The following is a 42646-nucleotide window of genomic DNA, read 5'->3' on the forward strand; positions in this document are numbered from 1 at the left end:
CTGCCCGCCCGGCCTCCAGGCCGCGCAGGCAGGGCGCCTTCTTTTTTTGGAAAGCGAGCATGAGCGGCAGCCAGCGCACCGTGGATACCGTCTGCCCCTATTGTGGTGTCGGCTGCGGCATGACCCTGCACGTGGAGCATGAGCAGGTGGTGAAGATCACGGGCAACCGCGAACACCCCAGCAACTTCGGCCGCCTCTGCACCAAGGGCGCCTCGGCCCACATTCCGCTGCGCCAGGCGGGCCGCCTCGAACACGCCTATGTGCGTGCCCGGCGCGGGCAGGAGGCCGTCCCCCAGCCCATGGCGGACGCCCTGCGCGAGACCGCCAGGCGATTGCGCGCCGTGATCGACACCCACGGCCCCGACGCCGTCGCGCTATATGTGTCGGGGCAGATGTCGATCGAAGCCCAGTACCTGGCCAACAAGCTGGCCAAGGGCTTCATCGGCACCAACCACATCGAGTCGAATTCGCGTCTGTGCATGGCCAGCGCCAGCAGCGGCTACAAGCTGTCGCTGGGCGCGGACGGGCCGCCGGGCTCGTACCAGGACATCGACCGCGCCGACCTGTTCCTGGTGATCGGCGCCAACATGGCCGACTGCCATCCGATCCTGTACCTGCGCATGATGGAGCGGGTCAAGGCCGGCGCCCGCCTGATCGTGGTCGATCCGCGCCGCACCACCACCGCCGAGAAAGCGCACCTGCACCTGGCGATCCGGCCGGGCACCGACCTGGCACTGCTCAACGGCCTGCTGCATCTGCTGCACGCGGCGGGCAAGACCGACGCGGCCTTCATCGCCGCGCACACCGATGGCTGGGAAGCGATGCCGGACTTGCTGCGCGACTATGCGCCCGCGCGGGTCGAGGCGCTGACCGGCATTGCCGTCGCGCAGTTGCGCCAGGCCGCCGACTGGATCGGCGAGGCGCCGGAGTGGATGAGCTGCTGGACCATGGGGCTGAACCAGAGCACGCACGGCACCTGGAACACCAACGCGCTGTGCAACCTGCACCTGGCCACCGGCCGCATCTGCCGGCCGGGCAGCGGGCCGTTCTCGCTGACCGGCCAGCCCAATGCCATGGGCGGGCGCGAGATGGGCTACATGGGCGCCGGACTGCCGGGCCAGCGCAGCGTGCTGTCGGCCGCCGACCGCGCCTTGGTCGAAGCGCGCTGGGGCGTGCCGGCCGGCACGCTGCACACGCGACTGGGACAAGGCACCATCGACCTGTTCCAGCGCATGGCGGCGGGCGCGGTCAAAGCCTGCTGGATCATCTGCACCAACCCCGTGGCCAGCGTGGCCAACCGCGCCGATGTGGTGGCCGGCCTGCAAGCGGCGGAACTGGTGATTGCGCAGGACGCCTATCTGGACACCGAAACCAACCGCTACGCCGACATCCTGCTGCCCGGCGCCCTGTGGGCCGAGGCCGAGGGCGTGATGGTCAATTCCGAGCGCACCCTGACGTTGATGCCGCAGGCTGTGCCGCCGCCCGGCGACGCGCTGCCTGACTGGCGTATCATCGCCGCCGTGGCCTGCGAGATGGGCTATGGCCATGCCTTCCAGTACGCCAGCGCGGCGGAGGTCTTCGACGAGATCGCCGGCTTCTCCAATCCGGCCACCGGCTACGACTTGCGCGGCGCCAGCCATGCGCGGCTGCGCCGGACGCCGCTGCAATGGCCCTGCGCCAGCGCCGACGGCCCGGACCGCAACCCGATCCGCTATCTCAATGACGGCATCAGCCAGCCGCTGCGGCAGGCAGACGACGGCGGCCGTCCACGCCTGGCGTTCGCCACCGCCAACGGCCGCGCGCAATTCCACGCGCGGCCGCACGTCGATCCGGCGGAATTGCCCGACGCCGACTATCCGATGGTGCTCAACACGGGGCGGTTGCAACACCAATGGCATACGCTGACCAAGACCGGCAAGGTGCCGATGCTGAACAAGCTCGATCCCGCGCCGTTCGTGGAGATCCATCCGGATGATGCCGCGGCGCTCGGCATCGGCGCCGGCGACAGCGTCGAGATCCGTTCGCGGCGCGGGCGCGCGGTGCTCCCCGCCGCCGTCACCGACCGGGTGCGGCCCGGCAACTGCTTCGCCCCCATGCACTGGAACGATGTGTATGGCGACGACCTGTGCATCAACGCCGTCACCAGCGACGCCATCGACCCGGTTTCGCAACAGCCGGAACTGAAGTTCTGCGCGGTGGCGCTGTGCCGCGTGGCGGCGCCCGCCGGCAGGACCAGGCACGGCGCAGCCCCTGCCGCGTCGGCTGTGGCGGAGATGACGCCGGCCGCCAATGACGCCGCCCCCCGCATCATCGGCCCGCGCCCGCGCGTGACGCTGCTGTGGGCCTCGCAGACCGGCAATGCCGAATCGCTGGTGGAACGCAGCGCCACGGCGCTGGCCGCCGCCGGGTTCGAGCTGCGCACCGCCTGCATGGCGAACTGCGCGGTCGACGATCTGGCCCGCGCCCAATACCTGTTGCTGATCACCAGCACCTTCGGCGACGGCGATGCGCCCGACAATGGCCAGGACCTGTGGCGCGCGCTGTCGGCGGCCCATGCGCCGCGGCTGGCGCCGCTGCGGCATGCGGTGCTGGCGCTGGGCGACAGCAATTATGACGACTTCTGCGGCCACGGCCGCCGGCTCGACCAGCGGCTGGCACAACTGGGCGCGCAGCCGCTGCTGGCGCGGGTCGATTGCGACACGGACTACGAAGCGCCGGCCAATGCCTGGCTGGAGAGCGCCATCGCCGCCATCCACGCGGCCGAGGCCGAACGGCATGGCGATCCGACGCGCGGCCTGATGCCGGCCGCCAGCGCGTCGATCGTCGAGCCGCCCGCTGCAGCCGCCCCGCCGTCCGGCATGCGTCCCGCGGCGCCCTCCCGGACGCGTCCGGCGCGCGCGCGACTGGTTGGCAACCAGCGGTTGAACGCCGGCGGCGACAAGGACACGCGCGCGCTGGCGCTGGACATCGCCGGCTCGGGGCTTGCCTACGAGGCCGGCGACGCGCTGGGCGTATGGCCGCGGAACTGTCCCGAACTGGTGGAGGAACTGCTGGCGCAGACCGGCCTGTCCGGCGACAGCGCTGCCACCGTGCCTGGCGTGGGCGACATACCGCTGGCCCAGGCGCTGTCCGACCACTACGAAATCGCCCGCCCCGCGCCGGCCACGCTGGCGCTGATCGCCGAACATGCGCGCGATCCCGGACTGCGGCAGTTGCTGGCAGGGGAGCGCCGCGCCGACCTGCGGCAATGGCTGTGGGGCAAGCAGTTGGCCGACGTGCTGCACGCGTTTCCGGTGACACTGCCGGCGCAGGCCTGGCTGGGCGCGCTCAAGCGCTTGCAGCCGCGCCTGTATTCCATCGCCTCCAGCGCCAAGGCGCATCCCGGCGAAGTCCACCTGACGGTGTCCGCCGTGCGCTACGACAACGGCCGGCGCCGGCGCAAGGGCGTCTCGTCGACCTTCCTGGCCGACCGCGCGGGCGATGCCGACGTGCCGGTCTTCGTGCAGCAGGCCAGCCACTTCCGGCCGCCCCGCCTGGGCGAGACCCCGATGATCATGGTCGGCCCCGGCACCGGCGTGGCGCCGTTCCGCGCGTTCCTGCAGGAACGCCGGGCGCGCGGCGACGCGGGCCGCAACTGGCTGTTCTTCGGCGAGCGGCACGCGGCCAGCGACTTCTACTATCGGGACGAACTGCAGGCCCTGCGCGACGATGGCCTGCTGACGCGATTGGACCTGGCGTTCTCGCGCGACCAGGCCGCCAAGGTCTACGTGCAGGACCGCATGCGCGAACAGGGCGCGCGGCTCTGGGCGTGGCTGGAGGACGGCGCGCATTTCTATGTCTGCGGCGATGCCGGGCGCATGGCCAGGGACGTGGACGCCATGCTGAGACAGGTGGTGGCCGAACACGGCGGCCTGGACGCCGATGCGGCGGCGGCCTACGTGGCGCGCATGGCGGCGGACAAGCGCTATGTGCGCGACGTGTACTGAGGAGAAGGCAAGGACCGCGCGGCTTCGCGCGCCCGGTCCTTGCCGCTCCCGGCCAGCAGGATCAAGGCGCCGGGTTCGGGTGGCGCACGTGGATCTGCTCGATGGCCTGCAGCAGTTCGGACGACAGTTCGACGTCGACGCTGTCGATGTTTTCCTTCAATTGCTGCAGGTTGGTCGCACCGATCAGGTTGCTGGTGACGAACGGGCGCTGGTTGACCCAGGCCAGCGCCAGGTGCGTCGGCGAGATGCCGTGCTGGCGCGCCAGGTCGACGTACGCGCGGGTGGCGGCCTCGGCCTGCGGGTTGCTGTAGCGGGTGAAGCGCGTGTACAGCGTCAGGCGCGCATTGGCGGGACGGGCGCCGTCCAGATACTTGCCACAAAGCATGCCCATGGCCAGCGGCGAATAGGCCAGCAGGCCCACGCCTTCGTGGTGGGTGAATTCCGACAGGCCAATCTCGTAGACGCGATTGAGCAGGCTGTAGGCGTTCTGGATCGAGGCGATGCGCGGCAGGCCGAGATTGTCGGAGGCCTTCAGGAACTGCGACACGCCCCACGGCGTTTCGTTGGAGACGCCCACATGGCGCACCTTGCCGGCGCGCACGAAGTCCTGCAGCACCGACAGGGTTTCCTCGATCGGCACGGTGTGGTCGTCCTTGACCCATGGATACGACAGTTGGCCGAAGGTGGCGGTGGTGCGGTCGGGCCAGTGCAACTGGTACAGATCGAGATAATCGGTCTGCAGACGCTTGAGGCTGGCGTCCAGCGCCTCGGTCAGGTTCTTGCGATCCAGGAAGGTCTTGCCGTCGCGGATGTGGCCGGGGCGCTTGGGATCGCGCACCGGGCCGGCCACCTTGCTGGCCAGCACGATCTCCTGGCGGCGCTTGCCGCGCGCCAGCCAGGTGCCGATATAGGTTTCGGTCAGGCCCTGGGTTTCGGCCTTGGGCGGCACCGGATACATTTCGGCCACGTCGACCAGGTTGACGCCGCGCTCGAGCGCGTAGTCCAACTGCTGGTGGGCCTCGGCCTCGGTGTTCTGCTCGCCCCAGGTCATGGTGCCCAGGCCGATCAGGCTGACGTCCAGGTCGGTGCGGCCGAGTTTGCGGTATTTCACGTTCTGCTCCGTGCGGAATCTCTGAAGGGGACGATTACCTTACCGCAACTCGGTTGGCGTTCAGCTGACGAAGCCGCGCGGTTGGCCCACCCCGTGGACGCCGCGGCCGCATCGGGCGGCGGCGCGGGCGGCCTGCCTCAGTCCCAGGCGGCGGCCAGGCCTTCCGGGCTGACTTCGCGGCCGTTGCGTTCCAGCGCGGCGATCTGCGCCATGTCGGTGTCGCTCAGGCGCAGGTCGCGGGCCAGCAGGTTGCTCGCCAGGTTCTCGCGTCGGGTCGACGACGGGATCACGGCGAAGCCGCGCTGCAGCGCCCAGGCCAGCGCCACCTGCGCCGGCGTGGCGTCGTGGCGCTGCGCGATCCGACCGATCACGGGGTCCTTGAGCACCTTGCCGTACGCCAGCGTCATGTACGAGGTGACGGCAATTCCCTGCCCATTCAGGAAGTCCACCAGTTTCGCGTTCTGCAGGTACGGGCTCAACTCGATCTGATTGGTGGCGATCGCCTCCTTGCCGACGGCGGCGATGGCCTCGCGGGTCTCGGCGATGGGAAAGTTGGAAATGCCGATCTGGCGCGTCAGGCCCTGTTCGCGGGCGTCCATCAGCCCGGCCATCATCTCGGCGATGGCGACGCCGTTGCCGGGCGCCGGCCAGTGGATCAGGGTCAGGTCGACGTAGTCGGTGCGCAGCCTGGCCAGGCTGTCCTTCAGGCTGGGCACGAGCCTGGCGCGGCCGTAGTTCGGCACCCAGATCTTGGTGGTCAGGAACAAGTCGGCGCGGGCGATGCCGCTGGCCTCGACGGCCTGGCCCACTTCGGCCTCGTTCTCATAGATCTGGGCGGTATCGACGACGCGGTAGCCGACGTCCAGCGCGTTGCGCACGGAATCGATGACGACCTGGCCCTGCAGGCGGAAGGTACCGACGCCAAAAGACGGGATGCTCATTTGAAACTCCGGATAAGGTGTTGGGATGGGTCCAGTGTGCCTGCGCGATACTTGCGGAATAAGCCCTGTATCGGCGAAATACTTTTGATATAACTTCAAATATGAAGACAACACTCGACGAAATGCAGGTGTTCATCGCCGTCGTGGATTGCGGCTCGATCACAGCCGCCGCCGATGCGCTGCAGCAGACCATTTCCGCCACCAGCCGCACCATGACGCGGCTGGAGGAAAAGCTGCAGACCACGCTGATGCGCCGCACCACCCGGCGGCTCGAACTGACCGAGGAAGGCAGCGCCTACCTGGAGCAGGCCCGCAAGATCATCGCCGCGGTCGAAGAGACCGAGGAACTGATGCGCGCGCGCCGCAACCAGCCGGCCGGGCGGCTGCGGGTCGACGCCGCCTCGCCCTTCATGCTGCACGTCATCGTTCCGCTGGTGCCGGGCTACCGCAAGCGCTATCCCAAGGTCGAGCTGGAACTGAACAGCAACGAGGGCAACATCGACCTGCTGGAACGCCGCACCGACCTGGCGCTGCGCATCGGCAGCCTGAAGGATTCTTCGCTGCACGCGGTGCCGATCGGCCGCAGCCGCGTGCGCGTGCTGGCCAGCCCCGGCTACCTGGCGGCGCACGGCACCCCCAAGCGGGTGGCCGATCTGCGCGAGCACACCCTGCTCGGCTTCTCGCAACTGGAATCGCTGAACGACTGGCCGCTGGAGGACGCCGACGGCCAACCGCTGCACATCCAGCCGGCGATCCGCTCGTTCAGCGGCGAGACGCTGCGGCAACTGGCGCTGAACAACGCCGGCATCGTCTGCCTGTCGGACTTCATGACGCGCGCCGACCGCCAGTCCGGCGCGCTGCGCCAGTTGTTTCCGCGCCAGACGCTGGACGTGCGCCAGCCGGTCAACGCGGTGTATTACCGCAACACCGCGATCTCCTCGCGCATCAAGTCCTTCATCGACTACCTGGTCGAATCGCTGGGGCCGCGCGGCTTCGACGAGTGAGCGCCGCCCGCGCCGGGCTCGCGGCGGCGGCTCCGGCATAATGGCTGCCTGAACCGCAATCTCACGCATCACCCATGAAAAGCAGCTCCCCAGGCGGACTCGTCTACTCCACCGAAGGCGGCCGGATGTGCCCGCAATGCCGCCGCCCGCTCGCCGATTGCCAGTGCAAGGCGGCGGCCCGGCCCGTGCCGGCCCCCGGCGGCGTGCGCGTGTCCCGCGAAACCAAGGGCCGCGGCGGCAAGGCCGTGACCGTGGTCAAGGGCCTGCCGCTGGACGACGCCGCCCTGGCGGCGCTGGGCAAGCAGCTGCGCACAGCCTGCGGCTCGGGCGGCACCGTCAAGGACGGCGTCATCGAGGTGCAGGGCGACCACTGCGACCGTATCCTGGCCGCGCTCGACAGACTCGGCCATCGCGCCAAGCGCGCCGGAGGTTGACCATCATGATCCTGGACCCCGCCATCGTCGACAGTTGGCACGCCCACATCTATTTCAACGCCGACAGCCGCGATGCGGCCTGGGCGCTGCGCGAGCGCATCATCGCCGCGTTCGGCGACGGCATCCAGATGGGCCGCTTCCACGAACGCCCGGTCGGCCCGCACCCGCAATGGAGCTACCAACTGGCGTTCGCGCCGGCAGCCTTGACGCCTGTGCTCACCTGGCTGGCGCTCAACCACGGCGCGCTGGACGTGTTCCTGCACCCCAACACCGGCGAATCGCTGCGCGACCATCGCGACAGCGCGGTATGGATCGGCCGCAGCCACACGCTCGATCTGGCCGCGCTGGGCGACTGACGCCCGCGCTCAGGCCGCCAGCGCGACCCGCGTCGGGGCGGCCGCCTGCGCATCCTCCCGCAGCTTGAACAAGGCCACGGTGCCGGCCAGCGCGCCGGCCTGGTCGCTCAGCATGGCCGAGGCCGCCGCCGACTGTTCCACCAGGGCCGCATTCTGCTGGGTTGCCTGATCCATCTCGGAAACGCTGCGGTCGATCTGGCTGATGCCGGCGCTCTGCTCGGCCATGGCGCCATGGATCTCGCCGACCAGCCGTTGCACCCGCGACACGCCTTCGACGATCTCGGTCATGGTCGAGCCGGCGGCCTGCACCCGCTCGGTGCCGCTGCGCACGTTCTGCACCGACGCCTGGATCAACGTGCGGATCTCCTGCGCCGAGGCAGCGCTGCGCTGCGCCAGCGTGCGCACCTCGCCGGCCACCACGGCAAAGCCGCGGCCCTGCTCACCGGCGCGCGCCGCCTCCACCGCCGCGTTCAAGGCCAGGATGTTGGTCTGGAAGGCAATGCCATCAATGACGCCGATGATCTCGGTGATGCGTTCGGACGACTGCGCGATCGCGCCCATGGTGGTCACGGCGTCGGTCACCACCTGGCCGCCGCGCTCGGCCGCGTGGCTTGCTTCGGTGGCCAGGCGGGTGGCGTGCTCGGCGGCTTCCTCGGTCTGGCGCACACTGGAGGTCAGCTCGGTCAGCGCCGACGAGGTTTCCTGCAGCGAGCCGGCCGAGATCTCGGTGCGTTGCGACAGGTCGCGGTTGCCCATTTCGATCTCGCGCGTGGCCGAGGACATGGAATGCACGCCGTTGCGCACGTCCAGCATGACGTGGCTGATCTTGTCGACGAACGCATTGAACGACGATGAAATCTGCGCCACCTCATCGTGTCCCACCACCGCCAGGCGGTGCGTCATGTCGCCATTGCCCGAACCGATGGTGTCCATGGCATCGCGCACCGCCGACAGGCGCTTGAACGCGCGCGACGTGACAACGCTGGCCAGCAGCACCGATACCAGCGTCAGCACCACCATCGAGACCAGCGTGGCATTGAACACCTGCGACAGGCCGGCGGTGGCCTCGGCCTGATCCAGCGCGATCACCAGGAACCAGTCGGTGCCCGGCACCCGCCGCGCCTTGAGCAGCTTGGGCACGCCGCCCAGCGCCAGCGACACCGGCGCGGCGCCATCGCGCGCCATGTCGGCCAGCACCGCCGGCGTGAGGCCCGCGGCCACGTCGGTCGATGGCTTGAGCGCCAGCCGGTCATCGACGTGCGAGATCACCTGGCCATCGCTGGCCAGCACGAACGCGGTGCTGGCGGGCGTGGGGCGGATGGCCTTGATGACGTCCTTGATGCCGTCCAGCGCCACCGCGCCGCTGACCACGCCGGTAGTCTGGCCATTGCGCACGATCGGCGCGGCAAAGGCCACATAGGGCTTGCCGGTGCCCGAGTCGCCATAGGGCTTGGTCACGGTCAGCTTGCCGGCCGCCACCGCGCTCTTGTACCAGGGGCGCGCCGTGGGGTCGTAGCCGGCAGGGGTCTGCGCGGTCGAGAAGTAGGTCTTGTCGCTCCAGCCGATGCTGGTGATGGGAAAACCGTTGGTCTCGCCCATGAGCCTGGTCAGGCCGCGCGGATCGCCTTTTTCGACCACCGCAGCGGTGGCGGCAACCGCCTGGGCCTTGTCGGCCGACCAGCGATCGATGGCGCTGGCATTGCCGGCGGCGATGGCGTCGAGGTCCGCGGAGAGGGTTGCCATCATGTTGTCGCGCACAATGTGGTAGATCGCGATGCCCGAGAGCACCAGCGCGCCGATAACGGTGAAACAGGTGATCAACAGGATCCGGTTGCGCAACGAGGTGATTTTCATGCTTGTCTTCTTACTGCATCTGCCCATGCCGGAGGGCACGGGTATCCAGGTACGCGGCGCACGCAGGCGTCCGCGCCACTCTGGCTTACGGCAAGGCGGCAAGGGACTTTAGGGCCTTGTCGCGACGGCAACCCGGCCTGCACAAGGGGGGTGGCGTTGTCACGCGGGCAAGGCATAATGAGGAGCCATTCCGTCGCCGCGGGACCCTGGATGCCTTGGCATGCCGGCAAGCCCCGCCACCGGCATCGCCATGCCAACGCCTGTCAAGGAGCTTTCGTTGGACTCCATACTCGCCGAACTGTCGACGTCGCTGCAGGCCGCCCGGTCGGTCGAGCAATTGACGCGCCCGCTCCTGGACATGCTTGGCGCCGTGACCGGCCTGGAGTCCACCTACCTGACATCGATCGATCCGGACGCCGAGCTGCAGCACGTGCGCTACGCGCGCAATGCCGGCGCGCTGCAGATTCCGGAGGGCCTGTCGCTGCCGTGGTCGGACACGCTGTGCAAGCGCGCCCTGGATGAGGGCCGCATGGCGACCACCGATGCCGGCCGTTGCTGGCCGGACGCCGAGGCCGCCCGCCACTTGGGTATCCAGACCTACGTCAGCGCCCCGATCCGCACCGACGAGGGTCAACTGCTGGGCACCCTGTGCGGCGCCAGCGCCAGCCGGCAGCCGGTGGGGCCGCAGGCCGAGTCGATCCTGCGGCTGTTCAGCAACGTGATCGCCAGTTTTCTCGAACGCGAACAACTGGTGGCGCAGTTGCGCGACGCCAATGCCAAGCTGCTGGCCTTCGCCCTGAGCGACCCGCTGACCGGCCTGCCCAACCGCCGCGCCCTGTACGAAGAACTGGACCGCCTGCGTGGCCGCGCCCTGCGCGACGGCGGCAGCGTGCTGGTGGGCGTGGTCGACCTGGACGGCTTCAAGGGCATCAACGACACCTATGGCCATCAGCAGGGCGACGTGTTCCTGCAGGAGATCGCGCGGCGCCTGGCGGTGGCCGTGCGCGCCTCCGACATGGTTGGCCGGCTGGGTGGCGATGAATTCGTGCTGATCGGGCCGGGCCCGGCGCTGGCGCGCGGCGATGCGGCGCCGGGGCACGAGGCCGAGCGCGGCGACGCCGAGGAGGCCGCCCGGTCGCTGGAAGACCGCGCCGCCGCGGCCACCGCCGGCCGCTACCCGCTCGGCGGCAGCATCCTGCCCTACGAAGGCGCCAGCGTTGGCGTGGTGGCGCTGGATCCGCGCGGGCTGTCGGCCGAGGAAGCGGTGCGGCAGGCCGACGCCCGCATGTACCAGGTCAAGCGCGCGCGCAAGGCGGCCCGCACCATCCATTGAGGCGCGGCGCCTGCTTCGGCCGGCCGGGGCTTGCACAACACATAAGTGTTTGCTAATGTGTTGCCATGATCGAAAACGACCTCTTCAAGGCATTGGCCGACCCGACCCGCCGCGCAATCTTCGACAAGCTGGCGCTGGGCGCCATGAATGCCAGCGCATTGCGGGAAGGCCTGGACATCAGCCAGCCGGCGGTGTCGCAGCACCTGGCGGTGCTGCGCCAGGCGCGCCTGGTGCGCGAGGAACGCCAGGGGCGCTATGTCAACTACGAGGTCGATCCGGATGGCCTGGCGCTGCTCGCCGGCTGGCTGTCCAAGTACCGCGCCTACTGGCCGGCGCGTGTCGACGCCCTCAAGGCACTGCTCAAGGACATGGACCAATGACGCCCACGGATGACTTGCCCCAGGACTCCGCCCTGGTGTTCGATTACGAACTGGACGCGCCGCCCGAGAAAGTCTGGCGCGCCATCAGCATCCCCGCCCTGCGCGACCAATGGCTGCCGGACGGCGCGCTGGCCGACACCGAACCGCTGGCCGCCACGCCGGGAGTCCAGGTGTGCTACCGCATGCGCGAGACGCTGCCGCCCTGCCTGGCCAGCATCGTCACCTTCCAGCTCAGCCCCACCGCCGATGGCGGCACCCGGCTCACCATCATCCATGCGCCCGACGATGCGCGACTGGCGCAGCCGCTGCCGCAGGCCGCCAATGATGCCTGGACCGGCTTCAAGCTCGCCGCCTGACGCCCCCTTCCCTTTACGCAAGACAGGAGTTCGCGCATGAGCGAAACGATGCAACTCGTCCCGATGGTGGTGGAACAGTCCGGCCGCGGGGAACGTTCGTTCGATATCTATTCGCGCCTGCTGCGCGAACGCATCATCTTCCTGAGCGGCGAAGTCAACGATGCCGTGTCGGCGCTGGTGTGCGCGCAACTGCTGTTCCTGGAAGCCGAGAATCCCGGCAAGCCGATCCACCTGTACATCAACTCGCCCGGCGGCGTCATCACCAGCGGCCTGGCCATGTACGACACCATGCAGTTCATCAAGTCGCCGGTGCACACGCTGTGCATGGGCACGGCGCGCTCGATGGGTTCGTTCCTGCTGATGGCGGGCGAGCCCGGCCATCGCGCCGCGCTGGCCAACGCCAGCCTGCACGTGCACCAGCCGCTGGGCGGCTTCCAGGGGCAGGCCTCGGACATGCTGATCCATGCCGAGGAAATGCAGCGCACCAAGCAGCGCATCATCCGCCTGTATGCCGAGCACTGCGGCCGCAGCTACGAGGACGTCGAGCGCAGCCTCGACCGCGACCGCTACATGACCGCCGAGGAAGCGGTCGAATGGGGCCTGATCGACCATGTCATGGATGCGCGCTCGGCCGGTTTCTGAGGCGGCCATGCGCGGCACGCGCCGTCGCGCCATCGGCGTGACGACGGCACACTAGGCCTCGGCCAGCGCGCGCTGGTGACGCGCCCGCAGCACGCCATTGGCCAGCGCCCCCAGCGCCAGCAGGACCGCGGTGCCCAGGAACACGGCCGGCATGCCGAAATGGCCGCCAATGAAGCCGCCCAGCAGCGGCCCCGCCACCTGGCCCACGTACTGCGCGGAAATCGACATGCCCAGCACGTTGCCGCCTACGCCGTCAGGCACGTTGTGGCGGATCACGCTGGTCACGCACGGCAGCAGCCCGCCCAGCGCCAGGCCCATCAGGAAACGCAGCGCCACCAGTTGCCAGCCGGCGCTGACGAAGGCCTGCGGAATCAGCAGCAACGCGGCCACCGCCAGCGCGCCGACGATCACGGTCCAGTGGCCGACCCGGTCGGCCAGGCGCCCCAGCCGCGACGCCGACAGGATCGCGCCCAGCGCCGCCGCCGACATCACCACGCCGGACACCAGCGTGACGCGGGCCGGATCGTCCACCAATTGCCCCACGTACACGGTGATGATGGGCTCGATCGACATGGTGGCGAACATCAGCAGCATGCCGGTCGCCAGCATCGCGGCCACCGGCCGCTTGTCGGGAATCTGCGCCCAGCCGCCCTGCCGCTTGCCTTCCTGGCGAGCGGGCCGCGCCGGCCGCGGCATTTCCCTGATCAGGAAGACGGTGGCCAGGAACGCCACGAAGATCACGCCGCCGGCCAGCAGGAACGTGGCGCGGATGCCGATCAGCGGCGGCAGCGCGCCGCCGATCAACGGCCCAACCAGGTTGCCCGCCATGATGCCGGCCGACAGCACGCCCAGCGCCCAGCCCGAGCGCGCCTTGGGCGCCTGCATCGCCACCAGGATGGTCGAGCCCGACGCATAACCGCCGGCCAGCCCCACCAGCAGCCGCAGCAATACCAACTGCCACACGCTCTGCACCATGCCGGTCAGCGACATGCAGATCGCCATGCCGAACGAGGCGCGCACCAGCATCAGCTTGCGCCCATAGCGGTCGCCCAGCCGGCCCCACAGCGGCGCGACCAGCGCCGCGGCGAAGAAGGTGGCGCCATAGGCCACGCCGGACCACTGCACGATGGCGGCATGGCCTTGCACGCCCAGTTCTTCCACGTACAGCGGCAGGAACGGCAGCAGCAGCGTCATCGCCACGATGGTGCTGAACGAGCCGGCGAAACAGACGGCCAGGTTGCGCCGCCAGTGGATGTTGTGGGCGGGCGCGGCCGCGCCGGCGTCCGGAGAGAGGGGTGCTGTCATGGAACTGGGGCCTGGTGGCGGTAGGACGGGAGTACGCGGAACCGGAATTGTTGCCAGCCTGGTCCGGTCCAGCAAGGCCAGCCGCGATACCGGTATTGCGGCTACCCCCCAAGGGCCGGCGCCGCCGTGGCCTGGCGCTCCCGGCCCTGCTACTGCGCCGCGCCGCGCAGCCAGGCCTTGGGGGTGGCGCCGTGATACGCCTTGAAGGCCTTGATGAAATGGCTGAGGCTGGAAAAACCGATGCGGTAGGCGGTTTCGGTGACCGAGCAGCCGCGCCGCAACAGACCGGCGGCCGCTTCCATCCGCGCTTGCAGCAGGCAGCCATGCACCGATTGGCCGTAGAGCGACATGAAGCCGGCCTGCAGCCGCTTTTCGCTCAGGCCCACGGCCAGCGCCAGTTGCCGCACGCTGCGGCAGTCTGCGTATTGATGCTGGATGCGGCGATGGGCCTCGGCCAGCCGCCTGCGGTGGGCCGGCGGCGGCAGGTCGGCCGCGCCGCGTCCGGCCAGGTGCGCCAGGGTCAGGGCCAGGGCTTCCTGGGCCTTGCCTTGCAAGTAGAGCGCGGCGATCTCGCCACGGTCCTGGTTCCAGGCCAGGATCTCGCCGGCCACGCGCGCCAGTCCCGGCCACAGCGGCAGCGTCGCCAACTGCGCGTCACGCGCCGGCACGCTGCCGTCGGCCGCGAACGCGGCGGCCGGCACCTGCCGCAAGGTGCGCCGCCACAGGGCGCGCACGGTCTCGCTGAAAAAGCGGATGTCGACGGCGCGGATATTGTGGCGCCCCTTGAATTCATCCCATCCCGGCACCGGCTCTGCCGTGCCGTGCAGGATGACGCTGCCCGGCTGGATGCGCAGGGCCGCGCCGCCCTCGAAGCCCACGCCGAACTGCCCTTCCAGCACGATCGCCACGCCGACGCTGGATTCGGCGGCGCCGCTGGCGGCCCAGTCGGACTCGGGTCGGCCGTCGAGGCAGCCTATCGAGATGCCGCCCGGCAGCTCGTGCTGGGTGCGGATCCTGAGCCAGTCCGGCGGCAGCAGGCGCAGCAGATCCTGCGCGGTAAGGGGCGCGCGGCGGTCCGGGGCAGGACGGGGCTGAGAGGCCATTTTGTTCCAATTCCGCAATTTCCGGCGCGGATTCGCTAGCGCGGCCGCCGCCTGGCCTGGATGATAACAATTTTCATCCGCATCAAGCCTTCCATGCCGCCTTTGCCAGACACCGCCCGCCGCCCGAACGAGGCCGCCGCCCTGTTCGTCTTCAACACCTTGTGCCTGACCGCAATCATGGCCTTCATGCCCGTGATCGGCCCGGTGGTGCGCGGCCTGCGGCTGGCCGAATGGCATGGCGGCCTGGTGGTCACCGTGGCCGGCGTGCTGTGGATGCTGATGGCGCGCTACTGGGGCGGCCGCAGCGACCGCATCGGCCGCCGCGGCGTGCTGCTGCGCGCCGCCGCCGGCTACATCGCCAGTTACCTGCTGCTGGCCATCGGCCTGGACCTGATGCTGCGCGAGCCGCCGCCGGTGTGGCTGGCGCTGCTGGCGCTGATGGCGTTGCGCGCCCTGATCGGCGCCTTCTACGCCGCCATGCCCACCGTCAGCGCCGCGCGCATCGCCGACATCACCGCGCCGGATCAACGCGGCGCCATGATGGCCAGGCTGGGCGCGGCCAACGGCCTGGGCATGGTGCTGGGGCCGGCCATCGGCGGCCTGCTGGTCAAGGACAGCCTGACGCTGCCGCTGTATATCGCCGCCGCGCTGCCGCTGCTGGGCACGCTGTGGCTGGCCGCGAAGCTGCCGTCCGACGCCGCGCACGAACCGCGCGCCACGCCGCCGCTGAAACTGAGCGACCGCCGGCTGCGCCTGCCGCTGGCCGCGATGCTGCTGGCCATGAGCGCGGTCATCACCGCGCAGATGATCGTCGGCTTCTACGCCATGGACGCGCTGCGCCAGGCGCCCGGCCCCGCCGCGCGGACGGCGGGCTGGGCCATGACCACCGTCGGCGTCATGCTGATCCTGGTGCAGGTGGGGCTGGCCAAGGCGCGGCGGATGAACGCGGCACGTTGCCTGGCGGGCGGCGCCCTGCTGTCGGGAATCGGCTTCCTGCTGGTGCCGCTGCTGGGCGGCGCCGCGGGGCTGGTGGCGTGCTACGCCGTCATGGCGGCCGGCATGGGTCTGGTGTTCCCGTCGATCCAGACCCTGGCGGCCAACGCCGTCACCGCCGAAGAACAAGGCATCGCCGCCGGCTCGGTGATCGCGGTGCAGGGCATGGCGATGGTGGTGGCGCCGCTGGTATGCACGCTGCTGTATGGCCTGCGTCCGTGGGTACCGTACGTGGTGGCCGCCGGCCTGTTGCTGCTGGTGGCGCTGGCCGCGGCGTTGAAGCCGCCTGCGCCACAGGCCGGGGTATCCGCCTGCCCGCCCTAACGCACGGCCTCGGCGTGGCGCTCGGACTCGAAGACGGCGTTCATACCTGGACCGGCACGCGATGACGCAGATGGATCAGCGGATAGGCCCGCCCCTGGCCGTCGCGCTCGGAGCGCCCGATGCGCTCGAATCCCAGCCGTTCATAGAAGCCGATCGCCTGCGCGTTCTGCTCGTTGACATCGGTGCTCAGGCCGGGATGGCGCCGCAGCGCGGCCTCGACCAGGGCACGGCCAATGCCCGCGCCGCGCGCGGCGGGATCGACGAACAGCGCTTCCATGTGGCCTCCGTCGAGCAGCATGAACGCCACCGCGCGATCGTCCTCGTCCACCGCCAGATCGAGCGCGGCGGCGGGCAGGAAGCCCGCGACCTCGGCCTCGATGTCGCGGCGGTCCCGAGGCGACAGGAAATCGTGGGTGGCATCGACGGCGCGGCGCCAGATGTCGACGACGCGTTCGCCGTCGGCGGGGGTGGAGGTTCTCAGGGTAATCATGGGTGCTACGGAAAAAAGAAGAAGGGTTGGCGGCCGTCAGCCGGCGTCGGTGCGCCGTTCGATGGCGCGGATCACCGCCACCATGTCGGACGCGCCCAGGCCCTGGGCCTCGGTCTCGCCGTAGAGCGCGTGGCTGGCGTCCAGCAGCGGCGAGGCGATGCCGGCGCCGCGCGCGGCCTCGGCCACCAGCCGGCTGTTCTTGAGGACGTCGGTGATCGCCGCCTGCACGGAGAAGTCCTGCGTCACCAACTTGCCCAGCTTGACGCGCGACACGTCGCTGGCCATCGGCCCGGCGTTCAGCACCTCGGCGAACAGGGCCAGGTCGATGCCGTGACGCTCGGCGAAATGCACCGACTCGGTCAGGCCCGTGACCATGGTGATCAGGAACAGATTGACCGACAGCTTCATGACCAGCGCGGACGGCACCGCGCCACAGACGAAACTGTCGCGGCACAGGGGCCGCACCAGTTCGCGCACGGCATCGACGTCATCGTCATGGCCGGCCAGCATCACCACCAGTTGCCCGGCTTCGGCCGGCTTGCGCGAGCCCGACACCGGCGCCTCGACGTAGCGCCCGCCGGCCGCCTCGATGTCCGCGCCCAACTGGCGCGAGAAGTCGGCCGAGGTGGTGCCCATGTTGACGATCACGTGGTCGCGCACGCGCGCGGCGAAGTCGTCCGTGCCGCGCGCCAGCACCGTGTCGATAGCCGCGTCGTTGGCCAGCATCAGGATGACGGTGCGGCATTGCGCGTAGACCTGGCCGGCGCTGTCGGCCACGCGCGCGCCCGCGGCGCGCAGCGCGTCATAGCCGCCGGGGGATCGGCTCCAGACCACCAGCGGCGTGCCGGCGCGGGCCAGGTTGAGCGCCATCGGCGTGCCCATGACGCCCAGGCCGATGAATCCGATATCCATATGAGTCTCCGATACACGTTCAGGGGCCAGTCAACGGCGCCTTGATTTGCGCTCCGATGATAAGACATGCCCGGCACACCCGCCTCAGCCTCGCACCGCGCTGAACCGCGCCGATGTTTTTTGCAGCGATTTACACAATTGGAGACGCCCCGCCGGGGATTTCGGGCCACAATGCGCCGGCGTCCGTCCGCCGTCTCACCAGGAACCCCGATGAACAAAGCCCTAGCCCTGCTGCTCTGCGCCGCCCTGCCCACCCTGGCCACCGCCGCCCAGCCCGATGTCGAGGCACTGAAGCTCGACCCGCGCAACAAGCTGTACTGCAACGAACAGGCCGACTGGTGCGTCGGCATCAAGGTCGATGGCAGCTTCGAGGAAAACGGCCCGTTCGCCACCAGCCGCACGCTGCGCGCCGAGTACCGCATCTGGGACCTGCCCGACATCCCGAACTTCTCGCGCTTCACGGTCTGGCCGCACCTGATCCGGCTGAGCGAGGAACGCGCCCTGGTGGGCGTGATCGGTCCCAACGGGCCCGACTACAAGGAGGAAATCCAGTTCCCCGGCGGCAGCTTCTCGCGCCGCGACCTGTACCTGTTCGTGGTCGACCTGGGAGACAAGTCGTCGAGTCTGGTGCACTTGCTGCCGTACAGCGCCAAGGCCGGCATCCGCGCCTGCGCCAACGAGGCGGACGAGAAACGCCGCGAAGGCAACTGCATGGACTATTACCGCTATGACGCCACGGTGAAGGCCCTGCCCAGCCAGCAGCCATACCCGGACCTGCAGGTCACCACCCAGGCCACGCGCAGCCCGGCCGACGCCAGCCGCTACGCCGATTCGAGCAAGCGGCCCGCGCCGACGGCCGCGCAACTGCAACCGCAGGCCGACAAGCAGTGCAGCTACACGGTGACCTACAAGTGGAAGGAAGACGGCTCGGTCTACCAGCCGGCCACGCCAGTGCCGGACTGCGCCGAGTTCCTGGAACCGCGGCCCGGGAAGAAATAAGGCACTGGCCTTGGCCACCCTGGCCGCGCCCGCCCCGCCGCACCGGCGGGACGCGGCGGACCGCTGGGGTCGTCAGTCGGCGTAGCCCGGATTGCGCCGGTCCAGCCGGCGCAGCAGGCCCGGCCAGGCCAGCGCGGCCTTGTGGGCGCGGTCGGCCGGGGATTCCACCGCGGCGCGCGCCAGCACCTCGGGCGGGATGAAGGTCAGTTCTCCGCCGCCGGCCTGCGCCCGCACTTGCACCATGCAGGCCGCTTCCAGCCGGTGCATGGCCTGGAACGCTTCGGCCATGCTCTGCCCCACCGTCAACAGGCCATGGTTGCGCAGGATCAGGTAGTTGTTGCTGCCCAGGTCGCGCACCAGCCGCGGCTGCTCTTCGGGATTGAGCGCCAGGCCCTCGTAGTCGTGATAGCCGAGCGAACGCAGCACGATGAACGCGAACTGCGACAGCGGCAGCAGGCCTTCCTTCTGCGCCGACACCGCCACGCCGTTGATGGAGTGCGTGTGCAGCACGCACATGGCGTCCTTGCGGGCCGCATGGATACAGCTGTGGATGGTGAAGCCGGCCGGATTGATGTCGTATTCCGAGTCCATCACCTTGCGGCCTTGCAGGTCGATCTTGACCAGGCTGGAGGCCGTGATCTCGTCGAACATCATGCCGTAGGGGTTGATGAGGAAATGCTCGGTGCCCGGCACCTTGGCGGTGATATGGGTGAAGATCAGGTCGTCCCAGCCGAACAGCGCCACCAGCCGGTACAACGCCGCCAGGTCTTTGCGCACCTGCCATTCCGTGGCGCTGACGCGCTCGCGCACGCTGGTTTCCCTGTTCCCTGCCGTATCCATATGGTCTCCGTTGTCATGTTTACCCCCGGGCAATCGCGCCACGGGGTCCAGGCACTGTATTCGGTTTGCGCGGCGGCGCGCGCGCGAAGCCGGCAAGCGTCCGCTGCGTGCAACGCGGCGGGCTGGCGTTCCCGCCCGGCCGCCCTCGCGGTGACGGCCCGCCCCGGGGGGTGGAGATTCCCGTTCGCGGTTCCTGCCCACATCGCCGTGACGGTAAATCCCCATTACAATTCAGGAATCGGTCAGGTACGCGGCTTGCTGCCCGCCGCCTATTGCCACGGATGACGAGACACCATGCGCGACGCCATCAGGATTTTCGTGGGCTGCGACCCCAACGACTGCGACCTGGAACAGATGATGGTGCTGGACTACAGCGCCCGCAAGCATGCCTCGCGGCCGGTCGAGATCACCTGGATGCGCCTGTCGCGCGATCCGGCCAGCCCCTGGTATTGCGATCCGGAGCGTGGCCGCGGCTGGCGCACCGAGAAATGGTCGACGCCGTTCTCGGCCTTCCGCTGGGCCGTGCCGGCCGCCGCCGGCTTCGAAGGCCGGGCCCTGTACATGGACGCCGACATGCTGGTGCTGTGCGACCTGGCCGAGATCTGGGACCTGCCGCTGGCGGACGGAGCCATCGTCGCCGGCCGCCGCGACGGCGACGGCTGGCGGTCATGCGTGGCGCTGTGGGATTGCGCCCGCGCCCGCGACCACCTGCCCACGCTCGATGCGTTGCGCGCCAAGCGCCACGCCAATCGCGAAATGAGACATTACTTCGCCGCGCGGCCCCGGCTGGTGCAGCATCTGGACGCCCGCTACAACAGCATCGACGGCGAAGGCCTGGCGCGCGACGACATCCGCATCCTGCACTATTCCGACATGGGCACGCAGTTCTCGCACCGCTATGCCATGCCTCGCCTGCGCGCCGAAGGCCGGCGCCATTGGTTCGATGGAGAGGTCGTGAAGCACGCGCGCGCCGATCTGGCCGAACTGTTCGACCGCTATTACCAGGAAGCGCTGGCCGCCGGCCACAAGCTCGATGACTACCGCGCCGCCGCCCCGTTCGGCGACGTGGTAAAGGCTTCGCAGAAGGATTACACCGGCAATCGGCCACGGCCGCCGCGCCGCTCCTGGATACAGCGGCTCTGGGCCGGCGCTCTGGGCAATTGAGCCAGCGCTGCCGGGCGGGGCCGTCCCGCGCCCGCTTTGGGCTTTAATGGCGGCATGTCCCGCGCCCCCCTCATCTCGTATTTCCACAGCGGCGATGCCTTGCGCAGCCGCGGCATCGGCCTCGCCACGCCCACCGCCACGCTCGCCCTGCCCGAACCGCCCGCGCGCCTGGTGGCGGACTGGGCGCGCGAAATCGACACCCGCCTATTGCTGGAACCCGGCGATGTCGAACAGATGCCGCTGGCGCGCACCATCGTGCGCTGGCCCGGGTACGGCGCATGCGTGCGGGCCATGCGCGAATGGACTTCGGCGCTGGGGCTGGGCGACCTGCTGGACACCAGCGACATCGCACTGATGGCCTGCCGCGGCGCCCGCTACCATCACGATGGCGATCAGTACGGCGGCGCGGCCTTCTGCAATCTGTTCCTGAGCGAAGACAAGGGGCTGGACCTGCGCTTCACCGACAGCGGCCGCCGCATCGCGCTGACGCGCGGCACCGCGGTCCTGTTCGACACCTGCCAGCCACACGGCGTTGTGCCGCGCGGCGGCAGCGTGTTCGACAGCGCGGATTTTCCGGACGGCCGCGATCTGTCGCAGCTTTTCCTGACCTGGGAGCTGCCGATCGAAGACCCGCGCGTGGCTGCCGCGCTGGGCGTCGCGTTCGACCCCGACCCGGCCGGCGCCGCCTGGTTGGACGAAGAACAGGTGCGGCGCGGCGGCGCGCGTCAGCAGGTCCGGCCGGCCACCGGCGACTGGGTCGAGGCCGGCTGACGCGCGACCGCGTCTACCAGTAGACGTCCTGGTTGTAATACTTGTGCAGGTCGCGCGCCCAGGTTTCGTCCGCCATGCTCGGCCAGTTGTCCTTGTCGAAGCCCGGCGCGTCCTTGAGGGTTTCCTTGCTGACGTCGAGCACGAAGCACTTGCGGTCTGTATCCAGCGTCAGCGCGCCCCAGGGGATGGCGAACAGCTTTTCGCCCATTCCCAGCACGCCGCCGCGCGCCAGCACCGCATAGGCCACGCGGCCGCGCGGCACGTCGATCATGATGGCCTTGATGTCGCCCAGGCTTTCGCCAGCGCCGTTGTAGACGTCGTTGCCTTCCAGCGTATTGGCGGCCATGACTTCCGGGCCGGGGCCCTGCGCCTTGGACTTCGGACCGCCGACGATATTCGATTGCTGTTCCATCGCGTTTCTCCCGCGGGACTGTTCCCGCTGTCTGTCATTGAGGGATGAATCGTTGTGAATGATGAGCGAGGCCGCCCTCAGCGGCGCCGGGCTTCCGACGTCAGGCACGCGCCGGCCAGCGCGCCCACCAGCACGGCGCCGGCGATGCTCTTCCAGGCGTTCTCGTGCACATACCCGTCGGTGGCCGCCGAGACTTCCCGGGCGCGCCGCCACGCGTGCTTCTCCCACCCGCGCGCCTCGGCGCGCGCGGCATCGAGTTGCTGTTTGAGGCGATCGCGCGCCGCTTCGATCTCCGCGCCACCGTAGCTGGCCGTGCTGCGCAGCAGGTTCTCGGTTCCCGAAATCAGGTCGCGCAACGTGCCGTTGCCGTTCTGTGTAGCCATGACACCTCCTTGAAAAAAACGTCCGCGCCAGCCGCGCTGCGAGCCCGGACCCAGCCCTTTCAGCAAGCCGCGTGCCACGGCCCCTGTCAGCCTGCCCACCACTGTTTGATGGTGGCGCGCAACGCGGCGCTGCCCGCGGCGCCGGTCTCCTTGCGCAGGGCCGCCATGTAGGCGCCGAATTGCTTCATCGCCACGTGCGGCGGCAGCGGCGGCATTTCAGGGTCGGTCACCACTTCCAGCACCGCCGGGCGTCCGGCCGACAGGGCCCGGTCCCAGGCCGGTCCCACCTCGTCGGGCGAGGTCACGCGGATACCCTCCAGGCCCAGGAGGCGGGCGTAGTCCGCGTAAGAGAATTGCGGCAGCCACTGCGAGTCGGCAAAGCGCGGATCGCCGCCCATCACGCGCTGCTCCCATGTCACCAGGTTCAGGTCGCCGTTGTTCAGCACCAGCACCACCAGAGTCGGATCGCCCCAGTCCTTCCAGCGGTGCGCGATGGTGATGAGTTCGTTGATGCCCAGCATCTGCATCGCGCCGTCGCCCACCAGCGCGATCACCGGACGCGCCGGATACGCAAGCTTGGCCGCCACCGCGTAAGGCACGCCGCAGCCCATGCTGGCAAGCCCCCCGGAGACCGAGGCCATCATGCCTTCGTCCAGCTGAACGTCGCGCGCATACCAGTTGGCGGCCGATCCCGAGTCGCAGGTGACGATGCTGTGCGGCGGCAGGCGGCTGGACAGTTCCAGGAACGGACGCTGCGGGTTGACCGGCGTGGCATCGACCATTGCACGGGCCCGCACCGTTTCCCGCCAGCGCCGCACCGACTTCTCGATCTGTTCGCGCCACGGACTGTCCGTCTTCGGTTCAAGCAGGGGCAGCAACGCGTCGAGCGTCAGCCCGGCATCGCCCACCAGCCCGACCTCCACCGGATAGCGCAGGCTCAACTGGCGGCCGTCCAGGTCGATCTGCACGGCGCGGGCCTGGCCTTCTCTGGGCAGGAATTCCGCGTACGGAAAGGACGTGCCCACCATCAGCAAGGTGTCGCAATCGTTCATCATTTCCCAGCTTGGCTGGGTGCCCAGCAGCCCAATGGCGCCCGTGACGTAGGGCAGCGCGTCCGGCAGCACCGCCTTGCCCAGCAGCGCCTTGGCCACGCCGGCCCCCAGGCGCTCGGCGACCGCTCGCACTTCGTTGCCGGCGGACAGGGCGCCCGCGCCCACCAGCATCGCCACCCGCTCGCCGCGATTGAGGATGTCGGCGGCATTGGCCAGCGCGGTGGCGGGCGGCACCGCCGCGTGCGAGGTGACACCGATGCCGGTGCGCACGGTGCCGTGTTCGCGCGGCGGCACCGGCACCGCCTCCAGGTCCTGCACATCGTTCGGCACGATCAGGCAGGTGACGCTGCGCCGCTCCATGGCGATGCGCATGGCGCGGTCGACCATGTGGCGCGCCTGCACCGGGGAAGTCACCATGTGCACGAACTCATGCGCCACGTCCTTGAAGAGATTCACCAGGTCCACTTCCTGCTGGTAGTCGCCGCCCAGCGCGCTGCGCGCCTGCTGGCCGACGATGGCCACCACCGGCTGGTGATCCAGCTTGGCGTCATACAGCCCGTTGAGCAGGTGGATGGCGCCCGGGCCGGAGGTGGCCATGCACACGCCCACCTGCCCGGTGAACTTTGCATGCGCGCAGGCCATGAAGGCGGCGCCTTCCTCGTGCCGGGTCTGTACGAATTCCAATGTTTCGTTGCGCCCGAAAGCGCCGATCAATCCATTGATGCCGTCGCCGGGATAGCCGAACACGCGTTGCACGCCCCATTGGCCAAGGCGGTCCAGCATGAAGTCGGATACGGTTTGCATGGCGTTGCTCCTTCTGTCTGCACAGGTGGATTACGCCTTGCGCAACTGGCGTGCCCGGGCGGCCCGCCCGGCGCATGCCGCGCAGCCGCGTGCGGCATTTACAACGGGCGGCAACAACGACACGGGCGCCTTGCGGCGCCCGGGATTCAGGGACAGGAGCGATGGCGCGCCGCCGGAGCCGCGCCCTGGCTCAACCGCGCAAAGCCGCCTCGATTCCGGCCACGTCGATCTTGCCCATCCGCATCATGGCCTCGAAGGCGCGCCTCGCGGCGGCGCGGTCCGGCGCCACCAGCGCCTCGGTCAGCACGCGCGGCGTGATCTGCCAGGACAGGCCCCATTTGTCCTGGCACCAGCCACAGACGTTCTCCGAACCGCCGTTGCCGACGATCGCATTCCACAAGCGGTCGGTCTCGGCCTGGTCGTCGGTGGCGATCTGGAACGAGAAGGCCTGGTTGTGCTGGATGCCGGGGCCGCCGTTCAGGCCGAGACAGGGAATCCCGGCCACCGTGAATTCCACGGTCAGCACATCGCCCTCGCGCCCCGACGGATAGTCGGCGGGCGCATGCATCACGCGGCCCACGGCGCTGTCGGGAAAGGTCTGTGCGTAGAACCGCGCCGCGTCCAGCGCGTCACGGTCGTACCAGAGGCAAATCGTATTCTTGCTGATCATCATCGGTCTCCTGCGATGAGAAGCGAAACGCGAAACGAAGCAGGCAACGCGCGAACCCTATACGGCTATAGCGCTCGCCAGGTCCGCGCCCCGCTCACTGAAGAATGCTGCCCGGTCGAGCATAACGCCGGCCCCGGCGCACAGTCGTTACGAAGCGTTGGCGCCGCCCAGGCTTTCGCCCGCCAGGCCCAGACGCAGCGCTGCCAGCAATGGCTGACCGATTTCGAGCGCGACCTGCGCCAGCTGGCCGCCGTGCCCGACCCCTCCGACGCCGAACGCATCTTCGCCGACACGGTGGTGCCCTCATCGCGCGCGGTGGCCTTCGTGCGCCAGTTGGCCGCGCAGCAGGCCGGCACGGTGTCGGGAGAAATTGCCTACCAGGGGCGGGGGTTCCTGTACGTGCACGACATGACGCGCTTCCTGCCCGTGACGGCGCTGGATGCCCAGGCCTGGGAGCGCTGCATTGACCCGGCCCGCCGCGACGCCGACGCCTGCCAATGAGGCCGCCGGCCGCTCCGTTCACGGGACGGCCTGGGTTTCCACCGTCAAGTGCGACAGTCCGGCGATATGCGCCAGCTTTGTTTTATAGACGGTGCTGTCGCGTGGATTCCTTGTGACCAGCGACACGATCGCCGCATAGTGACCCGGCCCCACCTGCCACACATGCAGGTCGACGATCTCGTCGTCGCCGTCATCCAGCGCCTGCTCGATATCGCGACGCATCCGGCCACTACTGTGCGGCGTGGCGTCGAGCAGCACGGTGCCCGAATCGCGGATCAGGCCCCACGACCAGCGCGCGATGACCAACGCACCGACCACGCCCATCGCCGGGTCGGCCCACAGCCAGCCGTAGCTGCGGCCCAGCAACAAAGCCGCGATCGCCAACACAGAAGTCAGGGCATCCGCCAGCACGTGGATGTAGGCGGAACGCAGGTTGTTGTCATGGCCATGGGTCGCGTGGACGACGCCCGCGGCATGGTCGTGGCCGTGACCGTGACCATGGCCATGACCATGGCCGTGGCCGTGGCCGTGGCCGTGCTCGTGACCGTGGTGGGCGGGATTATGGTCATGGCCGTGCCCGCCCTGCCCATGGGAATGCGCATGGTCATCCTTGAGCAACCACGCGGACACCAAATTCACCAGCAGTCCCGCCACGGCGATGGCAATGGCCTGGTCAAAGCCGATGGGCACAGGATCGACCAGGCGCGCCGCGCTTTCCCAGCCGATGATCAGGGAGATCAACGCCAGCACGATGGCGCTGGCGAATCCCGCCAGCTCGCCCAGCTTGCCAGTGCCGAACGTGAAGCGCGGGTTGCGCGCGTGGCGGCGCGCGTAGCCATAGGCGAGCGCCGTGATCAGCATCGCGCCCGCGTGCGTCGACATGTGCCAGCCATCGGCCACCAGGGCCATCGATCCATAGAGATTGCCGGCGATAATCTCGACGACCATCATGCCCGCCGTCAGGGCAATGACCCACCACACGCGGCGCTCGTTGCGCCGGTGGTCCTGGCCGAGAAAGACGTGGTCATGGGTCAAGGGGGTATTCATGGGATTGCTCCTGCTCGCGGGACCATGAACCGGCGGCCCCCTGCCGGCGGGCCGCTATTTCATGTAGGCCCGGATCACGTCCATCATTTCCCGCGCCGCCTCGACCCGCTCGACCTCGGACGCCGCATGCACGACGTGCTCGTCCAGGTGGCCCTGCATGACTTCCGCCGTCAGGCCGTTGAGCGCGCCGCGGGCCGAGGCCAGCTGGCGCAGCACTTCGCCGCAGGCCGACTCGGCCTCGAGCGCTCGCTCCAGACCGTCGAGCTGGCCGCGGATGCGGCGCACGCGGGCGATGAGTTTTTCCTTCTGGCGGATGGTGTGGGCCATGGTCGATGCACGGAAAATATAGTGTAGGGGACTATATTATATAAACTGCATCCGCCGCACCATTCCCCTGCCGCCGTCCCGGAAAAGCGAAGACTAGGCCCCGCGCACCAAAGTCGACGGGTTGACGCCGAACTGCTTGCGGAATGCCGCCGAGAAGTGGCTGGGGTTGCTATAGCCGAGGTCGGTCGCCACATGCACCACCGACAGCCGTCCGCGCAACAATTGGGTACGCGCCTGTTGCATGCGTTCGTGCTGGAAGCAATCGTAGATGCTGCGGCCGTAGTGGCGGCGGAACGCGCGCGCCAACGTCGGCACGCTGACGCCCGCCTCGTGCGCCAGCGCCTCCAGGCTGGGCGCACGGCTCAGGTCGGCCAGCAGATGGTCGCGCACCCGCGCCAGGCGGCGCTGCATCGCCACCGGCAGGCTGGCCAGGGGCCGGCCGCAGGACTCCAGGAACAGTCCCACCAGCAGCAGCGACTGGGCCTGCAGCCACAGCCCATGGCGGCAGGCCGCGCCCTCGCCAGCCAGGCCCTGCGCCAACTGGTGCGCGGTGCCGCGCAGCTCGGCGCCGCCGTGGCCGTGCAGGAAGCAGGCCGCCGACGCCAGGCCGCTGGCAAGGTCGCCTTCCAGGTCGTGGCTCCAGCGCCGCAGCAGGTCGGGCCGGACCATGACGGTGACATTGTCCAGGCGGCCTTCCTGGCAATAGTGGCCGCGCCGACCCGGGCCGTAGCTGATGGTGCCGGTGCCCTCGCGCACCGCGAACTCGCGGCCGCCTTCCCAGCCGTCGAAATGGCAGGCCGCGCGCCCGTCCATGCGGCTGTTGAAACTGAAATGGACGTAGTCGCTGTCATCCTGCAGGGGAAGCTCGATAGCCTCGCGCAAGTCGCTGTGCCAGTAGACCAGTTCGGCGCCGTCCTGCAGCGGCATGCGGGTGATGCGGCAGACGCTGCCCGGGCCCAGGCGCAGCACCGAAGTGTCCATCACGAAACGGGAAAGCGGGATCAGGCCGGAACTCATGGGACACGCACCAGGCAGAGTTGATCCGATTCGGGCGGAGATGATCGGATTCGGGTAGCAATACAAATATAAATCATTATCATCCATTCGTATCAAGCCCGCAATCGCGGTCCGGCCAACCGCGCTTGCCCCACCCCCTACCTCCAGAAGGCCCCCATGCGACTCCCCGCCCTGCCGGCACTTTCCCTGTCCACGCTGGCACTGTCCATTGCCCTGCCTGCCCAGGCGCAATCCGCTTCGGAGCCCGCCACCCTGCCCGCCGTCACAGTGCATGCGCGCGGCGCCGATGAAAACGCCAAGGACCTGCCCTACACGGTCGATGTCATCGACGGCATCGCGCTGGAACAGCGCCGCCTGCTGAACCTGGAGCAGGCGCTGCGCGCCACGCCCGGCGTCAACGTCAATTCCTCGGGCGGCGCCAACGTGTCCACCATCTACGTCCGCGGCGTCGGCGCGCTCTACCCCATGAGCATGGACGACAGCTCGGTGGCGCTGAACGTCGATGGCAGCCCGCTGTCGACGCGCCACATTTCCATCGGCACGCTCGACGTCGACCAGATCGAGGTGCTCAAGGGCCCGCAGGGCACGCTGTTCGGCGGCATGGGCGAGGCCGGCGCGGTCAACCTGACCACGCGCCGCCCGACCCGCGAATGGGAAGGCTATGCCCGCGCAGAATACGGCCAGGACCGCCAGTTCCTGACCGAGGCCGCAGTCGGCGGCCCGTTGACCGACAAGCTGGCCGGCCGCTTCGCGATACGCGCCGGCGGCTCCGATCACTGGATCGAGAACGCGCGCAACGACCGCCCCCTGTCCAAGCCGCGCGACCTGGCGTTCCGCGGCAGCCTGCTGTGGGACCTGACCACCCGCACCAGCGCGCTGGTGTCGGCCGAACGCCACCAGATCCGCCACCTGGGCGAACAACTGGTGCTGATGCCCTACGGTCGGCCGCCCATCGTGGACATGGATCCATCGATGCTGAACGACGCCAGAAAGACCGTCGAACGCTACACCTTGCAGATTGACCACCGCTTCGACCAGGCGCGGCTGACCGCCATCTCCGCCTATACCGACAGCTACAACATCGGCCCCGTGGTCTACGACCGCCGCCTGCAGAACGTCATGGGCCGCGGCGACAGCGAATTCTGGAATGTCGATGAAACCCGCGAACACCTGTTCACCCAGGACCTGCGGCTGGCGTCGCTGCCGGAAAGCCAGGTGTTCTGGGTGACGGGCCTTTCGTATTCCCAGGCCAGGCGCTCCTACGACACCCCGCGCAACACCTACGGCAACGCCAGCGCCAAGTACCGCGACTTCGACACCGACCGTTACGGCATCTATGGCGAAGCGACCGTGCCCGTGGCCAGCCGCTGGAAACTCACCACCGGCCTGCGCCAGTCGTGGGTGCGCAAGACCTATGACGGCAAATACCACGACGGCGGCGCCGTCACCACCGACCATCGCAAGCTGGACGATACCTTCACCACCGGCCGCATCGCGCTGGCCTATGCGCTCACGCCCACCACCACGCTCTATGGCAGCTACGGCCGCGGCTACAACCCAGCCGGCTTCAACGACTACGCCGCGCAGCCGCTGGACAGCCAGCCCTACAAGGCGGCCAGCACCAACGCCTACGAACTCGGCTTCAAATACCTGAGCGCTGACGGGCGCTATGGGCTGGACGGCGCGGTCTACCTCAACCAGGTGCGCAACAACCACTTGCTGTCCTATGACTCGGCCACCTTCGCGGTCAACGCGCTCAACGCCGACACCCGCAGCAAGGGTGCCGAACTGCGGGGCACGATGCAGCTGGACAACGGCCTGGGCTTGAGCGCCGGCCTGAGCTACATCGACGCCCGCATCAACACCGCCGTCAACGGCATCGCCGACGGCGACGTCAAGGCCGGCAACCGCGTGCCCGACGTCTCGCGCTGGGGTGGCACGCTGGGCCTGACCTATCGCCACGCCATGCCGCCCATGGCGGGCCTGTCCGCCCCAGTGTTCAACGCCCGCGTCGACTGGCAATACGTCGGCAAGCGCGCGGCCGATCCGCAGAACCACCTCGAACTCGATAGCTACCAGTTGCTGAACGCGCGGCTGGGCGTGGCCGACGGCCGCGCCGAGTACTACGTATGGGGCAGCAACCTGCTGAACCGGCAATACGACCTATACGGCTATTTCACGCCGCCGTCGGTGGCGTATGGCGCGCCGGCCCGTGGCCGCACGCTCGGGATCGGCGTCTCCTACAGCTATTGATCAGGATCCTTCTCATGCCATCGCGCCGCGCCTGGGCCTTGCTGGCCAGCCTCTACAGCACCCAGTTCCTGGGGCTGATGTTCTTCGTCATCGCCATGGTGGCCATCCTGCGCGACGGCGGGGCCAGCCTGGACACCATCGGCCTGGTCTACCTGATGGGCATGGCCTGGCCGCTCAAGGCGTTGTACGCGCCCTGGATCGACCGCCACGCCACCGGCCTGCGCGGGCACTACCGCGGCTGGCTGCTGGTGACCCAGGCCGGGCTGGTGCTGTGCCTGGCCCTGATCGGCATGCTCGACCTGCGGACCGACTTCACGGCGATCTACCTGCTGTGCTGGGCCACGGCGCTGTTCTCGGGCGCCCAGGACGTGGCGCTCGACGGCCTGGCCTGCCGGCTGCTGACCCGCCCGGCCGATCGCGGCTTCGGCAATGGCCTGCAGATCGCCGGCGGCCTGATCGGCAACCTGGTCGGCGGCGGCATGATGCTGATGCTGTATCCACGGCTGGGTTGGCGCGGCTGCTGCCTGTTGCTGGCCGCGCTCACGGCGGTGTCGTGGATCCAGCTGCTGGGCTACCGCGAACCGCAATGGCCGCGCAGCGCCGGGCCCGCCAGCCATGCGCGCCTGCTGGCCTTCTGGCGCGGACCGCAACGCAAGCGCTGGCTGCTCTTGCTGGTGCTCTATCCGGCTTCCGCGTCGCTGGGGTATGCCGTCATCATGCCCTCGCTGATCGACACCGGCTGGTCGCTCGCCGACATCGGGCTGATCCTCAACGTGGTGGGCGCCGTCGCCGGACTGCTCGTGGCGCTGGCCTACGGCCGCCTGCTCAAGCGCTGGTCGCGGCGCGGCGCCACCCTGTCGGCGGCGCTGTTGCAGGTGGCGGGCATCGCCGGCCTGGCGCTGCCCGCCATGGCCTGGGGGTCGCACGCCACCACGGGCGTGGCGGTGGTGCTGTACTACATGCTGTACACGCCGGCCGCCACGGTGCTGTGCACGCTGATCATGGATCAGTCGTCGCCGCAAAGCCCCGCCACCGACTACACCCTGCAGATGAGCGTGAGCCATTTCTTCGCAATGCTGCTGACCTCGGCCGGCACCATGCTGGCCGGCCGCATCGGTTATGGCGGCGTGGTCGGCGCGGCGATCGCGCTGGCGGTGCTCGGCCTGCTCGCCGCCATGCGCTGGGTTCCCCGGGAGGCGGCATGAACAAGCCCTGGGAAATCATGCGGCCGGTGCGCGGCCGGATCCGCCTGGCCATGGGCCTGGCCGTGGCCGGCGTGCTGTGCAGCCTGGCGAGCCTGGGCTGCCTGGCCCTGGCCATGCGCGACCTGCTGCGGGCGTCGGCCGCCTACCCCTGGCCCGCGTTCCTGGGCGCGCTGGCCTGCACCCTGCTGGCCTGCTTCCTGCGGCTGCAGGCCTTCAACCAGTCGCACTATGCCGCCTTCCGCCTGGAAGTGATCCTGCGCAACGACCTGGTCCGGCACCTGGCGCGGCTGTCGCTCGGCGAATTGCAGTCGCTGGGCAGCGGTCCGCTGGCCAAGGTGGTGCAGAACGACGTGCAGGCGCTGCACGTATTCGTGGCCGACAGCACGCCGCTGTTCGCCCGCGCCTACGCCATGCCGGTATTCAGCGCGGCGCTGCTGTTCGCGCTGGACTGGCGCATGGCGCTGGCCGCCGTGGGCGTGCTGGCGGTGGGCGCGGGCGGCCTGTCGCTGGCGATGCGCGGCCGCGAAACCATGACGCGGCGCTACCACCAGGCGCGCGAACAGGTCAGCGCGGCGGTCATCGAATACGTGCAGGCGATGCCGGTGGTGCGCACCTTCGATACCGGCCAGACCACCTTCGGCCGCTACCATCGCGCCCTGGAGCGCTACCTGGTCGTGCTGACCGATTGGTATCGCGGCGCCAGCTTCAGTTCGCGCTTCGCGATCGCCGTGCTGGGCCCATTGCCGACGCTGGCGGCGCTGCTGTGGCTGGGCGCCTGGTGGACGGCGCAGGGCCAGCTCGATTTTCCCGTCTGGCTGGCCTTGCTGCTGTTCGGCATGGGCATGGCCGAGGCCATGTTCCCGATGATGTCGCTGGCGCACATGATCGACCAGGCCAAGCTGAGCGTGGCGCGCATCCAGCAGGTGCTGGCGATCGCGCCGCTGCCGCCGGCGCGCGCGCCGGGGCGGCGGCCGGCCGACGCCAGCGTGCGCTTCGAGGACGTGCGCTTCGGCTATGGCGGCGCCCCCGCACTGGACGGCCTGAGCTTCACCGCGCGCGCCGGCCAGGTGACGGCGCTGGTGGGCCGCTCCGGCGCCGGCAAGAGCACCGTGGCGCGGCTGATCGCGCGCTTCTGGGACATCGACGCCGGGCGCCTGCTGGTGGGCGGCGTCGACGTGCGCGACCTGGAACGCGAGACCCTGTTCGAGCACGTCGCCTTCGTGTTCCAGGACAACTTCCTGTTCTCCGGCAGCGTGGCCGAGAACATCGCCATGGGCCGTCCAGACGCCAGCCCCGCCGAGATCGAGGCCGCCGCCAGGGCCGCGCAGGCGCACGACTTCATCCTGGCGCTGCCCGACGGCTACGCCACCGTGTTGCGCGAAGGCGGCAAGGACCTGTCCGGCGGCCAGCGCCAGCGCCTGACGATCGCCCGCGCCGTGCTGATGGACCGCCCGATCCTGGTGCTGGACGAAGCCACCTCCGCCACCGATCCCGAGAACGAACGCGCGGTCGGCGCGGCGCTGGCCGCGCTGATGCGCGGCCGCACCGTCATCATGGTCGCGCACCGGCTCGCCAGCATCCGCCACGCCGACCAGATCCTGGTGCTGGACCGTGGCCGGCTGGCCGAATGCGGCACGCACGACACCCTGGTCGCGGCCGGCGGCCTCTATGCCGAACTGTGGCACAACCATCAACGCGCCCGTCGCTGGACCCTGGGCGAGCAGGCCTCATGACGACACCTCCCGCTCCCTGGCGCGACACCTATCGCCGCCTTCTCCGCAGCGCCGGCAGCCAGGCCGGCCGTCTGCGCGCCAGCCTGTGCCTGCTGCTGCTGGCCGCCGTGTGCCAGGGCCTGTCGCTGGCCTGCATCGTGCCCCTGTTCGTCCACCTGACCCGCGGCGATCCCTGGCGCGCCGCGCTGGCCTGGCTGGCGGCCTTCTCCCTGCTGGCGGCGGCCGCCATCGTCCTGCGCTGGCGGGCGCAGGGCTTCGACTATCGCGGCCACATGGCGCGCGCCACGCACGAGTTGCGCGTGCTGCTGGGCGAGCAGCTACGGCGCATGCCGCTGGAGGCGCTGCAGGCCCACCGCACCGGCGGCATCGCCGCCAAGCTGCTGGGCGGCGTCGACGAACAGATGAACTACGCGCTGACGGTGATCAACCTGATCCTGGGCGCCATCGTCACGCCGGCCGCTGCCGCCGTGGCGCTGCTGGCCTGGGACTGGCGGCTGGGCGTGGCGCTGATGCTGGTGTTCCCCGCCATCGTGCCGCTCTACCGCTGGCGCCGGCCGGCCCTGGACCGCGGCCACAGCGCCACCGGCCACGCCAACGAGGCCTTGAACGCCGAACTGCTCGAATACATGCAGGGGCTGCCTGTGTGCCTGGCGACGGGCCGGGCCGGCACCGCCAACGAACGCCTGCGCGCCGGTTTCGAGCAGCTTGAACAATTGCAGCGCGAACACCACCGGCGCGGCGCCAAGCCGTCGCTGATGGTGGCCGCCATCGTCGAATCCGGCATGCTGGCCATCCTGGGCTGCGGCATGCTGTGGGTGGCCCAGGGCAGCCTGGCGCCGGCGGCGCTGGGCGCGGTGCTGGTGCTGGTGGCGCGCTTTGCCGAACCGCTGGCGACCTTTGTGAACTTCACCACGGTCCTGGCGCTGATCGAAGCCGCGCTGGCCCGCATCGAAGACGTGCGCGCGGTGGCGCCGTTGCCGCAATGGCCCTCGCAGGGCGGCCTGGCCGGGCCGGCGGACATCCACATCGAAAACCTGGAGTTCCGCTACGCCGGCGGCACTGCCGCGGCGCTGTGCGACATCGACCTGGACCTGCCGGCGCGCGGCCTGACCGCGCTGGTGGGGCCGTCCGGTTCCGGCAAGACCACACTGACGCGCCTGCTGATGCGCCACGCCGACCCGCAGCGCGGCTCGATCCGGATCGGCGGCGTGGATATCCGCAGCCTGCCGCCCGCGGACCTGAACCGCCTGATCTCGACCGTGTTCCAGGACGTGCACCTGTTCGACGACAGCGTCATCGGCAACATCGGCATGGCGCGGCCCGAGGCCGGCGAGGCCGAGGTGCGGGCGGCGGCGCGCGCCGCCCATTGCCTGGACTTCATCGAGCGCCTGCCGCAAGGCTGGCAGACCCGCCTGGGCGAGGCGGGCGGCAAGCTGTCGGGCGGAGAGCGCCAGCGCCTGTCGATCGCGCGCGCCATCCTCAAGAACGCGCCGATCGTGATCCTGGACGAACCCACCGCCGCGCTCGACACCGAAAGCGAACTGGCGGTGCAGGCGGCCATCGACACGCTGGTGGCGGAACGCAGCGTCATCGTCATCGCCCATCGCCTGTCGACCATCGTCGCGGCCGATCGCATCCTGGTGTTCGAGGACGGCCGCATCACGCAGCGCGGCACGCACACCGAACTGCTGGCGCAGCCGGGACGCTATCGGCGGATGTGGCAGGCGCAGCAGGGGTAGCCCGCAGCCGCCTCGCACGCCCCCGGCCCATCAACGCGGGCGTACGCCAACCTCGATCGCGTCGCCTTCCACACAGGCGACGACGCGCCCGTCATCGCGATCGGCCGGATGACCGCCGGTGAAGTCCGAAAACGCCGGCAGGATCGTAAGACCGGGGCGCAGCCAGAACGCCGGCCAACTACGCGGCACGCCGCGCACGGACGTCTTCGGATGCACGTGGCCGGCGACGACGTGCAGGCCGGCCGGGTCCACCCGCGGGACATGGCTGAACAGGAACGGGCCGTCGGCGTGGGTCTCGCCCAGTTGCCGCACGCCAAACGCCGGACCGTCGAGGGCGCGGTCATGATTGCCCGCCAGCACGGCGATCTCCAGTGCGGCCTGTTCCCGCCGCCACGCCATCCAGGTATCGCGCCACCCCGCCTGCCCGGCGGGTCCATGCAACAGGTCGCCCACGATCCACAGCTCGCGGGCGGCAGTGCGCGCGATCGCATCCGCCAGGCGGTCCAGGTCGTCGCGCGTGGCGCCGCTGGGCACCGCGATGCCCGCGCGCCGGAACACATGGCTCTTGCCCAGGTGCAGGTCGGCGATGACCAGGCGCGAACGCGCCGGCCAGAACAGGGCGCGCGTCCCCAGCAGCCACATGGGCTCGTCGCCCAGCAGCGCCCGCAATGCGCCGTCAGGCAATGCGCTCATAGCGCTTCTCCAGTTGCTGCGCGGCGCGCCTGACGCGCGCCTGCCAGGTCTCGGTGCTGAGTTGCCCGCGCATGCTTTCGGTCCACAGCGGGAACGACAGGGGCGTCAGCGCGCGCGGTTCGCATAGCGCCAGTTCGCGCCGCTGGCAGTCGTGCAACGCCGCCAGCAGGCGGGGCGCCTCCAGTTGCAATTCGAACACTTCGCGTTCGGCTTGCGCCAGCAGCAGGTGGTCCGGATCGTAGCGGCGCAGCACATCGTAGAGCAGCCCGCTGGAGGCCTGCACCTGCCGCAGCGAGCGCGCCGCCTGGCCGGGCAATGAGGGCGTCAACAGGCCCGCCACGCGCGCGATCTCGCGGAACTGGCGGCGCGCCATTTCGCCCAGGTTGACGCCGTCGCGCAGGTCTTCGGCCATGTGTTTGGGGCTGAGCAACTGGCGCAGCAGCGCGTCGTCCAGCGCGGCCGGCTCGGCCAGGGTCAGCATCAACCCGTAGTCGTTGACGGTGTAGGAAATCGTGTTGGCCTGCCGCCGGCCCCAGCGCAGCGCGATCATTGCCGCGATGCCTTCGTGCACGGCGCGGCCGGCGAAGGGAAACAGGAACAGGTGCATGCCGCGCCGTGTGCCGATACGCTCGGCCACCAGCCTGCCCCTGTCCGGCAATGCGCTGGCCTGCGCCTGGATCCGCAACAGCGGCGCGACGGCGCGCATCTCCGGATGCGTGCCCGGGTGCGAATACAGTCGCTCCACTTCGCTGGCCAGTTGCGTCGACAGGGGCATGCGGCCGCCCTGCCAGGTGGCGACCGGGCCATCGCCGCCCTTGGCGCGGCGCACATAGGCGACCATGCCTTCCAGCCGCACCAGTTCCAGCGTGCGGCCGGCGAACTGGAAGCGGTCGCCGCGCCGCAGGCGCGCCAGGAAGCCTTCCTCCACCGAGCCCAGGCTGCCCCCGCGCAGGTACTTGACGGCCACGGCGCCGTCGGCGGTGATGGTGCCGATGGACAAACGATGGCGGAAGGCGACGCGCCGGTCGTGCACGCGATAGCGGCCATCCTCGTCGCGCACCACGCGTTGATAGTCCGGATACTTGGCCAGCGCGCGGCCGCCCTGCACGATGAAGTCCAGCACCGCCTGCCAGGTGGCGCGATCGAGCGCGGCATAGGCATGCGTGCCGCGCACTTCCTGATACAGCGCGTCGGCGTCGAAGCCGCCGCCCAGCGCCAGCGTGACGGCATGCTGGGCCAGCACGTCCAGGCTGCCGACCGGCGGCGGCCGGGATTCGATCTCGCCGCGCGCGATGGCCTGCCGGGCAGCGGCGTACTCGATCAGTTCGAGCGCCTGCGCCGGCACGCACACCACGTTGCCGGACTCGCCCGGCCGGTGCCGGGCGCGGCCGGCGCGTTGCAACAGGCGCGCCACGCCCTTGGGGCTGCCGATCTGCAGCACCTGGTCCACCGCCGGGAAATCCACGCCCAGGTCCAGGCTGGAGGTGGCCACCACGCAGCGCATTGTCCCGTCGCGCAGGCCCTGCTCCACCGCCGCGCGCAGCTTGGAATCGAGCGAGCCGTGATGCAGCGCCAGGGTGCCCGGGGCCTCGGGCCAGATCGATTCCAGCGCGCGATGCCAGAGCTCGGCCTGCGCGCGGGTGTTGGTGAACAGCAGGGTCGCGCGCACGTCGAACAGGCGCTTGAAGACCCGTTCGAGCTGCGACAGCCCCAGGTGCCCCGCCCACGGCAGGGCGCGGCTGCGCTCGGGCAACAGGGTCGATATCTGTACCTTGCGCGGCCGCGCGCCCGCCACCAGCGCGCTGTCGGGCGCATGCGGCAGCAGCACCGCGCGGGCCTGGTCCAGGTTGCCCAGCGTGGCCGACAGGCCCCAGGTGCGAGCGCCGGGCGACAGGCAGCGCAGGCGCGCCAGGCACAACTGCAGCAGCACGCCGCGCTTGTTGCCCAGCAGCTCGTGCCATTCGTCCACCACGATGCCGCGCAGGGCGCGAAAGCGCTGCGACGCATCGGCATAGGACAGCAGCAGCGCCAGGGACTCGGGCGTGATGACCAGCACGTCCGCCTTGCCCTGGCGCGCCAGGCGCTTGTCGCGCGCGCTGGCGTCGCCGGTGCGCAGCGCCACCGTCCACGCCAGGCCCAGGTCGGCCGCTGTCTGTGCCAGGGCGCGCGTGGTGTCGGCGGCCAGCGCCCGCAACGGCGTGACCCACAGCACACGCGGGCCCTCACCCGCCGCCGCGCGCGCCGGCGCCGGATCGGCCAGCGCTTCCAGCAGCGGTCCGCCGAATGCGGCCAGGGTCTTGCCGCTGCCGGTGGGCGTATGCAGCAGGCCGGATTCGCCGGCCAGGTAGCGCCGCCAGGTTTCGCGCTGGAACGCGGCGGGCTTCCAGCCGCGCGCCGCGAACCAAGCCAGCAAGGGGCCGTCCCGCCGCGCGGCGCTCATCGCGCCAGGGCCTTCAGGGTGTCGAGCCGGTCGGCCTGGTCGGCGCGCTTGTCGTGACGCCAGCGCAGGATGCGCGGAAAGCGCACCGCCACGCCGGACTTGTGCCGTTTGGACAGGTTGACGCCCTCGAAACCCAGCTCGAACACCTGCACCGGGTCGACCGAGCGCACCGGGCCGAAGCGCTCGCGCGTGTGGGCGCGCAGCCAGCGGTCCAGTTCCAGGATCTCCTTGTCGTCCAGGCCCGAGTATGCCTTGGCGATGGGCACCAGCGCGTCGCCGTCCCATACGCCGAAGGTGTAATCGGTGTAGAGCGTGCTGCGGCGGCCGTGGCCGGACTGCGCATACAGCAGCACCGCGTCGATGGTGAGCGGATCGATCTTCCACTTCCACCAGTCGCCGCGCCGCCGCCCGCTCTGGTAGGGCGCGCCGCGGCGCTTGAGCATGAAGCCCTCCACGCCGCGCTCGCGCGATTGCGCGCGCAGCACGTGGGCCTCGCCCCAGCTTGCCGGCGCCACCAGCGGCGACAGGCCCAGGCGCGGGTCGGCGCGCTCGCGCAGCAGCGCTTCCAGCCGCGCGCGGCGCGCGGCCTGCGGCTCGTCGCGCAGATCGGCGCCATCCAGCTCCAGCAGATCGTAGGCGAGCAAGCGCACCGGCGCCTCGGCCAGCCACTTGGGTCCGGGCTTGAGCCGCTGGATGCGGGTCTGCAGGGCCGAGAACGGCATGGGATCAACGCTGTCTTCCTGCCACGCCAGCAGTTCGCCGTCGACGACACAGTCCACCGCCAAGGCGGCCGCGGCCGCTTCGACTTCCGGAAAGCGGCCGTCCAGGCGCTCTTCGCCGCGCGACCACAACGCCACCTCGCCGCGCCGCCGGATCAGTTGCGCGCGGATGCCGTCCCACTTCCACTCCAGCAGCCAGTCGTCGATCGGCCCCAGCAGCGCCGGGTCGCCCTCCAGCGGCGAGGCCAGGAAAAAGGGATATGGCTGCTGGCGGTCGCCCGGCAGTTCGTCGGCGCTGAGCAGGTCGCGCAGGAACGCGGGGCTGGGCGACCATGCGCCCAGCATGCGCTGCGCGATGCGGGCGATGGGCACGCCCGACAACTCCGACAGCGCCTGCTGCACCATGCGTTGCGACACGCCGACGCGCAGCGCGCCGGTCAGCAGCTTGTTGAAGACCAGGCGCTCGATGTAGGGCAGGCCCCGCCAGGCCGCGACGATGACTTCGCGGCGCGCGGCCTCGTCGCGGTTGGCGACCGGCACCAGGATCTCCTCGATCCAATCGGCCAGGCCGCGCTCGGGCGCGGCAGTGCGCGGGTCGGGCACCAGCAGCGCCAGCGTCTCGGCCAAGTCGCCGACCTGGTCGTAGCAGGCGTCCACCAGCCAGGGCGCGGTCTCGGAGGCGGTCGCGGCCCAGGCGCGCAACTCGCCGACGGCGGCGATCTTGCGGCGCGCGCTGGTGATCTTGCCGCCCGCCAGCAGATACAAGGCCCAGGCCGCGTCGCGCGACGGCGCATCGCGGAAGTACGCCACCAGCGCCGCGCGCTTGTCCAAGGTGGCGGTGCTGCGGTCCAGTTCCTGATACAACGCCGCGAATCGCTTCATGCCTGGATCCGTTCCCCTGTCGCTACGAAAATGGCGCGGCGCGCCGTGCTAGTCGTCTTCGCCATATTGCGTGGCCAGCGTCTCGGCGGCGATGCCGGATTCATTCAACGTGCGCACCAGCGCGTCGGTGTCGCCATGCGTGGCGATGACGCGGCGCGCGCCGGTCTGGCGGATCGTGCGCAGCAGGTCGGGCCAGTCGGCGTGGTCCGACACCACGAAGCCCCGGTCCATGTTGCGCCGGCGCCGGTTGCCGCGCAGCCGCATCCAGCCGGACGCGAAGCCGTGCTGCGCCTTGCGGAAGCGCCGCAACCACGCGCTGCCGGCCGCCGACGGCGGCGCCAGCACCAGCTCGCCAGCAAATCCCGTGCCCGCGGCCGCCGGCGCGCCGTCCGCCTCGATGACCAGGCGCGTGTCGGGCAGCGCGATGCCGGCCTCGCGGTAGACGTCCACGCCCGCGGCAATCGCGCCGTGCAGGTAGACGGGCCGGTCGACGAACGGCATCAGCTCGGCCAGCACCCGCTGCGCCTTGCCCAGCGCATAGCAGTAGAGAATGGCCGCCTCGCCGCGCGCGGCGCAATGGTCGCGCCACTGCACGATGTCGCGCGCCACTTGCGCCGTGTCCGGCCAGCGATAGATCGGCAGGCCGAAGGTGGCTTCGGTGATGAAGGTGTCGCACGGCACCACCTCGAACGGCGCACAGGTGGGGTCGGGCTGGCGCTTGTAGTCGCCCGACACGACCCAGACCTGGCCGTCGACCTCGATGCGCACTTGCGCGGAGCCCAGCACGTGGCCCGCGGAATGCAGCGAAACCCGCGCCCGGCCCAGCGTGAACGGCTCGCCGTAGGCGTGGACGCGGTAGTCCTGCTCGCGCAAGCGCCATTGCAGGATCGGCAGGCCGTCGGCGCTGGTGTGGTAGCAACCCATGCCGGCGCGGGCGTGGTCGCCATGGCCATGCGTGAGGACGGCCACGTCCACGGGGCGCCAGGGGTCGATGTAGAAGCCGCCGGCGGCGCAATACAGACCTTCCGGACGCAATTGGACGATGTCGGCCATGGACTCTCCCGATCTGACAGGCGCGGCTTGCGCGGGCGCGCAAACCACGCGGCGGTGCTTCCGTTATACCCGAACGCAGCGGCGCTCTTTTCAATAATTCAATAATCGTTGTATTATAGAACAATGAAAGAAGATCAAGTCGTTTCCGCGCTTGGCGCCCTGGCCCACCCTCAACGGCTGCGCACCTTCCGCGCGCTGGTCGTGGCCGGCCTTCCGGGCCTCACGCCCAGCGTCCTTGCCGACCAGCTCGGCATCGCCCGCAACGCGCTGTCGTTCCATCTCAAGGAGTTGGCGCACGCCGGCCTGGTGACGGTCGAACCGCAAGGCCGCAACCTGATCTACCGCGCCGACTTCACGCGCATGAACGGCCTGCTTGGCTATCTCACCGAACACTGCTGCCAGGGCGCGCCGTGCGAGATCGCCCCGGGCGCTTGCGCCACCTGCTGACCGGATCACCGCCATGTCTTCCCTGCCCACCGCCGCTGCCGTTCGCGCCCCCGCCGGCATGAGTGTTTTCGAACGCTACCTCACCCTCTGGGTCTTCCTGTGCATCGTGCTGGGCGTGGCGCTCGGCCAGTTGCTGCCCGGGCTGTTCCACGCCATCGGCCGGCTGGAGGTAGCCCAGGTCAACCTGCCGGTGGGCCTGCTGATCTGGGTCATGATCATTCCCATGCTGCTCAAGGTGGATTTTGCCGCCATGGGAGAGGTGGGCCGGCACTGGCGCGGCATCAGCGTGACGCTGTTCATCAACTGGGCCGTCAAGCCGTTCTCCATGGCCTTGCTGGGCTGGCTGTTCATCCGCCACGTCTTCGCCGCCTGGCTGCCGGCCGACCAGCTCGACAGCTATATCGCCGGCCTGATCCTGCTGGCCGCGGCGCCCTGCACGGCCATGGTGTTCGTGTGGAGCCGGCTGACCGGCGGCGACCCGGTGTTCACGCTGTCGCAGGTGGCGCTCAACGACGCCATCATGGTGTTCGCCTTTGCCCCGCTGGTGGGACTGCTCCTGGGCCTGTCGTCCATCACGGTGCCGTGGGACACGCTGCTGGTGTCGGTCGGCCTGTACATCGTCATTCCGGTGATCCTGGCGCAGCTCTGGCGGCGCGCGCTGTTGCGGCGCGGACAGGCGACGTTCGACGCGGCGCTGGCGCGCATCGGGCCGTTCTCGATGGCCGCGCTGCTGCTGACGCTGGTGCTGTTGTTCGCCTTCCAGGGCGAGGCCATCCTGCGCCAGCCGCTGGTGATCGCCATGCTGGCGGTGCCGATCCTGATCCAGGTGCTGTTCAACTCCGGCCTGGCGTACTGGCTCAACCGCCGCGTGGGCGAGCGCCACAGCATCGCCTGCCCGTCGGCCTTGATCGGCGCGTCCAATTTCTTCGAGCTCGCGGTGGCTGCCGCCATCAGCCTGTTCGGCTTCCAGTCCGGCGCGGCGCTGGCCACCGTGGTAGGCGTGTTGATCGAGGTGCCGGTGATGCTGCTGGTGGTGCGCATCGTCAACCGCAGCCGCGGCTGGTACGACGCCGGCCAGGCGCGCGGCTGAGCCCGTCCCTCGCCCCCCTTCCGGAGACTTTCGTTGACCGATCTGCCCAATCTCGATGCCAGCCTGTTCGCGCGGCCGGACCCCGTCGCGCTGTTCGTCCCTGTCCGCGCCAGCCACGCGCCGCGCTTTCTGCTGCTGTACGGCTCGCTGCGCGAACGCTCCTACAGCCGGCTGGCAGCGGAGGAAGCCGCGCGCCTGCTGCGCGCCCTGGGCGGCGACCCCCGGATGTTCGACCCGACGGGGTTGCCGCTGGTCGACGCGCCCGGCAGCCAGGACCACCCCAAGGTGCGCGAACTACATGAACTGGTGCAATGGGCCGAAGGCATGGTCTGGAGTTCTCCGGAACGCCACGGCGCCATGACCGGGCTGATGAAGACGCAGATAGACTGGATCCCGCTGTCGGTGGGCGCGGTGCGCCCGACCCAGGGCAAGACGCTGGCCGTCATGCAGGTGTCCGGCGGCTCGCAGTCTTTCAACGCGGTCAACCAGATGCGCATCCTGGGACGCTGGATGCGCATGCTGACCATTCCCAACCAGTCGTCGGTAGCCAAGGCATACCAGGAATTCGACGAAGCCGGCCGCATGAAGCCGTCGCCGTACTACGACCGCATCGTCGACGTGGTCGAGGAACTGATGAAGTTCACCCTGCTCACGCGCGACGTGGCGCCGTACCTGACGGATCGCTACAGCGAACGCAAGGAAAGCGCGCAGGCGCTGGCGGCGCGGATGAGGCAGGCTTCGATCTGACGCGCCGGCAAGCCGGGGCGCCGCCGGCGCACGAACGCGTCAGCGCGCCCCGAACAACTTGTCCAGTTCGCCGACTCGCGGCAGGCCGTTGTATTTCTCGCGGGGCGCGTCCGTTTGCTGTAATACATTAGATG

At 69.7% G+C, this 42646-nt stretch carries 39 protein-coding genes; 20 read left to right on the plus strand and 19 right to left on the minus strand.

All coding sequences use genetic code 11. From position 1 onward, the window contains the following. Positions 1-59: 59 nt before the first annotated feature. On the plus strand, positions 60-3986 hold the full coding sequence (locus AC6LKG_RS19700) for a bifunctional nitrate reductase/sulfite reductase flavoprotein subunit alpha (protein ID WP_498167151.1): 3927 nt from the start codon (positions 60-62) through the stop codon (positions 3984-3986). A 61-nt stretch (positions 3987-4047) separates the two neighbouring features. Here AC6LKG_RS19700 and AC6LKG_RS19705 read toward each other — a convergent pair whose 3' ends face one another. Together AC6LKG_RS19705 and dkgB are read right to left on the minus strand one after the other, a co-directional pair. Continuing rightward, positions 4048-5097 (minus strand): NADP(H)-dependent aldo-keto reductase, encoded by a 1050-nt coding sequence (locus tag AC6LKG_RS19705; RefSeq protein WP_498167152.1) that lies wholly within the window; start codon positions 5095-5097, stop codon positions 4048-4050. Between the two features lie 137 nt (positions 5098-5234). Then, positions 5235-6038, minus strand: coding sequence for a 2,5-didehydrogluconate reductase DkgB (gene dkgB, locus AC6LKG_RS19710; protein WP_498167155.1), 804 nt, complete (start codon positions 6036-6038; stop codon positions 5235-5237). A gap of 101 nt (positions 6039-6139) precedes the next feature. Here dkgB and AC6LKG_RS19715 point away from each other — a divergent pair, with 101 nt between their 5' ends. From AC6LKG_RS19715 to AC6LKG_RS19725, 3 genes are all read left to right on the plus strand, one after another. Next, positions 6140-7042: a LysR substrate-binding domain-containing protein gene (locus tag AC6LKG_RS19715; protein WP_498167157.1), complete on the plus strand. Its 903-nt coding sequence runs from the start codon at positions 6140-6142 to the stop codon at positions 7040-7042. Positions 7043-7116: 74 nt separating this feature from the next. Further along, positions 7117-7476, plus strand: coding sequence for a translation initiation factor Sui1 (locus tag AC6LKG_RS19720; RefSeq protein WP_498167160.1), 360 nt, complete (start codon positions 7117-7119; stop codon positions 7474-7476). A gap of 5 nt (positions 7477-7481) precedes the next feature. After that, positions 7482-7832: a DOPA 4,5-dioxygenase family protein gene (locus AC6LKG_RS19725; protein ID WP_498167162.1), complete on the plus strand. Its 351-nt coding sequence runs from the start codon at positions 7482-7484 to the stop codon at positions 7830-7832. Positions 7833-7841: 9 nt separating this feature from the next. Here AC6LKG_RS19725 and AC6LKG_RS19730 read toward each other — a convergent pair whose 3' ends face one another. Further along, on the minus strand, positions 7842-9686 hold the full coding sequence (locus AC6LKG_RS19730) for a methyl-accepting chemotaxis protein (protein WP_498167165.1): 1845 nt from the start codon (positions 9684-9686) through the stop codon (positions 7842-7844). A 277-nt stretch (positions 9687-9963) separates the two neighbouring features. Between AC6LKG_RS19730 and AC6LKG_RS19735 the strand changes: the two genes are divergently transcribed. From AC6LKG_RS19735 to AC6LKG_RS19750, 4 genes are all read left to right on the plus strand, one after another. After that, positions 9964-11019, plus strand: a complete 1056-nt coding sequence (locus tag AC6LKG_RS19735) for a sensor domain-containing diguanylate cyclase (protein WP_498167168.1) — start codon at positions 9964-9966, stop codon at positions 11017-11019. Positions 11020-11084: 65 nt separating this feature from the next. Continuing rightward, positions 11085-11399, plus strand: coding sequence for an ArsR/SmtB family transcription factor (locus AC6LKG_RS19740; protein WP_498167170.1), 315 nt, complete (start codon positions 11085-11087; stop codon positions 11397-11399). Further along, entirely contained in the window at positions 11396-11755 is a 360-nt protein-coding gene (locus AC6LKG_RS19745; RefSeq protein WP_498167173.1) for an SRPBCC family protein, read from the plus strand. Before AC6LKG_RS19740 ends, AC6LKG_RS19745 begins: the two co-directional genes overlap by 4 nt. A 36-nt stretch (positions 11756-11791) precedes the next feature. Further along, entirely contained in the window at positions 11792-12397 is a 606-nt protein-coding gene (locus AC6LKG_RS19750; RefSeq protein ID WP_498167175.1) for an ATP-dependent Clp protease proteolytic subunit, read from the plus strand. 51 nt (positions 12398-12448) lie between these two features. On the opposite strand, the gene AC6LKG_RS19755 is transcribed toward AC6LKG_RS19750, so the two are convergent. Further along, on the minus strand, positions 12449-13702 hold the full coding sequence (locus AC6LKG_RS19755; RefSeq protein WP_498167178.1) for an MFS transporter: 1254 nt from the start codon (positions 13700-13702) through the stop codon (positions 12449-12451). A gap of 149 nt (positions 13703-13851) precedes the next feature. Further along, on the minus strand, positions 13852-14805 hold the full coding sequence (locus tag AC6LKG_RS19760; protein ID WP_498167181.1) for a helix-turn-helix transcriptional regulator: 954 nt from the start codon (positions 14803-14805) through the stop codon (positions 13852-13854). Positions 14806-14898: 93 nt separating this feature from the next. Between AC6LKG_RS19760 and AC6LKG_RS19765 the strand changes: the two genes are divergently transcribed. Next, positions 14899-16122 carry an MFS transporter gene (locus tag AC6LKG_RS19765; protein ID WP_498167184.1) on the plus strand — a complete coding sequence of 408 codons (1224 nt, stop codon included), beginning with the start codon at positions 14899-14901 and terminating at the stop codon, positions 16120-16122. A 40-nt stretch (positions 16123-16162) separates the two neighbouring features. On the opposite strand, the gene AC6LKG_RS19770 is transcribed toward AC6LKG_RS19765, so the two are convergent. Continuing rightward, the gene (locus AC6LKG_RS19770; protein ID WP_498167187.1) at positions 16163-16612 is read right to left on the minus strand and encodes an acetyltransferase; all 450 of its coding nucleotides are present in this window, start codon (positions 16610-16612) and stop codon (positions 16163-16165) included. Between the two features lie 36 nt (positions 16613-16648). Continuing rightward, entirely contained in the window at positions 16649-17524 is an 876-nt protein-coding gene (locus AC6LKG_RS19775; RefSeq protein WP_498167189.1) for an NAD(P)-dependent oxidoreductase, read from the minus strand. A gap of 210 nt (positions 17525-17734) precedes the next feature. Here AC6LKG_RS19775 and AC6LKG_RS19780 point away from each other — a divergent pair, with 210 nt between their 5' ends. Further along, entirely contained in the window at positions 17735-18523 is a 789-nt protein-coding gene (locus AC6LKG_RS19780; RefSeq protein WP_498167192.1) for a hypothetical protein, read from the plus strand. A gap of 72 nt (positions 18524-18595) precedes the next feature. Here AC6LKG_RS19780 and AC6LKG_RS19785 read toward each other — a convergent pair whose 3' ends face one another. Then, on the minus strand, positions 18596-19363 hold the full coding sequence (locus AC6LKG_RS19785; protein ID WP_498167194.1) for a class II aldolase/adducin family protein: 768 nt from the start codon (positions 19361-19363) through the stop codon (positions 18596-18598). Between the two features lie 294 nt (positions 19364-19657). Between AC6LKG_RS19785 and AC6LKG_RS19790 the strand changes: the two genes are divergently transcribed. Then, positions 19658-20527: a glycosyl transferase gene (locus AC6LKG_RS19790; protein WP_498167197.1), complete on the plus strand. Its 870-nt coding sequence runs from the start codon at positions 19658-19660 to the stop codon at positions 20525-20527. A 54-nt stretch (positions 20528-20581) separates the two neighbouring features. Further along, positions 20582-21298 carry a hypothetical protein gene (locus AC6LKG_RS19795; protein ID WP_498167200.1) on the plus strand — a complete coding sequence of 239 codons (717 nt, stop codon included), beginning with the start codon at positions 20582-20584 and terminating at the stop codon, positions 21296-21298. Positions 21299-21311: 13 nt separating this feature from the next. On the opposite strand, the gene AC6LKG_RS19800 is transcribed toward AC6LKG_RS19795, so the two are convergent. The 4 genes from AC6LKG_RS19800 to AC6LKG_RS19815 all read right to left on the minus strand — a co-directional run bounded on the left by AC6LKG_RS19800 (position 21312) and on the right by AC6LKG_RS19815 (position 24619). Continuing rightward, on the minus strand, positions 21312-21710 hold the full coding sequence (locus AC6LKG_RS19800) for a PRC-barrel domain-containing protein (RefSeq protein ID WP_498167202.1): 399 nt from the start codon (positions 21708-21710) through the stop codon (positions 21312-21314). Positions 21711-21787: 77 nt separating this feature from the next. Beyond that, positions 21788-22093, minus strand: a complete 306-nt coding sequence (locus AC6LKG_RS19805; RefSeq protein WP_498167204.1) for an ElaB/YgaM/YqjD family protein — start codon at positions 22091-22093, stop codon at positions 21788-21790. Between the two features lie 86 nt (positions 22094-22179). Continuing rightward, positions 22180-23949 (minus strand): thiamine pyrophosphate-requiring protein, encoded by a 1770-nt coding sequence (locus tag AC6LKG_RS19810; protein ID WP_498167207.1) that lies wholly within the window; start codon positions 23947-23949, stop codon positions 22180-22182. A gap of 190 nt (positions 23950-24139) precedes the next feature. Continuing rightward, complete coding sequence (locus tag AC6LKG_RS19815) at positions 24140-24619, minus strand: VOC family protein (RefSeq protein ID WP_049075952.1); 480 nt, start codon at positions 24617-24619, stop codon at positions 24140-24142. Between the two features lie 15 nt (positions 24620-24634). Between AC6LKG_RS19815 and AC6LKG_RS19820 the strand changes: the two genes are divergently transcribed. Then, entirely contained in the window at positions 24635-25120 is a 486-nt protein-coding gene (locus AC6LKG_RS19820; RefSeq protein WP_498167210.1) for a hypothetical protein, read from the plus strand. Between the two features lie 18 nt (positions 25121-25138). Here the strand turns inward: AC6LKG_RS19820 and dmeF are convergent, their stop codons facing one another. The 3 genes from dmeF to AC6LKG_RS19835 all read right to left on the minus strand — a co-directional run bounded on the left by dmeF (position 25139) and on the right by AC6LKG_RS19835 (position 27511). Continuing rightward, on the minus strand, positions 25139-26167 hold the full coding sequence (gene dmeF, locus AC6LKG_RS19825; protein WP_498167212.1) for a CDF family Co(II)/Ni(II) efflux transporter DmeF: 1029 nt from the start codon (positions 26165-26167) through the stop codon (positions 25139-25141). A gap of 54 nt (positions 26168-26221) precedes the next feature. Further along, positions 26222-26494 carry a metal/formaldehyde-sensitive transcriptional repressor gene (locus tag AC6LKG_RS19830; RefSeq protein WP_498167213.1) on the minus strand — a complete coding sequence of 91 codons (273 nt, stop codon included), beginning with the start codon at positions 26492-26494 and terminating at the stop codon, positions 26222-26224. 93 nt (positions 26495-26587) lie between these two features. Beyond that, positions 26588-27511, minus strand: coding sequence for a helix-turn-helix transcriptional regulator (locus AC6LKG_RS19835; RefSeq protein ID WP_498167215.1), 924 nt, complete (start codon positions 27509-27511; stop codon positions 26588-26590). Between the two features lie 156 nt (positions 27512-27667). On the opposite strand from AC6LKG_RS19835, the gene AC6LKG_RS19840 reads away from it, so the two are divergent. From AC6LKG_RS19840 to AC6LKG_RS19855, 4 genes are read left to right on the plus strand one after another with little or no spacing between them, the layout of a single operon-like run. After that, positions 27668-29764 (plus strand): TonB-dependent receptor, encoded by a 2097-nt coding sequence (locus AC6LKG_RS19840; protein ID WP_498167218.1) that lies wholly within the window; start codon positions 27668-27670, stop codon positions 29762-29764. Positions 29765-29778: 14 nt separating this feature from the next. Beyond that, the gene (locus AC6LKG_RS19845) at positions 29779-30969 is read left to right on the plus strand and encodes an MFS transporter (protein WP_498167221.1); all 1191 of its coding nucleotides are present in this window, start codon (positions 29779-29781) and stop codon (positions 30967-30969) included. Between the two features lie 17 nt (positions 30970-30986). Then, positions 30987-32702 (plus strand): ABC transporter ATP-binding protein, encoded by a 1716-nt coding sequence (locus tag AC6LKG_RS19850; protein WP_498167241.1) that lies wholly within the window; start codon positions 30987-30989, stop codon positions 32700-32702. Then, the gene (locus tag AC6LKG_RS19855) at positions 32699-34441 is read left to right on the plus strand and encodes an ABC transporter ATP-binding protein (protein WP_498167222.1); all 1743 of its coding nucleotides are present in this window, start codon (positions 32699-32701) and stop codon (positions 34439-34441) included. The genes AC6LKG_RS19850 and AC6LKG_RS19855 overlap by 4 nt, the downstream gene beginning before the upstream one ends. A 30-nt stretch (positions 34442-34471) precedes the next feature. On the opposite strand, the gene pdeM is transcribed toward AC6LKG_RS19855, so the two are convergent. From pdeM to AC6LKG_RS19875, 4 genes are read right to left on the minus strand one after another with little or no spacing between them, the layout of a single operon-like run. Then, entirely contained in the window at positions 34472-35134 is a 663-nt protein-coding gene (gene pdeM / locus AC6LKG_RS19860) for a ligase-associated DNA damage response endonuclease PdeM (protein ID WP_498167225.1), read from the minus strand. After that, positions 35118-37574, minus strand: coding sequence for a ligase-associated DNA damage response DEXH box helicase (locus tag AC6LKG_RS19865; protein WP_498167228.1), 2457 nt, complete (start codon positions 37572-37574; stop codon positions 35118-35120). Before AC6LKG_RS19865 ends, pdeM begins: the two co-directional genes overlap by 17 nt. Further along, positions 37571-39175 carry an ATP-dependent DNA ligase gene (locus AC6LKG_RS19870; protein WP_498167229.1) on the minus strand — a complete coding sequence of 535 codons (1605 nt, stop codon included), beginning with the start codon at positions 39173-39175 and terminating at the stop codon, positions 37571-37573. The genes AC6LKG_RS19865 and AC6LKG_RS19870 overlap by 4 nt, the downstream gene beginning before the upstream one ends. A gap of 48 nt (positions 39176-39223) precedes the next feature. Next, entirely contained in the window at positions 39224-40228 is a 1005-nt protein-coding gene (locus tag AC6LKG_RS19875) for a ligase-associated DNA damage response exonuclease (RefSeq protein WP_498167231.1), read from the minus strand. 123 nt (positions 40229-40351) lie between these two features. Here AC6LKG_RS19875 and AC6LKG_RS19880 point away from each other — a divergent pair, with 123 nt between their 5' ends. Genes AC6LKG_RS19880 through arsH form a run of 3 tightly spaced genes read left to right on the plus strand, consistent with a single transcriptional unit; the run spans position 40352 to position 42512 of the window. Next, on the plus strand, positions 40352-40675 hold the full coding sequence (locus AC6LKG_RS19880; protein ID WP_049075973.1) for an ArsR/SmtB family transcription factor: 324 nt from the start codon (positions 40352-40354) through the stop codon (positions 40673-40675). A gap of 13 nt (positions 40676-40688) precedes the next feature. Further along, the gene (gene arsB, locus AC6LKG_RS19885; protein WP_498167235.1) at positions 40689-41765 is read left to right on the plus strand and encodes an ACR3 family arsenite efflux transporter; all 1077 of its coding nucleotides are present in this window, start codon (positions 40689-40691) and stop codon (positions 41763-41765) included. 33 nt (positions 41766-41798) lie between these two features. Further along, a complete protein-coding gene (arsH, locus tag AC6LKG_RS19890) occupies positions 41799-42512 on the plus strand; it encodes an arsenical resistance protein ArsH (protein ID WP_498167238.1) in 714 nt (237 codons plus the stop codon). Positions 42513-42646 lie beyond the last annotated feature (134 nt).

Source organism: Achromobacter sp. 46006 (assembly GCF_059761975.1).

Coding starts and splice junctions, on each gene's coding strand:
- AC6LKG_RS19700 (WP_498167151.1), top strand. CDS start 60: ATGAGCGGCAGCCAGCGCACCGTGGATACCGTCTGCCCCTATTGTGGT.
- dkgB (WP_498167155.1), bottom strand. CDS start 6,038: ATGAGCATCCCGTCTTTTGGCGTCGGTACCTTCCGCCTGCAGGGCCAG.
- AC6LKG_RS19715 (WP_498167157.1), top strand. CDS start 6,140: ATGAAGACAACACTCGACGAAATGCAGGTGTTCATCGCCGTCGTGGAT.
- AC6LKG_RS19720 (WP_498167160.1), top strand. CDS start 7,117: ATGAAAAGCAGCTCCCCAGGCGGACTCGTCTACTCCACCGAAGGCGGC.
- AC6LKG_RS19725 (WP_498167162.1), top strand. CDS start 7,482: ATGATCCTGGACCCCGCCATCGTCGACAGTTGGCACGCCCACATCTAT.
- AC6LKG_RS19730 (WP_498167165.1), bottom strand. CDS start 9,686: ATGAAAATCACCTCGTTGCGCAACCGGATCCTGTTGATCACCTGTTTC.
- AC6LKG_RS19740 (WP_498167170.1), top strand. CDS start 11,085: ATGATCGAAAACGACCTCTTCAAGGCATTGGCCGACCCGACCCGCCGC.
- AC6LKG_RS19745 (WP_498167173.1), top strand. CDS start 11,396: ATGACGCCCACGGATGACTTGCCCCAGGACTCCGCCCTGGTGTTCGAT.
- AC6LKG_RS19750 (WP_498167175.1), top strand. CDS start 11,792: ATGAGCGAAACGATGCAACTCGTCCCGATGGTGGTGGAACAGTCCGGC.
- AC6LKG_RS19755 (WP_498167178.1), bottom strand. CDS start 13,702: ATGACAGCACCCCTCTCTCCGGACGCCGGCGCGGCCGCGCCCGCCCAC.
- AC6LKG_RS19760 (WP_498167181.1), bottom strand. CDS start 14,805: ATGGCCTCTCAGCCCCGTCCTGCCCCGGACCGCCGCGCGCCCCTTACC.
- AC6LKG_RS19765 (WP_498167184.1), top strand. CDS start 14,899: ATGCCGCCTTTGCCAGACACCGCCCGCCGCCCGAACGAGGCCGCCGCC.
- AC6LKG_RS19770 (WP_498167187.1), bottom strand. CDS start 16,612: ATGATTACCCTGAGAACCTCCACCCCCGCCGACGGCGAACGCGTCGTC.
- AC6LKG_RS19775 (WP_498167189.1), bottom strand. CDS start 17,524: ATGGATATCGGATTCATCGGCCTGGGCGTCATGGGCACGCCGATGGCG.
- AC6LKG_RS19780 (WP_498167192.1), top strand. CDS start 17,735: ATGAACAAAGCCCTAGCCCTGCTGCTCTGCGCCGCCCTGCCCACCCTG.
- AC6LKG_RS19785 (WP_498167194.1), bottom strand. CDS start 19,363: ATGGATACGGCAGGGAACAGGGAAACCAGCGTGCGCGAGCGCGTCAGC.
- AC6LKG_RS19790 (WP_498167197.1), top strand. CDS start 19,658: ATGCGCGACGCCATCAGGATTTTCGTGGGCTGCGACCCCAACGACTGC.
- AC6LKG_RS19795 (WP_498167200.1), top strand. CDS start 20,582: ATGTCCCGCGCCCCCCTCATCTCGTATTTCCACAGCGGCGATGCCTTG.
- AC6LKG_RS19800 (WP_498167202.1), bottom strand. CDS start 21,710: ATGGAACAGCAATCGAATATCGTCGGCGGTCCGAAGTCCAAGGCGCAG.
- AC6LKG_RS19805 (WP_498167204.1), bottom strand. CDS start 22,093: ATGGCTACACAGAACGGCAACGGCACGTTGCGCGACCTGATTTCGGGA.
- AC6LKG_RS19810 (WP_498167207.1), bottom strand. CDS start 23,949: ATGCAAACCGTATCCGACTTCATGCTGGACCGCCTTGGCCAATGGGGC.
- AC6LKG_RS19815 (WP_049075952.1), bottom strand. CDS start 24,619: ATGATCAGCAAGAATACGATTTGCCTCTGGTACGACCGTGACGCGCTG.
- AC6LKG_RS19820 (WP_498167210.1), top strand. CDS start 24,635: ATGAGAAGCGAAACGCGAAACGAAGCAGGCAACGCGCGAACCCTATAC.
- dmeF (WP_498167212.1), bottom strand. CDS start 26,167: ATGAATACCCCCTTGACCCATGACCACGTCTTTCTCGGCCAGGACCAC.
- AC6LKG_RS19830 (WP_498167213.1), bottom strand. CDS start 26,494: ATGGCCCACACCATCCGCCAGAAGGAAAAACTCATCGCCCGCGTGCGC.
- AC6LKG_RS19835 (WP_498167215.1), bottom strand. CDS start 27,511: ATGAGTTCCGGCCTGATCCCGCTTTCCCGTTTCGTGATGGACACTTCG.
- AC6LKG_RS19840 (WP_498167218.1), top strand. CDS start 27,668: ATGCGACTCCCCGCCCTGCCGGCACTTTCCCTGTCCACGCTGGCACTG.
- AC6LKG_RS19845 (WP_498167221.1), top strand. CDS start 29,779: ATGCCATCGCGCCGCGCCTGGGCCTTGCTGGCCAGCCTCTACAGCACC.
- AC6LKG_RS19850 (WP_498167241.1), top strand. CDS start 30,987: ATGCGGCCGGTGCGCGGCCGGATCCGCCTGGCCATGGGCCTGGCCGTG.
- AC6LKG_RS19855 (WP_498167222.1), top strand. CDS start 32,699: ATGACGACACCTCCCGCTCCCTGGCGCGACACCTATCGCCGCCTTCTC.
- pdeM (WP_498167225.1), bottom strand. CDS start 35,134: ATGAGCGCATTGCCTGACGGCGCATTGCGGGCGCTGCTGGGCGACGAG.
- AC6LKG_RS19865 (WP_498167228.1), bottom strand. CDS start 37,574: ATGAGCGCCGCGCGGCGGGACGGCCCCTTGCTGGCTTGGTTCGCGGCG.
- AC6LKG_RS19870 (WP_498167229.1), bottom strand. CDS start 39,175: ATGAAGCGATTCGCGGCGTTGTATCAGGAACTGGACCGCAGCACCGCC.
- AC6LKG_RS19875 (WP_498167231.1), bottom strand. CDS start 40,228: ATGGCCGACATCGTCCAATTGCGTCCGGAAGGTCTGTATTGCGCCGCC.
- AC6LKG_RS19880 (WP_049075973.1), top strand. CDS start 40,352: ATGAAAGAAGATCAAGTCGTTTCCGCGCTTGGCGCCCTGGCCCACCCT.
- arsB (WP_498167235.1), top strand. CDS start 40,689: ATGTCTTCCCTGCCCACCGCCGCTGCCGTTCGCGCCCCCGCCGGCATG.